Source organism: Pseudarthrobacter sp. NKDBFgelt (assembly GCF_046097905.1).
Taxonomy (GTDB): domain Bacteria; phylum Actinomycetota; class Actinomycetes; order Actinomycetales; family Micrococcaceae; genus Arthrobacter; species Arthrobacter polychromogenes.
The window spans coordinates 1-48,442 of sequence record NZ_JBJURL010000027.1 but is presented as its reverse complement, the minus strand read 5'-3'; the positions used below and the strand labels follow the sequence as shown (position 1 = coordinate 48,442).

Genomic DNA, 48,442 nt, shown 5'->3' with positions numbered 1-48,442 from the left:
GGCCGGAACCTGGGCATGGTGACCAAGTCCAACCTGATCCTGGGCATGGGCGAGACCCGCGAGGAGATCTCCGAGGCCCTGCGGGACCTGCATGAGGCCGGCTGCGACCTGATCACCATCACCCAGTACCTGCGCCCGAGTGAGCGGCACCTGCCGGTGGACCGGTGGGTCAAGCCCCAGGAATTCGTGGACCTCCAGGACGAAGCCACCGAGATCGGGTTCCTCGGCGTCATGTCCGGCCCGCTGGTCCGCTCCTCCTACCGGGCCGGCCGCCTGTGGGCCACCGCGATGCGCAAGAAGGGCTGGGAAATCCCGGCGGAACTCGCCCACATCGAGTCCTCCGGCAGCACCCGCCAGGAAGCCAGCTCACTCATCGCAGCACACCACTGATCTGCAGTTCCCAACAAAACGCAGCGTCCCCGAAGGGCCGGCATCCGAATAATCCGGTGCCGGCCCTTCGGCTTTGGTCACGTAGAATTAAGGCACTATGGCGAAATCCCCTGATTCCAGCAACTCCACTCCGTCTGGCTCCAGCGCAGTCAAGCGTGGCCTCTTCTCCCGCAAGCCGAAAGAAGCGAAGGCCAAGAAGCCCAGCCGGCTCAAGCAGATCCGCGAAGTCTTCACCATGACCCGCCGTCATGACCCCATGGTCCCGTGGCTGATGCTGCTGGTTTTCCTTGGCGTCGTGGCTGTCAGCTTCCTGGTGGGCTTCTGGCTGGATAACTGGATCACCGGCCTGATCATCGGCATCCCCCTGGGCCTGCTCGGTGCCACGTTCATCCTGTCCCGCAGGGCAGAGCGCGCCGCATTCGCCCAGATCGAGAACCAGCCCGGCGCCTCCGGCGCCGCACTGGGAACGCTCCGCCGCGGCTGGATCACCGAGGAACAGCCTGTTGCCGTTAACCCAAGGACGCAGGACGCCGTCTTCCGCGCCATCGGCCGTCCCGGCGTCGTCCTTGTCAGCGAAGGCCCCACGCACCGGGTGAAGCCGCTGCTGGACGCGGAACGTAAACGCCTTGCGCGCATCCTGCCGAACGTCACCGTCCACGTCATCGAAAGCGGCCGGGGCGAGGGCCAGGTGCCCATCAGCGAGGTGGCCAAGAAGATGGGCAAGCTCAAGAAGGAACTCACCAAGCTTGAGGTGAACGCAGTGTCCAAGCGCATCGCCTCACTGGGCAACCGCCTCCCGATCCCCAAAGGCATCGACCCCTACAAGGCGCGTCCCAACCGCGGACGCTAGTTATCGAACCTGCCCCGGTTCCGGCTCCGGCCGGCAGCCGGGGCGTTTCTTTGCCGCTTTCACGGCAGGAGAGGACATTATAGTGACCTTCAAGAAAACGGCGGTGATCCGCGCATTCCGGATCCTGGCCATCGCCGAAGCCTTCAGCTGGGCGGCGCTCCTTATCGGCATGTACTTCAAATGGATTGCCGGCACCACCGAGATAGGCGTCCAGGTTGCCGGACCAATACACGGTGCACTCTTTGTGGGCTATGGCATTGCCGCCCTTGCCCTCTGGAGGCTGCAGCGGTGGCCCTTCGTCGTGGCGCTGTTCGCCGGCATCTCCGCCGTTTTCCCGTTCGCCACGGTCCTGTTCGAGCGCTGGGCGGACAAGCGGAACTACCTGGACGCCGCGCCTTCATCACCGGGCACCGCGGCAGTTCGGGAAGCCAGCTCCGTATAGCGGGGCCTCGTGGCCCGGAAATCCGGGGCTGCAGCCTTTAGCGCCGCACCAGCAGCGTGTCCATGGCCTTGTCGTGGAGGCCCCGGTGGTCGGGGTCGAAAATGACCGCGGGGATGACCAGGCAAAGCAGCAGGGACCTCACCAGCGCGGCCAGCGGCCCGGCCGGCCCGCCGCCGGCCCTGACCACGTGAATGCCCATGGCACGGTGTCCGATGCTGTAGCCAAGGGTTCCTATCAGCAGGGTCTGTTCGACGGCGAAGATCGCCAGGGTGGCCCACGGATCTCCCCCGAAAGCGAAGTTGCTGATCAGGAGCGCGATGCCCCAGTCAATCATGATGGCCGCGATCCTGCGGCCCGCCCGCGCAATCGAGCCCGGCCCCGACTCGGGCAGTCCCAGCCGCTCCCCCGGATATTTGGAGATACCCGAAGTGTCGGGGCCGGAGAGCCAGGAGCCGATGTCTTTGCGATCTACCACGGTCCAAGCTTAGCGACATCCCGCCGACCACACTGTGGATGGGGTTAGACCACGGAGTGGACGGAAGATAGCGTTGCCATATCAGGGCATTATGTAACCTGCCCGAAACAATGCGGACACGGACGGGAAATGCCGCGTCCATAGGCTGTTACCAGTTTCAAGCAATCCGCCGCCAGGCAGTACGGGGCAGGTTTACACAGCAGGTACTCACAGCAGGGAAACTGCGTTTCCCTGCCCGTCGGATTGCGCTGGATCAGCTGGCTTGCCAGCCAGATATTTACATATGCGTTAGGAGCATAGATGTTCAAGACTGCGGACGAAGTCCTCAAGTTCATCAAGGACGAAGATATTAAATTCGTCGATATCCGCTTCACCGACCTCCCGGGCGTCCAGCAGCACTTCAACGTGCCGGCCAAGAGCGTTGACGCGGACTTCTTCGTCAACGGCCAGCTCTTCGACGGGTCTTCCATCCGCGGCTTCCAGGGCATTGCAGAGTCTGACATGCAGCTGATCCCGGACGTCACCACTGCGTTCCTGGACACCTTCCGCATGGAGAAGACGCTGGCGCTGAACTTCTCCATCGTCAACCCCCGCACGGGCGATCCGTACCACCGCGACCCCCGCGGCGTGGCCGAGAAGGCCGAAGCCTACCTGGCCTCCACCGGCATCGCCGACACCGCATTCTTCGCTCCCGAAGCTGAGTTCTTCGTGTTCGACAACGTGCAGTACCAGTCCTCCCCGCAGGGCAGCTTCTACAAGATCGACTCCGAGGAAGCCCACTGGAACACGGGCCGCGAGGAAGAAGGCGGAAACCTGGGCTACAAGACCCCCGTCAAGGGCGGTTATTTCCCGGTTTCCCCCACCGACAAGCAGGCTGACCTGCGCGACGCCATGTGTGTCGCGCTGGACGAGGCCGGCCTTGAGGTCGAGCGCAGCCACCACGAAGTTGGATCCGCCGGCCAGGCTGAGATCAACTACAAGTTCACCACCCTGACGCACGCTGCCGATGACCTGCAGAAGTTCAAGTACGTCATCAAGAACACCGCAGACGCCTGGGGCAAGTCCGTAACGTTCATGCCCAAGCCGGTCTTTGGCGACAACGGTTCCGGCATGCACTGCCACCAGTCGCTGTGGAACGGCGGCGAGCCGCTGTTCTACGACGAGAAGGGCTACGCCGGCCTGTCCGACACCGCCCGCTGGTACATTGGCGGCCTGCTCAAGCACGCCTCCGCCGTCCTGGCCTTCACCAACCCGACGGTGAACTCCTACCGCCGCCTGGTCAAGGGCTTCGAAGCTCCGGTCAACATGGTCTACTCGCAGGGCAACCGCTCCGCAGGTATCCGCATCCCGATCACGGGCTCCAACCCCAAGGCCAAGCGCATCGAGTTCCGCGCTCCGGACCCCTCCTCCAACCCGTACCTGGCGTTCGCTGCCCAGCTGATGGCCGGCATCGACGGTATCCGCAACCGCATTGAGCCCCCGGCCCCGATCGACAAGGACCTCTACGAGCTCCCCGCCGAAGAGGCCAAGGACATCCCCAAGGCTCCGGGCACGCTCGAGGAAGCACTGGAGGCCCTGCGTGAGGACAACGAGTTCCTGCAGGCCGGCGGCGTGTTTACCCAGGACCTGATCGACACCTGGATCGAGTACAAGTACGAGAACGAGATCCGCCCGCTGTCCCTGCGCCCGAACCCCTACGAGTTCGAGCTCTACTACGGCGTCTAGCATCACCGTCTCCTGAGACACCAAAGGCGGCCACCGGTTCACCGGTGGCCGCCTTTTGCGTGTGGCCCGAAGGTGGGAGCCCGGCTCCAGACGTGCTGAGACCGGGAGCCGGACCCCCTGACGAATGCCCCCCGGGACGAAGACCAGTTTCAGCCCTCCCCCCAACAAGGTTGAAGAACACCGCCATTCCACATGATCGGGCAATCGCTTTCTCAGCGCAATACGGCCCGCCGCCTGTTATGCCATTGTGGTCAAAAACTGCGGAACATGATCCGTTGCGGACCCGCCTGCCCGCCGGTGTACTGTCCCCGGTCCACGAACCCCGCCCGGCGGTAAGCGGACAGGCCCGCAGCGTTCGCTTCATTGACAGAAAGAACGACGCCGGCCTCCCCGGTATGGTGCCTGGCCGTGAGTTTTTGGGCGGCGGACACGGCGGCGGCTGCCGCGAGCGGACCCAGTCCCCTGCCCTGTTCGCGCCTGTCGATCAGGAAGCCCCTGAGGAGCCACGCAGAGTGGTCGTCCGGCCAGCCGGCCAGGCGCGCCGCCGCGGCCTGCAGGGTCAGGACGCCGACGGTCCGGCCGGCGGACTCGATGACATAGGGCCGGCGTGATTCCTCGGCAAGCCCGGTGAGGGCCATCCGGAGCGGATCGCCAACAAACCTGTCCTGCCCTGGCGCCATTTCGAGTCCGCCAACTGCCTCGAGGTGGATGGCGCGGGCGTCGTCGTCGAGGTCCTGGAGCGAAATCAGCCAGACGTCCGTGGCCACGCCGTTCAGGTCTGAGGTCCGGCAGAATCTTCGTGTGAGGGGGACTCGGCGGGCGGGCCTGACGGGTCCATCCACAAGACCTCCCAAAGGTGCCCGTCCGGGTCCTGGAAGCTGTGGTTGTACATAAAGCCGTAGTCCTGGGCATCCTGGGACGCGGAGCCGCCGTTGGCCAGGGCATTCTGCACTGCCTGGTCGACGGCCTCCCTGCTGTCCACGGAGTAGGCGATGATTGCTTCGGCTGAACCCTTGGTGCTGGCGACCTCCTTTGTAGTGAAGGTCTTGAAGTATGCCTCCACCAGGAGCATCACGTACGCGTTCTCGTTGACCACCATGCACGTGGCGTTCTCGTCCGTGAAATCGGGGTTGAAGGTAAAGCCCAGGGCCGTGAAGAAAGCGACTGAGCGTTGGAGGTCCTGGACGGGCAGGTTGAGGAAGAGTTGGCTAGCCATGCGCTCAACCTAGCACCGGGCCCTGACAGGTGTCAGCCGCCCTGCCGCCTTCCGCCGGCTCCTACCGGCTACTGGCCGTAGAAGACCCGCTCGAAGACAGCCCTCGCCCGCCGGCTGACCCGCAGGTAATCCTCCTCCAGCGCCGCTGCCTGTCCCGGTTCGTATCCGCACCAGCGGGCGACGGCTTCCAGGTCCCGCCGGGACGACGGCAGAAGGTCCGAGGCCTTGCCGCTCCAGATGACGTTCGCGGACCGGATCCGGCTTGCAAGACGCCAGGCGGCGGCCAGCAGGCCGGCGTCGTCCTGTGCGAGCAGGCCGGTCCGGGCGGCAGCGTCCAGCGCTTCCAGGGTGGACGTGGTCCGCAGCTCCGGGTGGCTGCCGGCGTGCTGCAGCTGCAAGAGCTGGACAAGCCATTCGACGTCGCTCAGTCCGCCCCGGCCCAGCTTGAGGTGGCGTGCGGGGTCGGCGCCGCGGGGCAGTCGTTCGGACTCCACGCGCGCCTTGATCCGCCTGATTTCCCGCACGTCGGTCTCGGCAACCGATTCCGGATACCTGATGGGCTCGATGAGGTCCAGGAAGTCCCTGGCCAGGTCGTCATTGCCGGCCATGGGGCGGGCCCTGAGCAGGGCCTGCGCCTCCCAGATGAGGGACCAGCGCCGGTAGTATTCGGCGAAGGAGTCGAGGGAACGGACCATGGCACCGTTCTTCCCCTCGGGGCGCAGGTCCGCGTCCATCTGGAGCACCCGCTCGGCCATGATGGCCGGCTTCAAGGGCTGGGTCAGCAGGGTGGAGACCTTGTTGACGATCCGGGTGGCCTGTTCCTGTGCTTCCTCGGGGCTGAACCCGGGCAGGGCCCTGTGCACGTACATCACATCCGCGTCCGAACCGTAGCCGATCTCGCGGCCGCCCTGCCGTCCCATGGCAACCACCAGCACGGTGGTCTTCAGCGGTCCGTTGGCGGAGACGATGCCCTCCGCCACGCGCAGGGCGCCCAGGACCGCGGCCCTGTCCGTGTCCGCCAAGGCCCTGCCCACCTGGTCCTGGTCCAGCAGGCCGGCTGAATCGGCGATGGCGATCCGGAGGATTTCACGGCGCCGGATCAGTCGGATGAGGCGCATGGCGCTTTCCGGATCCGCGTGCCGCGACATCTTGGAGGTGATTTCCTGCCACTGGGCATCGAACCCCACGGGTGCCAGGTCCTTGTCCTGGCCCAGCCAGGCCACCGACTCGGGCGAAACCTCCAGCAGATCCGCTATCAGCCGCGAGTTGGACAGCATGTGGCACAACCGCTCTGCGGCCGCATTGGAGTCCCGGAGCATCCCCAGGTACCAGTGTGTGGTTCCCAGGGCCTCGCTGACGCGCCGGAACGCAAGGAGCCCCGCGTCCGCGTCCACGCCTTCAGCCAGCCAGTCGAGAAGGATCGGCAGCAGCTGCCGCTGGAGGGCTGCGCGCCGGCTGACACCAGCGGTCAGGGCCTCGATATGGCGCATGGCGCCCTTCGGGTCCCGGTACCCCAGGGCAGCCAGGCGGCCCTCGGCTGCTTCCGGCGTCAGCTTTGCGTCTTCACTGCTGAGCTTGGCCGCCGTGTTGAGCAGCGGCCGGTAGAAGATGCGCTCATGCAGTTCCCGGACGGAGCGCTTGGTTTTCTGCCAGGTGGACAGCAGCGCGTCCGGATGGGGACGCTCGTTGGAGAAGGGGCCCAGCACGGCTTTCGCCAGCGACCTGAGCGCCGGTTCGGCAATGGGCATCAGGTGCGTCCTGCGCAGCTGGAAGAGCTGGATGCGGTGTTCCAGCAGGCGCAGGTAGCGGTAGGCGTTGTCGAAGGCGGCCGCGTCCGAGCGGCCGATATAGCCCCCGGCGGACAGGGCAGCGATCGCGGAGGTGGTGTCCCGGCGTCGGAGTGTTTCATCTGCCTTGCCGTGGACCAGCTGGAGCAGCTGCACGGTGAATTCGACGTCACGCAGCCCCCCGCGGCCAAGCTTAATCTGGCGCTGCTCCTCCGCAGCCGGAATGTGTTCGGTCACCCGGCGGCGCATGGCCTGCACCGATTCCACGAATCCGTCCCGGCTTGCAGAACTCCAGATCAGCGGCGCGACGGCTTCCTCGTAGCGGCGGCCAAGGTCGGCGTCGCCGGCAATGGTCCGGGCCTTGAGCAGCGCCTGGAACTCCCAGCTTTCAGCCCAACGGGCATAGTACGTCTGGTGCGAGGCAAGGGTGCGGACCAATGGTCCGGACTTTCCTTCCGGCCGAAGGTTCGCGTCCACCTCCCATAGGCCCGGTTCACGGGCAACGGAGGAGATGGCGCGGGAGATTCCGCTCGCCAGCGCTGTTCCTATGGTGTTCGCCTTCGCGTCATCGAGGGCGCCGGGGTCCACCACGTAGATGACGTCGACGTCGGAAATGTAGTTCAGTTCCCGGGCGCCGCACTTGCCCATCCCGATCACGGCAAGGCCGACGTCGGCAACGTCCCCGGCGCCGTACTGCTCGCCCGCCTCGGCGCGCGAGACGGCGAGGGCCGCTTCGATGGCTGCGCCGGCAAGGTCCGCGAGCTCCGCTCCCACTGACGGGAGGAAATCCAGGGGATCGGCCGCGCACAGGTCCTTGACGGCCAGGTCCACTACACCCCTGCGGTACGCTGTGCGAAGCGCCGCGTAGGCGTCATTGCCGGTGCTGGCTGCCACGGGCCGGGCAGCGCGGGGGTCAGCGCCCACGGACTGCAGGAGGACCCCGCGCAGGGCGGCAGGATCGGACTGCAGCGGCTCGGGGCTGGCGCGGACGTGGAAGGCCTCCAGGTGTTCCGGATGCCGGATCAGGAATTCCCCCAGGGCTTCGGACGCACCTAGCACGCGGTACATCGGTTCACTGGTGTCGGGGTCGGCGGCGGCCAGTTCCCGGAGCGCCGGGTGCTTTTCGATCAGGCGGACCAGGGACTGCAGAGCGGTGTCCGGGCTGGCTGCCAACTGCAGGCCCGCAAACAGCCTGTCCTGGTCCAGCCCTTCCAGTTCAGGCGCAGCAAGGAACCGCTCCCCCTTGTCGAGGTCGCTGAATCCAGCCGCAATAAGGCGGCGTGCCAGGCTCACGCCCGCAGCCTAGAGGATGCCGAGGTTGCGCTGCAGCTCGTAGGGCGTCACCTGCAGGCGGTAGTCCTGCCACTCGGCGCGCTTGTTGCGCAGGAAGTGCTCAAACACCTGTTCGCCCAGGATCTGGGGCATGAGCTCCGAGTCTTCCATCGTCCGGATGGCGTCATGGAGGCTGGCGGGGAGGGGATCATGGCCCATGGCGCGGCGTTCGGCCGAGCTCAGCGACCACACGTCGTCCTCGGCGGCGGCCGGGAGGTCGTAGCCTTCCTCGATGCCCTTCAGGCCGGCCCCGAGCAGGACCGCGTAGGCCAGGTAGGGGTTGGCCGCGGAATCGATGCCGCGGTACTCGATCCGTGCGGACTGGCCCTTGCCCGGCTTGTACAGCGGGACCCGCACCAAGGCTGAGCGGTTGTTGTGGCCCCAGCTCAGGTAGCTCGGAGCCTCTCCGCCACCCCAGAGCCGCTTGTAGGAGTTCACGAACTGGTTGGTCACTGCGGTGAACTCGGGCGCGTGCTTGAGGATGCCGGCGATGAATTGGCGGGCGGTCTTTGAGAGCTGGAATTCGGCGCCGGCCTCGTAGAACGCGTTGGTGTCGCCTTCGAACAGCGAGAAGTGCGTGTGCATGCCGGAGCCCGGGTGGGCGGTGAACGGTTTGGGCATGAAGGTGGCGTAGGTGCCCTGCTGCAGCGCCACTTCCTTGATGACGGTGCGGAAAGTCATGATGTTGTCCGCGGTCTGCAGGGCGTCCGCGTAGCGCAGGTCTATTTCGTTCTGGCCGGGACCAGCCTCGTGGTGGCTGAATTCCACGGAGATACCCACGGATTCGAGCATGGTGACAGCTGTCCGGCGGAAGTCCTGGGCCACGCCGCCGGGAACATGGTCAAAATAGCCGCCCTCGTCCACGGGCACGGGGGCGCCGTCCGGGCCGGGTTCCTGGGACTTGAGGAGGTAGAACTCGATTTCGGGGTGGGTGTAGCAGGTGAAGCCCATGTCGGCGGCCTTGGCGAGGGTCCGCTTCAGGACGTTGCGGGGATCCGCGGCGGACGGTTCGCCGTCCGGGGTGAGGATGTCGCAGAACATCCGCGAGGTCTGTTCCGTCTCCCCGCGCCACGGCAGGATCTGGAAGGTGGAAGGATCGGGCTGGGCCAGCATGTCTGACTCGAACACCCGGGCCAGGCCTTCAATGGCGGAGCCGTCGAAGCCCAGTCCTTCCTCGAACGCACCCTCAACCTCGGCAGGGGCAAGTGCCACGGACTTGAGCGAACCCACGACGTCGGTGAACCACAGCCGCACGAAACGTACGTCGCGCTCTTCGATTGTGCGCAGGACAAACTCTTGCTGGCGGTCCATGATGGCCTCTTCTCCGGTCAACGTCCATGCTCCGGGCCCGCAGTAAAGGGAAGCCGGCAGCAGTTCACCAACACTGTACTAAGCATTCGGCGCCGATGCTGAAGCCTGCGCCGCGCGTAACACAGCGTTAACGCCCGGCCTCCGGATTTAAGCCGCGCAACCCGGCTGTGCGCACCGTCGGGACCCGCCGCAGGCCAGCCCTTATGACCCTTATCACCAGGTGAGCCTCCGGCCCGCGCTAGCTAGGACAGCGGCTCCCCCACTACGCTCATGCCATGTCCTCAAGCAACAGCTCCGATTCCAGCATGTCCGCCGACGTCCCCGCCCCCTACGGCAGCGGGCCGGGCCAGGCAGCTGCGCCTGCGGCTGCGGCGCAGCAGAAGCCGGCCAAGGTGCGCATCCACCACCTGCAGCAGGCCAAGAGGGACGGTACCAAGTTCGCCATGCTGACTGCCTACGAGCAGTACACGGCTGAAATTTTTGATGCCGCCGGAATAGAAGTTCTCCTGGTCGGCGACTCGGCCTCGAACAACGTGTTCGGCAACGAGACCAGCCTTCCGGTCACTGTGGACGAACTGCTGCCCCTCTGCCGCGCCGTAGCACGCAGCGCCAAGCGCGCGCTCATCGTGGCCGACCTGCCGTTCGGCAGCTATGAGGTGTCCGCGGAACAGGCAGTCGGCGCCGGCGTCCGATTCCTCAAGGAAGGCCTGGCGCACGCGGTCAAGATCGAGGGCGGCGCCTACTATGCGCCCACGGTAAAGGCCATGGTCCAGGCCGGCATTCCGGTCATGGCACACATCGGTTTCACCCCGCAGAGCGAGCATGCCCTCGGCGGTTACCGCGTGCAGGGCCGCGGCGACGATGCGCAGCGCCTTATCGATGACGCGGTCGCCCTCGCTGAGGCGGGGGCATTCTGCGTGCTGATGGAGATGGTCCCAGCCGGGACGGCAGCCGCCGTGGACGCGGCTGTTCCCGTCCCCACGGTGGGCATCGGCGCGGGCAAGGAAACAACCGGACAGGTGCTTGTCTGGCAGGACATGGCCGGGCTGCGCGGCGGGCGGATGGCCAAGTTCGTCAAGCAGTACGCAGACCTGCGCAGCACACTTATGGACGCGGCCACGCAGTATGGCGAGGACGTCAGGTCAGGACAGTTCCCCGGGCCGGAACACTCGTTCTAAAAGGCGCCGACGGAACAGGCGGCCGGCACCCGGCCAGCCTGCCCGGCCGACTGTCAGTCGTCGTCGTCCTTTTCCCAAGCCTCATTGCGGGCGCGCACCTTTTCCAGCGCGTGCTCGGCTTCCTCCCGCGTTTTGTACGGTCCGATCAGCTGGCTCCAGTCGGACAGCCGGTCCTCTTCGATCTCATGCGTATTGACGTTGTACCAGTACTCAGTCATCGTTGCTCCTCGTTCCGGCGGCGGGAAAGCTGCGGCGTGACCCGCGTAACTTAAATTCTTACGCAGGCCCCGCGCGGCTTCCGGTTGTTAGGCGTTCTGCACTGCCTTATATGATCAATCTATGCCTTCCCTTGCCTCGACTGCACCCATCGGCACCCTCACCCCGGGAACCATAGGTCCGCAGCGTCCCGTACCGGCGTCCATCCCCCGGCCGGAGTACGTCGGCAGGCCCGCACCGGCGAAATTCACCGGGTCGGAGGTCAAAACCCCCGAAACCATCGAGAAGATCCGGATCGCGGGGAAGATCGCAGCACAGGCCATCGTGGAGGTGGGCAAGCACATCCAGCCCGGCGTCACCACCGACCAGCTGGACAAAGTGGGCCACGAGTTCCTCCTTGACCACCACGCCTACCCGTCCACCCTCGGCTACCGGGGCTTCCCGAAGTCACTGTGCTCCTCCCTGAATGAGGTCATTTGCCATGGCATCCCGGACAGCACAGTGGTCCGGGACGGCGACATCCTCAACATCGACATCACCGCCTTCATCAACGGAGTCCACGGGGACACGAACTACACCTTCCTGGTGGGCGACGTGGACGAGGAATCACGGCTGCTGGTGGAACGCACGCAGGAGTCACTGAACCGGGCCATCAAGGCTGTGGCTCCCGGACGGGAAATCAACGTCATCGGCAGGGCAATCCAGTCCTATGCCAAGCGCTTCGGCTATGGTGTTGTCCGTGATTTCACCGGGCACGGCGTGGGCGAAGCCTTCCACACTGGGCTCATCATCCCGCACTATGACGCGGCACCTGCCTACAACACCGTGATCGAGGCCGGCATGGTCTTCACAATTGAACCGATGCTCACCCTCGGCACCGTGGAATGGGACATGTGGGCCGATGACTGGACCGTTGTCACCAAGGACCGGAAGCGCACTGCCCAGTTCGAGCACACGCTGCTGGTCACGGACTCAGGCGCGGAAATCCTCACGCTGCCCTAGCCCGGCCACCCTGGCACCACCAAGACCCACGCACCACGGCCCTACCCTTCCCGGTTCCTGACCGGACATCTTTTCCCGGCCGGCCACCGGCCGCCGCTACCCTGCCCGCCCCTGCCACGAACGGAAAACCCATTGGCCAAGAAGGACGAGAAGTCGCACAAGAACGCCCCGCTGATCGGCATCGACATCGGAGGTACCGGAATCAAGGGCGGCATCGTCGACCTGAAGAAGGGCAAACTGCTGGGGGAACGGTTCCGGGTTCCCACCCCGCAGCCAGCCACCCCTGAATCAGTTGCCGAAGCCGTGGCGCTGGTGGTTTCCGAGCTGTCCGCCCGGCCCGAGGCGCCCGCTGCCGGCTCTCCCGTCGGCGTGACCTTCCCCGGCATCATCCAGCACGGCGTGGTCCACTCAGCCGCCAACGTGGACAAGGGCTGGCTCAACACGGACATCGATGCGCTCCTGACTGCCCGCCTGGGCCGGCCCGTTGAAGTTATCAACGACGCCGACGCCGCAGGCCTGGCCGAGGCGCGCTATGGCGCCGGTGCAGGTGTCAAGGGCACGGTCCTGGTGATCACGCTCGGCACCGGAATCGGCTCCGCCTTCATCTTCGACGGCAAGCTCGTCCCCAATGCTGAACTTGGCCACCTCGAAATCGACGGGCACGACGCCGAAACCAAAGCCTCCGCAGTAGCCCGCGAACGCGATGGCCTGTCCTGGGACGAGTACAGCGTGCTGCTGCAGCGCTACTTCTCCCACGTTGAGTTCCTGTTCTCGCCCGAACTGTTCATCGTGGGCGGCGGCATTTCCAAGCGCGCTGACGAGTACCTGCCCAACCTGCGGCTGCGCACGCCGATCGTGCCGGCGGTCCTCCGCAACGAGGCAGGCATCGTGGGCGCCGCGATCGAAATTGCATTGAAGCACAAGCTCGCCAAGTAGCGCGGGTGCCGTGCCGTCGTCGCAGCGATCCAACAGGCGACGGCGGCACGGATGTTTTAAGCGTGCAGATGCGGCAGATACATCCCGTGTTGTCCGCGCGGCCTTGGGTCCGCGGGCGCGCAGGGGGCGGCCGTCATGTGGGTTTTCCTTGGGGCTGGCCTTCTTTTCGCCGGACCGGAGTGCCGGTGGCGGCTTCGGCTTCCCCTCCGCTGCCGCCACCGGAGTTTACAGGGGGCTCTTCTCGGAGGTCTTGGCGCCCTTCGCGGCAATGCCCCGGGCGTCCTGTTCTTCCTGGCGGAGCAGGGCAATGGCAGTCTCAAAATCCTCAAGGGATTCGAAGGCCTGGTAGACGCTCGCAAAGCGGAGGTAGGCGACCTTATCCAGCTTCTGCAGGGGTCCGAGGATGACCAGTCCCACCTCGTGGGCGTCGATTTCCGCGGCGCCGGAGGAACGGATCTGCTCTTCCACTTCCTGCGCCAGCAGCGCGAGGTCGTCCTCGCTGACCGGACGCCCCTGGCAGGCTTTGCGCACGCCGTTGATCACCTTGCTGCGGCTGAAGGGCTCGCCCACGCCGGAGCGCTTGATCACGGAAAGGCTGGTGGTTTCAACGGTGGTGAACCTGCGTCCGCACTCCGGGCACTGGCGGCGGCGCCGGATGGCCGAGCCGTCATCCGCCATTCGACTGTCCACCACCCGGGAATCGGGGTTGCGGCAGAACGGACAGTACATCGTGCCTCCCTCTCCCAGGACGTGTGCCAGCGAAACCAAATCTGCAGGCGCAAGTGCGCCGTCTCCCAGTTTACGTCCCTGCTCCGGCTAATAACAAGCGTGTAAGTACTACATGTTGTGGTTGCCACCACTACATGTCGGCTTTTTGGGCGGATGTCAGGTGAACCGGACGGTGACCGCATCCCCGTGCGCGGGAAGGTCCTCGGCCCCGGAAAGGCTGACAATGTGGCCGCTGACCTCCGCCAATGCGTCACGGGTGTAGTTCACCACCTGGATGGCCCGCAGGAACGTGGTGACGTTCAGGCCGGACGAGAAGGCAGCCGTGCCGCTGGTGGGCAGGACGTGGTTGGAGCCGGCGCAGTAGTCCCCCAGGCTGACAGGGCTGTAGTCGCCCACAAAGATGGCACCGGCATTCCTGATCCTGGCGGCAACGCCCGGGGCATCCTGCGTCATGATCTCCAGGTGTTCTGCTGCGTAGGCGTCGCACGCTGCAATGCCCTGTTCAAGGTTGTCCACCAGGACCACCCCGGACTGCGGGCCGGACAGCGCCTCGCGGACGCGGGCGGAGTGCCTGGTGGCCGCGGCCTGCCGGTCGAGCTCGGCACGGACAGCGGCGGCGAGGTCCTCGGAATCCGTGATCAGCACGGATGCTGCCTTGGGGTCGTGCTCGGCCTGGCTGATGAGGTCGGCCGCCACCAGGCGGGGCTGGGCCGTGGAGTCTGCAAGGATCGCGATTTCCGTGGTGCCCGCCTCCGAGTCGATCCCCACCACGCCTTTGACCAGACGCTTGGCGGTGGCGACAAAGATGTTGCCCGGTCCGGTCACGACGTCCACCGCCTCCAGGGCCGGGCCGGCCTCCGTTGCAGGGACACCGTAGGCGAACGCGGCGATGGCGTGGGCGCCGCCGATGGCATACACCTCGGTGATGCCCAACAGCGCGGCAGCGGCAAGGATGGTGGGGTGGGGCAGGCCGCCGAACTCTTTTTGCGGAGGGGACGCCAGGGCGATGGACTGGACGCCTGCAGCGAGGGCCGGGACGACGTTCATGATCACGGAGGAGGGGTAGACGGCGAGGCCGCCCGGGACATAGAGTCCCACGCGCGCCACCGGCACCCAGTTCTGCGCCACCACTGCGCCGTCGCCGAGCTGTACCTCGATATTGCGCGGTCGCTGGCCGTCAGCGAACCGGCGGGCCCGGCTGATGGATTCCTCCAGCGCGCCGCGGACGGACGGGTCCAGCTCCTCCAGTGCGGAGGCCAGGGCCTCCGCGGGAACCAGCGGGTGGTCCTGCGCCACGCCGTCAAAACGCCGGGCGAGTTCGCCCAGCGCCGCGAAACCTCCCTGCCGGACAGCCGAAATGATGTCCTGGACCTTCGCCTCGGCATCGGCCACGGTCTGGCCCTGGGCCCGCGGCACGGCGGCCCGGAGTCCGGCGAGGGTGAGGCTTTGGCCGCGCAGGTCAACGGTGCGGAAGTCCACGGCGGCGGTGGCGGCTGGGCTGGCGGAGTTCTCCGAAGAAATGGTCACTGGCCTATTTTACTGGCCCTGCCACAGCGTCCGGCGACTCTCGTGGTCAGCCGCCGGCTTCCGGCTCATGAGGTCGAGAAGCTCCAGCACGAAAACCGAGACGGCCGTGGCGGCGGGCCACAGGAGCAGCACCGGCCAGGCGCGCAGCGAAAAGGCAATGCTGGCGTTGGCTGAGGCATCAACTGCAGGCGCCCACAGCTGCGCGGCCAGCAGCCCTGCCTGCCAGGCCAGGGCTGCCCCGCACAAGGCTCCCGCCAGGCCCGCCACCAGGTCCGCCTGCGGATCCGCCCGTTTCTTGTCCGCGAGGACAACGGCCAGGAGGCATCCGGCAAGAACCAGCAGTCCTGCCAGCGTCAGGTCCCGCGGCAGCCAGACATCCGGATTGGTTCCACTGCCGAAGGCCGGGTCCCTGGTGATCAGGTTCAGGCCCCCGGGCGCCAGAATCCACCAAAGGATGCCCAGGGGGACACCTGCCGCTGCCGGAATCACCAGCATCGCCCAGGGCAGCCGCGGGCGTGAGCGGCGGGTGGCTTTCGTCATGCAACAAACCTTAACAAATGTCTGCGGCGTCCATCGCCGGACCCGGGCCTTCCGGGAATTCACTGCCGGCACGGCAGAGCCATACCCTTGAAGGAGAGCACACGTACCCGACTTTCCAGCCACCAGGAGTTTCCGTGACAACTAATGACGTTCCGTTCGAGCGGACGTTCCGGGAGATGTTCCGGCGCCACGCTGCCGGCGTCGCCATCATCACGGTGAACTACCAGGACCAGCCCTACGGCTTTACCGCCACCTCCGTGGCCTCGCTCTCCGCGCAGCCTCCGCGCTTCACGTTCAATATGGCCCGCAGCTCCAGGTCGTGGCCGGCCGTCGCCAACACCACCTACCTGGGGGTCCACATGCTGGGCCTCGAAAACATGCAGCTTGCCGACCGGTTCGCGGGCGCCGGCAACCGTTTTGAGGGCGACCACTGGGAAACCGGTCCGCACGGGGTGCCCATCCTGAAGGACGTGGCTGGCTGGCTGATCGGCGAAGTGCAGATGCGGCTGTCCTTCGAGAACAATGCCGTCGTGGTGGTCCAGGTGGTGGACGGCCAGGTGGGCGGCGACGGCTCACCCCTGCTGTACCACGGCGGCGCGTACGGCCAGCCCGTCCCGCTGGACTACGAGATCTAGCAGTCCCCTACTACCCGCGGACGACGACGGGACGTGCTTTCCGTCGTCGTCCTTCCTTCGTCCTCCTTTCGCAAGGAGGCCGCTTAGGCGTCCAGGCAGGCCGGGCCGAGCAGCACCTTCAGGTCGCCGAACAGTGACGGGCTGGGGTTCACGCGGAGGTGGACCGGCAGTCCCATGACTTCCGTCCGCGTGTCGCCCTGCAGGTGTAGGCGCACTTCGGAGTTGCCGCGGTGCGTGCGGAGGACGTCGCCCAGTTCGGTGACCACAGCCTCGGTGGCTTTGTAGGTAGGCATGGTAATCACCAGCGGCCCGTTGAGCCCCTCGCTGAGGTCCGGAACGGACAGTTCCATGCAGTTCAGGGTGATGGCACCGTCGTCACGTTTCTGCAGGCGCCCTTTGACCACCACGATCAGGTCCTCCGCAAGGACAGAGGCGATGGGTCCGTAGACCTGGCCGAAGAACATGACTTCCATGGAACCGCCAAGGTCCTCCACCTCGGCCCGGGCGTACGCGTTGCCGCTGGCTTTGGCAATGCGCCGGCTCAGCGAGGTGATCATTCCCGCAATGGTGATGATGGCGCCGTCCTGCGGCCCGTCTTCGCCGAGGACGGAGGTAATGCTCATCTCCGCGTGCTGGCTGAGCAATCCCTCCAGGCCCTGCAGCGGATGGTCCGAGACGTAAAGTCCGAGCATGTCCCGTTCGAAGGACAGTTTGTCCTTCTTCTCCCACTCCGGCAGGTCGGGGATCTCGATACTCAGGGATGACTCGGATTCGGCTTCGTCGAACCCGGCGAAGAGATCGAACTGTCCGATCGCCTCATTCCGCTTGAGTGTGATGACGGAGTCGATGGCCTCTTCATGGATCATGGCCAGAGCCCGGCGGTGGTGGCCCAGCGAATCGAAGGCGCCGGACTTGATGAGTGATTCGATGGTCCGCTTGTTGCAGACCACCGCCGGGACCTTCATCAGGTAATCCTTGAAGGAGGTATACGCGCCCTCGCTTTCGCGGGCGGCCACCATGGCCTCCACCACGTTCACGCCCACGTTGCGGATGGCGCCCATGCCGAAGCGGATGTCGTTGCCCACAGGGGTGAAGTTCAGTGCGGACTCGTTGACGTCCGGCGGCAGCACCGTGATGCCCATGCGGCGGCACTCGTTAAGGTAGATCGCCGACTTGTCCTTGTCATCCCCCACCGACGTCAGCAGCGCGGCCATGTACTCCGGCGCATAGTGGGCCTTGAGGTATGCAGTCCAGTAGGAGATCACGCCGTAGGCGGCGGAGTGTGCCTTGTTGAAGGCGTAGTCGGAGAAGGGAAGCAGGATGTCCCACAGGGTCTTGACGGCCTCCATTGAGTAGCCGTTGTCCTGCATGCCCTGGGAGAACCCTGCGAACTGCTTGTCCAGCTCCGATTTCTTTTTCTTGCCCATGGCGCGGCGCAGGATGTCCGCCTGGCCCAGCGAGTATCCGGCCAGTTTCTGCGCCACCGCCATGACCTGCTCCTGGTACACGATCAGGCCGTAGGTTCCGCCAAGGATCTCCGCGAGCGGTTCCTTCAGTTCGGGGTGGATCGGGATGACTTCCTGGATCCCGTTCTTGCGGAGCGCGTAGTCCGTGTGCGCGTTGGCGCCCATGGGCCCGGGACGGTACAGGGCAAGCACGGCGGAAATGTCTTCGAAGTTGTCAGGCTTCATCAGCTTGAGCAGGGACCGCATGGGCCCGCCGTCGAGCTGGAACACGCCCAGGGTGTCGCCTCGGGCCAGGAGCTCGTAGGACGGGGCGTCATCCAGTTCCAACGACTCGAGGTCCAGGTCGATGCCGCGGTTCATCTTGATGTTTTCCAGGGCGTCGGAAATGATCGTCAGGTTCCGCAGGCCCAGGAAGTCCATCTTGATCAGCCCCAGGCCCTCGCACGTGGGGTAGTCGAACTGGGTGATGACCTGGCCGTCCTGGATACGGCGCATGATGGGGATGACGTCGATGATCGGGTCCGAGGACATGATGACGCCGGCTGCGTGGACGCCCCACTGCCGCTTAAGGCCCTCAATGCCCAGCGCCGTCTCGAAGACTTTCGCAGCTTCCGGGTCGGTGCTGATCAGCTGGCGGAAGTCGCCAGCCTCGCCGTAGCGCTTGGCGTCCGGGTTCTGGATGTCCGCCAGAGGAATGTCCTTGGCCATTACGGCCGGGGGCAGCGCCTTGGTTAGCTGCTCGCCCATGCTGAACGGATAGCCCAGCACGCGGGAGGAGTCCTTCAGCGCCTGCTTGGTCTTGATGGTGCCGTACGTGACGATCATGGCCACGCGTTCGTCGCCGTACTTCCGGGTCACATAGTCGATGACCTCGGACCGGCGCCGGTCATCGAAGTCGACGTCGAAGTCGGGCATCGAAACGCGGTCCGGGTTCAGGAACCGTTCGAAGATCAGGCCGTGCCGCAGCGGGTCGAGGTCCGTGATGCGCATGGCATACGCCACCATGGAACCGGCACCGGACCCACGGCCGGGACCAACCCGGATGCCGTTGTTCTTGGCCCAGTTGATGAAGTCCGCCACCACCAGGAAGTACCCGGGGAAACCCATCGAGGTGATGACACCCAGCTCGTAGTCAGCCTGGGCGCGGACGTCGTCGGGGACGCCGCCCGGATAGCGGTACTCGAGCCCCGTGGCAACCTCTTTCACCAGCCAGGACGTTTCGTCCTCCCCCGGCGGGCAGGGGAAACGCGGCATGTAGTTAGCACCGGTATTGAAGGACACCTCGCAGCGCTCGGCGATGAGGAGCGTGTTGTCGCAGGCGTCCGGGTGGTCGCGGAACAGTTCCCGCATTTCCTGCGGGGACTTCAGGTAATAGCCGCTGCCGGAGAAGGCAAAGCGTGAACCGCCGTTGTCGTAAGTGGGCTCCAGGAGGGTGGACCCGGACTGGATGGCCAGCAGGGCCTCGTGGGCCTTGGCGTCGTGCTCGTGGGTGTAGTGGAGGTCGTTGGTGGCCACCAGGGGAAGGTTCAGATCCTTGGCGAGCCGCAGCAGGTCGCCGGTGACGCGCCGCTCGATGTCCAGCCCGTGGTCCATGAGCTCACAGAAGTAGTTCTCGGCCCCGAAGATGTCCCTGAACTCCGCGGCCGCTTCCAGCGCCTCACGGTACTGTCCCAGCCGGAGCCGGGTCTGGATCTCCCCGGAGGGGCAGCCGGTGGTGGCAATCAATCCCTCGGAGTAGGTGTTGAGCAGTTCCCGGTCCAGGCGTGGCCATTTCCCGAACACGGCGTCCAGCGAGGCGATGGAGGAAGCCCGGAACAGGTTCCGCATGCCCGCATTGTTGTAACTGAGCAGGGTCATGTGGGTGTAGGAACCGCCGCCCGAAATATCGTCCTTGCGCTGGTGCTCCTCGCCCCAGCGCACGCGGCTCTTGTCGCCGCGGGCCGTTCCCGGGGTCACATAGGCTTCGACGCCGATGATCGGCTTGATCCCCTTGTCAGTGGCCTTCTTCCAGAAGTCGAAGGCGCCGAAAAGGTAGCCGTGGTCGGTGGTTGCGAGTGCGGGCATCCCCAGCCGCTCGGTCTCGTCGAACAGCTCACCCAGCCTGGCGGCGCCGTCCAGCATCGAGTACTCGGTGTGGTTGTGGAGATGGACAAACGAGTCATTGCTGGAAGTCACCGCACTATTCTATGCGCCGGACAGGCGGCGAAAGCGCTAGACCTGCCCGGACCCGAGGACTTCCAGGGCATAGGCCAGGTCCTGCGGGTAGTCGCTGGCGACCCGGACGCGCTCGCCCGTCACCGGGTGGTCGAACCCCAGTTCGCGGGCGTGCAGCCACTGCCGGGTCAGGCCGAGGGTGGCGGCCAGCCGCGGGTCGGCGCCGTAGGTGAGATCTCCGGCACAGGGATGCCGGAGAGCGGAAAAGTGGACGCGGATCTGGTGGGTGCGGCCCGTTTCCAGGTGGACTTCCACCAGGCTGGCCTTGCCGAAAGCTTCAATCACTTCGTAGTGCGTGACAGACGGGCGTCCGTCCTCGATCACCGCGAAGCGCCAGTCATGCCCGGGATGCCGGCCGATGGGCGCGTCGATGGTTCCCGCCAGGGGGTCGGGCAGGCCCTGCACCACCGCGTGGTAGACCTTGTCCACCGTCCGCTCCTTGAAGGCCCTCTTCAGGGCCGTATAGGCACGCTCCGACTTTGCCACCACCATCACGCCGGATGTCCCGACGTCCAGCCGGTGCACGATGCCTGCCCGCTCCGGCGACCCGGAGGTGGAGATGCGGTAGCCGGCCCCTGCGAGGCCTCCCACCACCGTGGGCCCCACCCATCCCGGTGAGGGGTGCGCGGCCACGCCGACCGGTTTGTCGACGACGACGAAATCCTCGTCGTCCAGCAGTATCTTCAGGCCTTCCACAATTTCCTCCACGACTTCCAGCGGGTCACGCCGTTCCGGCATGCTGACCTTGAGGACATCGCCCGCCACCAGCTTTGCCGACTTGCCCAGCGGCTTGCCCCTGCTCTCTACATGGCCCTCTGCAAGGAGGGACGCGGCAAGGGACCGTGAGATGCCCAGGAGGGCCGCGAGTCCGGCGTCGGCACGGGTTCCCCCGTACTCGTCGGCAACAATAACCTGCTCAGGCATCGCTTCAGGCATCGCCGGACTTGTCCTTGCTTTCAGGGGTAAGCCTGCTTCCATCGAGGGTGATGCCGCGCAGCGTCAGGATGCAGATGATGGCGACGGCGGACACCACCGCCGAGTCCGCGATGTTGAAGATGGCAAAATTGGGGAGCTGGATAAAGTCCACCACGTGGCCCATGCCGAAGGACGGTTCCCGGAACAGCCGGTCGGTCAGGTTGCCGAGCGCGCCTCCCAGGAGCAGGCCCAGCGCCAGGGACCACCAGACTGAGCCCAGCTTGCGGACCTGGAAGAGAATCGCCACGGACACCGCGGCCATGATGATCGAAAACACCCAGGTGACGTTCTCGCCAATGGAAAAGGCCGCGCCCGAGTTGCGGATGAAGTACCAGTGCAGGAGCGGGGGGAACACGGGGATCCGTTCGCCCTCCACCATGCTGGAGGTGACCCATAGCTTGGTGACCTGGTCCAGGACGTAGGCAAAGAGGGCGAACCCGGCGAAGACGGAGAACAGCACCGCCCGGCGCGGTCGCGGTGAGGGTGGGACAGGGCGTGCGGGATCCGCAGCAAGTTCGTCAGTCATGGTGCTTTCATTCGTACAACAGGTGTCAATGCCAAAAGCCGGTGGCCGAGGAATCCTCAGCCACCGGCTTTCAGAATACGTGCTTTGACGGACTAGTTGGCTTCGCTGACTTCCGGCGTAGCCACAGAACCGCGGGCGTCGAGGTCGCGCAGCTGGCCTTCGATGTAGGCCTTCAGGCGTGAACGGTAGTCGCGCTCGAAGCCACGGAGCTGCTCTACCTTGCGCTCCAGGACCGAACGCTGCTGCTCGAGGGCGCCCAGGATCTTGCGGGACTTCTCCTGTGCATCGTTGACCAGGCTGCTGGCTTCGATCTGCGCCTCGGCGATGATCTTGTCCTTCTGGGCCTGTCCGTCGGCCACGTGGCGGTCGTGCATCTGCTGGGCCATGGCCAGGAGGCCGGCTGCGGACTCGGCAGAAGGTGTTGCGACGGCGGCGGGGGTGGAGGCGGCAGGGGCTGCAGCGGCGGCCGGCTGGACGTCCTTTTTCTTGCTGGCTTCGGCAGCCTTGGCGTCGGCTTCCGCCTTCTCGCGTGCCTCATCCTTGTCGGCCTTGACGGGCGCGGGGACCTTCTCCACAACGGGAGCGGCGGCCGAGCTGGCCGGCACGCTGGAACCGGCCTCGGCGAGCTTCTTGCGAAGTTCGTCGTTCTCCTGGTTCAGGCGGCGGAGTTCAACGACGATCTCGTCCAGGAAGTCATCGACTTCGTCCTGGTCGTACCCTTCGCGGAACTTGGTCGGCTGAAAGCGCTTGTTGACAACGTCTTCTGGCGTCAAAGCCATCTGGTCACCTCACTGGTCTGGTTAGTCAGTAGGCCTTCCGGCCGTCAAAACTACGGTACCTAAATTTGGTCTGGTTACTCTAATTCAACACTGGGGTGTCAAACGTGAGTTTCTTCGCTTCACAGTAGCTGTTCCCGGACGGGTCCACCCTGTGCTGCTAGGTCTATAGGGGTAAATCAGGCAAGGCCCCTTGTGATTCCCATCGCAATGCTGACGGCGATGAACAGAACCAGGAAGCCCAGGTCCAGGGAGATGCCGCCAAGTCGCAGGGGCGGGATCACCCGGCGCAGTACCTTCAGTGGCGGATCGGTGATGGAGTACACCGCGTGGGCGGCCACCAGGGCGACGCCCCGCGGACGCCATTCACGGGCGAACATCTGCACCCAGTCGAAGACCAGGCGGATGATCAGGGCAACGAAGAACAGGAGCAGCGCGAGATAGACAAGTCCGAAAGCAATTCCCATGACTTAACTCATATCTCCATGTTCATCTGTGTACCGCGGCTTCCTGCCGATGTGTCCCGTCTATTTCAACACAGATGCCAGACAGGTGTCCCTGCCTGGCATCCGCATGCTGACCGAGGTTCAGCTTTGGTTGAAGAAACTGGCCTGCGTTTCGCTGATTTTCTTGTCGTCACCGATGACTTCAACGTACGACGGCGACAGCAGGAAGACCTTGTTGGTGACCCGCTCGATGCTTCCACGGAGTCCGAAGACCAGTCCTGCGGAGAAGTCCACCAGGCGCTTGGCGTCAGCCTCGCCCATGTCCGTGACGTTCATAATCACCGGAATGCCGTCCCGGAAGCTCTCACCGATGAGCTTGGCATCATTGTAGGAGCGCGGGTGGATGGTGGTGATCTGGCGAAGCCCGCTGGTCTCTTCGCGGCTCGAGGCCGCACGTTTGATGGGGGTCACTGGGGCGCGGTATTCCTCTTCGGGGGTGTAGGACGTTTCGCGGCTGACCTCACGGACGGGTGCAGGTGCACGGCGCTCCTCGCGGTCAGCTTCCATAGTTTCGTCCTCATCCTTACGTGTTGTCTGTTGCTCGGACTCGTAATGCTCATCGCCGTCGGCGAGCCCAAGATAGATCATTGTCTTGCGCAGAGCGCCGGCCATGGTCGACTCCTAATCGTGTCCCGTAAGCGGGCCGCCCAATGACTTGACAGCATTGAAGTCCCCCGCCCATCACTTGCAATAGCTCCGACGCTACCCCACGGCTGGACGCGATCCGAGAATATCGGACCCGATTCGCAGGTGTGTCGCCCCGAACACGATGGCTGCTTCAAGGTCCTGGCTCATGCCGGCGGAAATGGCGGCAGCCCCTGGGTGGTGCGCCACCAGCCGCGCAGAGACTCCGGCCAGCTTTTCGAAGGCAGCCTCCGGTGGGGCGCCCAAGGGGGCCACTGCCATCACGCCGGCCAGTCGCAGGCCTTCGGCCGCGGCAATCCGGTCCGCCAGGAGCAGCACGTCGCCGGGGTCGGCACCTCCCCGGTGCGCACCGGCATGGTCTTCAAGGTTGACCTGGATGAAGCAGTCCAGGGGCGCGCGCCCTGCCGCGACACGCTCGTTCTGCGCCGCCTTCGCCAGGGCATCCACGAGCTGGGGCCGGTCCACCGAGTGCACGGCCGAAGCGTAGCGGACCACCGATTTGGCCTTTTTTGTCTGCAGTTGGCCCACAAAGTGCCAGGTAAGCGCGCAATCGGCCAGGATTTCCGCCTTCGCCGCAGCCTCCTGGTCCCTGTTTTCCCCGACGTCGGTGACTCCCAGGGCGGCGAGCCGCCGGATGTCCTCCGTGGGATGGAACTTGGTGACCACAATCAGGGTCGGCAGCCTGTCCGCCCTGCCGGCCGCCGCCGCGGCCACGGTGATCCGGCGCCGGACTGCTTCGAGCCGCCCGGCCAGCTCGGCAGTGCGCGGATCCACTGCCCCTGCACCGCCGTCGTTCAACGCGGCGTCAGTCATGGCACCAGACAACACCGGCGAAACGACCCGTGCCGGAGTCCCGGCGGTAGGAGTAGAGGGAACCTGTTTCCAGGGTGCAGGGACCGGCGTATTCAACGCCAACCCCGGCGTCTTCCAGCTGGCTGCGCGCGCCGGCCGGAAGGTCCAGCGCCGGGGTTCCCCAGGAGGTCGTGGACCAGGTGGCGGGCACCGCCGCGGCCACCTCGTCCCGCAACGCAGGAGGCACCTCGTAGCACGTGCCGCAAATGGACGGACCGAGCCAGGCGCGGATGTCCGACGCGCCGAGCGATTTCATGGCGTGCACGGCGGAGGGGATAACCCCGTTGGCCACGCCGGGCCTCCCGGCGTGGACGGCGGCCATGACGGGACCGTCAGCTGACGTTCCCGCCAGCAGGAGCGGGATGCAGTCAGCCACCATGACAGCCAGCGGCTGGGAACGTGAAACTATCGCATCTGCTTCCGGCGTGCCGCTCCCCCGGTCCATAACGGCCACCGTGGTGCCGTGCACCTGGTTCATGAACCGCAGGCTGCGGGGTTCGATTCCCACCGCGGCTTCGAGCTGTTCCCGCCGCCGCTGCACGGCGCCGGGGTCGTCGCCCACGTGCAGGGCGAGATTCCCTGCGCCGCTGTCAGTAAAAGCGGCCGAGACCCCCGGAAGGATCTCGGCCCGCCAATGGAACAAGCCGCGGCCTACTTCAGGAAGTCGGGGACATCCAGGTCATCCGAGCGGCTGCCGGTGAGGTCCGGTTCCACGACGGAGGGAAGGTCAACGTCGAAGCCGGAATCGGCCGGGACGGCCGACGGGCGCTGCTGCCCCCAGTTACTGAGGCCTGCTGCACCTACACCTGCGTGGACCGGCTGGACGTGCACCTGGTGGTTTCCGGCGGAGGGTGCCTGCGACGGCGCGGGGGCGGCTGCCGGAGCGGCGGGCCGCTGGGGAGCCACCTGGGGCTGCGACTGGTCCATGGACGGCGAGGTGGCCTTGACGTCGTCGAAGCCGGCAGCAATGACCGTGACGCGGGCCTCGTCGCCGAGCGCATCGTCGATCACTGCGCCGAAGATGATGTTCGCCTCCGGGTGGGCAACTTCCTGGACCAGGCGTGCGGCTTCGTTGATCTCGAACAGGCCAAGGTCTGAGCCGCCCTGGATGGACAAGAGGACACCATGTGCGCCGTCGATGGACGCTTCCAGCAGCGGCGACGCAATGGCCAGCTCGGCTGCCTTGACGGCCCGGTCTTCACCCCGGGCAGAGCCGATGCCCATCAGCGCGGAGCCGGCACCCTGCATGACGGACTTCACGTCGGCGAAGTCGAGGTTGATCAGGCCCGGGGTGGTGATGAGGTCCGTGATGCCCTGGACACCCGAGAGGAGCACCTGGTCTGCTGAGCGGAAGGCGTCCAGGACCGACACGTTGCGGTCGCTGATGGACAGGAGCCGGTCGTTGGGGATCACGATGAGGGTGTCCACCTCGTCCCGGAGGGCGTCGATTCCGGCCTCCGCGGAACCGGCACGGCGGCGGCCCTCGAACGTGAAGGGACGGGTGACCACGCCGATGGTCAGCGCACCCAGCGAACGGGCAATGCGGGCGACCACGGGAGCGCCGCCGGTGCCGGTGCCACCGCCTTCGCCGGCCGTGACGAAGACCATGTCCGCGCCGCGAAGCACTTCCTCGATCTCGTCAGCGTGGTCCTCGGCGGCCTGCTTGCCCACCTCCGGGTTGGCGCCTGCACCGAGCCCGCGGGTCAGCTCGCGTCCGACGTCGAGCTTCACGTCCGCGTCACTCATGAGCAGGGCCTGGGCGTCGGTATTGATGGCGATGAATTCAACGCCTCGGAGGCCGACCTCGATCATGCGGTTGACTGCGTTCACGCCACCGCCGCCGATGCCGACGACTTTGATGACGGCCAAGTAATTCTGCGGAGCTGCCACGTTACGTGTCCCTTGTTCGTGTCTTATTGCGAAAACTGATGGAGAGCTTGAAGCCAGTAACCTTAACCTTCGAGTTGAAGGTTATAGTTATGTCAAGTAACTCATGTCTGTGACGGTATTTCCTCTGCCTGCCACATTCAATAACCGGCTCCGCGTGTCGGATTAATACCGGAAATAAACCCTTCAGCGCGTCACCGGGTGCCGGGGTACGCTGACATCATAAACCTTGACGGGGTTCTTGGGATCGGCGGGAACCTTCAGGAGTGCAGCCAGTACTTTGGCCTTGAGCTCCTTCTCCCCCGCGTTGCCCCAGATGATGGTCTGGCCGTCCACGAGCTTGAGTTCCACCGCATCCACCGACTGCGCAGAGGCGTTGGAAAGCCTGGCGAGGACGTCGGCGGGCAGGGCGCCCAGGACGGCGGCCGTCGCGCGGAAGAGATCCTGTCCGATGGCTCCCGCCCCGCCGTCGATGACGGGCAGGGAGACGGACGCGGGATCGGCGGTGGCCGCCAGCTGGACGCCTTCGACGTCCACGAGCTGGTACTGCTCCCCCTGCTTGACCAGTGCCACCGGCACCCGTTCCCGGACTGCCACAGCCAGCCCTGAGGGCGGCCGGGCTTCCACGGAGACCGCCTTGACCTGGACCAGGGGCTCCAGCAGCCTCGCCACCTCGTCGTCGCTGATTTGCGGCAGGGGCTTTCCCCGCAGGGGCTCAAGCGCGGTTTCCACCTGGGCAGGCGTCAGCAGGCGCGTCCCGGAAACGGAGATCGTGTCAACGGCCAGGACAGGCGAGAAGGTGGCCACCGCCAGGAGGCCGGCCACGAGGGCGATGAGCGTTCCGGCCACGGCGAGGATGTTCCGCTTGCGGCGCTTCCCCTTGGGCTCGGGAAACGCCAGCACGTTCTCCGCGGCTGCCGCAGGCTGTTCCGCCTTCCTGCCCCTGCCCAGGCCGGGAATGCCGGCCCGTTTCGGCTTGTCCGGCTCCTTGCCCTTGCCGACCCCTTCGGGCGCCGGCTCGGGAACGCTCCGGGAGGCCGAAATGACGTCGTCCGCGGCAGGTCCGGTCTGCCCACCGTTGCCGGCATTTCCATCGCTGCCGCCTGTGCCGCCGGAGCGGGCCGAGCGGCCGGTGGAGGTGTACGTGGGGCGGCGGGTGCTAGCCACGCAGGGCCTCGACGATCTGCGGCCCATACGCGGTGACATCGCCGGCGCCGGCCGTCAGCACAATGTCACCGGCCGCGGCGGCAGCCGTCAGTGCTGAGACGGCGTCGCCGGCGGCCACAAGGCGTCCTCCGCTGTCCAGGTGGTCGGCAATGAGCTGGCTGGTCACTCCCGGGATTGGATCCTCACGGGCGGGATAGATATCCAGCACCAGGGCGGTGTCGGCGAGGTTGAGCGCCTCGGCGAACTCCTGCGCGAACTCGCGGGTGCGGGAGAACAGGTGGGGCTGGAAGAGGACGTGCACTTTGTGCGCGCCGGCGACCGAGCGGGCAGCGGCGAGGGCGGCCCGGACTTCGGTCGGGTGGTGGGCGTAGTCATCGAATACGCGGACTCCGCGGGCCTCGCCTTTGAGCTCGAAGCGGCGGGAGGCGCCGGAGAAGTGCGCCAAAGCGGCTGCGGCCGCTGCGGGGTCAACGCCAAGTTCAAGCGCGACGGCGAACGCGGCCGCCGCGTTCAGGACGTTGTGCCGCCCGGGCACCTGCAGGGCCAGCGGAAAACGCCCGGAGGCCGTGGAGACCGCGACGTCGCCGGGACCGCCGTCGTGCAGCACGAGGTCCGCCCCTTCGGTGGTTCCGTACAGCACCACGCGCGTGTTGCCCCTGGTCCGTGTTCTTTCCGCGAGGGCCAGCGCGCCGGCGTCGTCCGCGCAGGCAACCAGCACGCCGTCAGCGGGAAGCAGCGCAGTGAACCGGTCAAAGGACTGGTACACAGCCTCGGCCGTGCCGTAGTGGTCCAGGTGGTCCGGTTCAACGTTGGTCACCACGGCGATCCTCGGCCGGTAGTTGAGGAAGGAGCCATCGGATTCGTCGGCCTCGGCCACGAAGATTCCGGAACTCCCGTGCGCTGCGTTGACGCCAAGCGCGGGAACATTGGCGCCGATGGCGAATGAAGGGTCCAGCCCTGCGCCCTGCAGCAGGACCGTGACCATGGACGTGGTGGTGGACTTGCCGTGGGTGCCCGCCACCGTGACCACCGTGTCGCCGCCCATGGTGGCAGCCAGGGCCTCGGACCGGTGCAGCACGGGCAGCCCTGCTTCCCTCGCGGCAACAAGCTCCGGGTTGTCGGGGCGGATGGCGGATCCGGCCACGACTGTCTGGGCATCGCCCAGGTTGGCGGAGGCGTATCCCACCGCGATGCGGGCACCCGCTGCGGCGAGGTCGACCATCACCGGCAGGTCCTTGGCGTCGGAGCCGCTGACCGGAACGCCCCGGGCAACCATGATCCTGGCAACGGCGGACATGCCGACGCCTCCGATTCCCACAAAGTGGACGCGGCCCAGCGACTCGAGGCTGGGGACGGTGGCGTGGTTCATGATGCTGCTGCTTCCAGGATGAGGTCAGCCATGCGCTGATCGGCGTTTCGGATGCCAAGCCGGTAGGAACTGCCGGCCATGGCTGCAAGCCGCGGCTGGTCCGTGACGAGCGGGATCAGTTCCCTCTCCACCCATTCGGGGGTGAAGTCGCGGTCATTCACCAGCAAGGCTCCGCCGGCAGCCACCAGGCCGGCAGCGTTCAGGGCCTGCTCGCCGTTACCGATGGGCAGCGGCACCAGCACGGCGGGAACGCCGACGGCGGCAACCTCGCAGACAGTGGCCGCACCGGAGCGGGCCAGCAGCACATCGGCGGCAGCGTAGGCAAGCTCCATGCCGTCCACGTACTCCACCTGAAGGTAGTCCTTCGCGGCAAGCGGCCGGCCCTCGCTGTCCATGACGGTCTTGCCGCGGCCGGTGATGTGCAGGGTCTGGATACCCGCCGCCGACAACCGTTCAACAGCGGCGGCAATGGTGCGGTTGATGCTCTGGGCGCCGGAGGATCCTCCAGTGACGATCAGCGCAGGCTGGACAGGGTCCAGGCCGAGGGCAGCGCGGGCAGCGGTGCGCGCGGCTGCCCTGTCCAGGCCCGAGATTTCGGTGCGCATGGGCATTCCCACGTGCCTGGCGTGGCGGAGCGGAGTGTTGGCGAAGGCTACAGCGACGCGGCGGGTCATCAGGGCTCCCACCCTGTTCGCCAGTCCGGGACGCGCGTTGGCCTCGTGGATCACAATCGGAATGCGGCGTTTGCGCGCGGCCAGGTACATGGGCGTGCAGACATAGCCGCCAACCCCCACCAGGACATCAGCGGCCGCTGCGTCCAGGATTGCTCCCGCCTGGCGTACGGCCCCGGCCAGCCTGGCCGGGAGGCGAAGCAGGTCCGCGGAAGGCCGCCGCGGAAACGGCACCCGGTCGATGGTGGCCAGTTCAACCCCTGCAGCGGGAACCAGCCTGGTTTCCATTCCGGACGGCGTGCCGACGGCGAGGATGGCGGCTTCCGGGGAGGCATTCCGGAGTGCCGTTGCGATGGCGAGCAGCGGGCTGATGTGTCCGGCAGTGCCGCCGCCGGCCAGGACGATGGACGGGGTTTTGGTGGTCATGGAGGGCTAGGTACGCTTTCTTGCAGTTTTCTTCCGGTCCGCGTTTTTCCGCGCCGGCTTGGCCTTGAACTTGAGCATCCGTTTGGGCCGGATCGCCGGGGCCATCTGTTCCCTGGCCAGCGAAAGCACAACCCCGATGGCGCAGAGCGACATCAGCAGCGCCGAGCCGCCGTAGGAGATGAAGGGCAGCGGCACGCCGATGACGGGCATCAGGCCGGTCACCACGGACATGTTTACGGTGGCCTGGCCCAGCAGCCACACCATGATGGTGCCGGCGAGGACACGGTGGAACATGTCCTCCTGTGCCACCACCACACGGTAGATTGCGGTTCCCAGGATGGCGAAAAGGATCAGGACGACGACGGTCCCCACCAGTCCGAGTTCCTCACCGATGATGGCGAAGATGAAGTCGTTATGGGCTTCGGGGATCCAGCTGTATTTTTGCCGGCTTTGTCCCAGCCCCACGCCGAACCATCCGCCGGAGGCGAGCCCGTAAAGGCCGTTCGTGGCCTGGTAGTTGGCGTCGACGCCATCGGCACAGGACTGCCCGGTCCACCATGAGGTGATGCGGCACATGCGGTTGGAGCTGGTGACAGCCATGAGCGCCGTTCCGGCGGCTGCGGCCAGGCCGGCAATGCCGAAGAGATAGAGCGGCGCCCCGGCGAAGAAGAGTGCGGCAGCCGTCACCATCATGATGATCATGGCGGTTCCGAGGTCGTTTCCCACCAGGACCAGGCCAACGATGATGATGGCCATCGGGACGGCAGGGACCGCGACGTGCTGCCACCGGCTGAGCAGCTTTCCCTTCCGGGCCAGGACGGTGGCCATCCAGAGTGCGAGTGCGAGCTTGGACGCTTCGGACGGCTGGAAGGTGATGCCGCCAAGGTCGATCCAGTTTTTATTGCCATTGACTTCCGCGCCGACCAACTGGACCAGGCCAAGGAGGACGACGGCGGCGATGATGGCGGGCCAGGCAAGCCGCTTGAGCCACACCACATTGATGCGGGACAGCACAAACATGGTGAAGATCCCGATTGCGGCGAACATGCCCTGTTTCAGGGCATCCCCGTACGGGGACTTGCCGGCGGCGATCGACTCCACGCTCGAGGCGGAGAGAACCATCATGATGCCGATGGCCGTCAGTGCGAGGGTGGAGCCCAGGATGAGGTAGTAGGTGGAGCCGTTCCTGGACGTTCCCGTTCCCTCAAGCGCCGACCAGAACTTACGGTAGGCGGCGCGCAACCGGGTGGCGGCAGCGGCCGGAGGCCGGACCGGTGATGCGGAGGAGCCGGGACGCGGCTTGCCTGCCTGCTTCTGGGCTGGCGGGCGTGTGGGCGTGCTGACCATTGTTACTCCTCGCCGGTCTGGGCCTGCCCTTCCACCAGCTCGCGGACAGCTTCGATGAAAGTGCCACCACGGTGAGCGTAGGAAGAGAACTGATCCATGGAAGCAGCTGCCGGAGCCATCAGCACAGTATCGCCGGACCCGGCCAGCTGGGCTGCTGACGCAACTGCACGGGACATGACGGTTTTCCCGGCGTCGGGAGAACCGGCCTCAGTGCCGTCTGTTGCAGCAGTCTGCACCAGTTCAGTTTCACCCGGGGCCGTCCCGATCACGGGGACATCGGGCGCGTGTCGCCGGAGGGCGTCCGCCAGTGCTGAGGAATCCGCTCCGATGAGCACCACGGCCTTGAGCCGGGGGGCGTGTTCCCGCACCAGGTCGTCATAGGTCACGCCCTTGGAGAGGCCTCCGGCGATCCAGATGACGTTGGTGAAGGCGGCCAGGGAGGCCGATGCCGCGTGCGGGTTGGTGGCTTTGGAGTCGTTGATCCACAGGACGCCGTTGTGGCGGGCTACCGGCTGGATGCGGTGGTCGCCCGGCACGTAGTCCTGGATTCCCTGCCGGACTGCCTTGGGCTCGATGCCGTAGGCGCGTACCAGTCCTGCTGCCGCCAGGGCATTGGCCACCATGTGCCGCGGCGCCAGCGCGCCGAGGTCAGTCATCGAGGCGAGCTCCGCCGCACTGTCCCGGCGCTCTTCGATGAACGCCCGGTCCACCAGGAGCCCTTCCACCACACCGAGCATGCTGATGGCAGGGGTGACGGTGGTGAAACCAACGGCGCGGCATCCTTCCACCACGTCGGCGTTTTCCACCATGCGTTCTGTTTCGATCTGCTCCGCGTTGTAGAGGCAGGCCTTTTGGGTGCGTTCGTAGACCTTGGCCTTGTCCGCCAGGTACGAATCGTAGGATCCGTGCCAGTCAACGTGGTCCTCGGCAACGTTCAGGCAAACGCTGGCCACCGGCGAGAGTGACTCGGACCAGTGCAGCTGGAAGCTCGAAAGTTCCACGGCTAGGACGTCGTACTCCACCGGATCCCGGAGCGCATCGAGGATGGGCGTACCCACGTTTCCCACGGCAATGGCTTTCAGCCCGGCCGCGCGCAGCATTGATTCGGTGAGCCCTACCGTGGTGGTTTTTCCGTTGGTTCCCGTAATGGCAAGCCAGTCCGCGGTCTTGCGGCCTTCCCGCACGCGCACGCGCCAGGCCAGTTCAACGTCTCCCCATACCGGGATGTGGGCCCGTGCAGCGGCGGCCAGCAGGGCCTGGTCCGGACGCCAGCCCGGCGACGTGACAATCAGTTCCGGCGGCTCGCCGTCGATCCGGGGAATGCGGGTGACTGCGTCCTCGCCGAGCAGGACGTCCGCAGCGCCGACAATTTTCAGGGTGTCGGCGTGGGCCTTGGCCTTGTCGCTGGTGGCGGCATCCACCACCACCACGCGGGCGCCGAGTTCGATCAGGGTGTCCGCAGCGGCGAAGCCTGAGACGCCAATGCCGGTGACGACCACCCGGAGTCCGGACCAGTCGGAGTCCCAGCTCACGAGGTTCTGGAGGCGGGGGGAAACGGTCACAGCAGCACGACCCATTCAGCGTAAAAGATTCCCAGGCCCACGGCGACGAAGAGTCCGCCGAGGATCCAGAACCGGACCACCACGGTCACCTCGGCCCACCCCTGAAGTTCGAAGTGGTGCTGCAAAGGCGCCATTTTGAAAACGCGTTTACCTCCGGTGGCTTTGAAGTAGCCCACCTGGATGATGACGGACAGTGTGATCAGGACGAACAGCCCGCCGATGATGCCCAGCAGCAGCTCGGTCCTGGACAGGATGGCGAATCCCGCAATGGCGCCACCGATGGCCAGCGAGCCGGTGTCGCCCATGAAGATCTTGGCCGGAGAGGTGTTCCACCAGAGGAAGCCCACCAGGGCCGCACTCATGATCGCTGCCAGCAGGGCGAGGTCCAGGGGGTCCCGGACCGAGTAGCAGCCGCTGCCCGCCTCGCGGGGCGAGCCGCAGGCCTGGTTGCTCTGCCAGATGCCCATGAGCGTGTAGGCGCCGAACACCATGACCGAGGCCCCTGCCGCCAGCCCGTCGAGGCCGTCGGTGAGGTTCACGCCGTTGGTTGCAGCGGTCACGATCAGGTTGGACCAGACAACGAAGAGGATGGCCCCCAGCACAGTTCCGCCGAAAGCAAGGTCCAGCCACGGCAGGTCGCGCACCAGGGAAATCTTGGTGGACGCCGGCGTGAGGCCGTCCTCGTCGGGGAAGTTCAGGGCCAGCACGGCGAAGATGATGCCGACGGCGGCCTGCAGGATCAGCTTGGCCTTGGCGTCGAGCCCAAGGCTGCGCTGCCGCGAAATCTTGATGAAATCGTCCAGGAACCCCACAAGTCCCATGCCCACCATCAGGAAGAGCAGGATGAGGGCGGACGCGGATGGGCCCGGGGAAGCCGGGTTGACCATCAGCATGATGAGGTGGGTCAGGCCGTAGCTCAGCAGGACGGCAGCCACCACCACGGTCCCTCCCATGGTGGGCGTTCCGCGTTTCGTGTGGTGGGAGGTGGGCCCGTCGTCGCGGATGAACTGTCCGTAGCCGCGGCGCACCAGGAGCCGGATGAAGAGCGGGGTGCCCACCAGCGCGAACAACAGGGCCAGTCCGGCGCCGATCAAAAGTGCAATCACAGCAGAGTGCTCCTTTCATCGGCGGGTTGCGGGGTTTGTGGGGGTAATGCTATCTGATCGCCCAAGTGGCGAAGTCCAACGCTGTTGGACGATTTGAAGAGCACCAGGTCGCCGGGTTCGAGTTCGACGTTGAGCAGTTCGTAGGCTTCGTCGGCGGTCTCGGCGAAGACGCATTCGTCCCCCCAGGAGCCCTCCTGGACTGCGGATACGTAGAGTGCGCGGGCTTCCCTGCCCACCACCACGAGCCGGGAAATATTGAGCCGCACCACCTGGGTGCCCACGGCTGTGTGCTCGCGGATGGAATCCTCGCCGAGCTCCAGCATGGCGCCCAGGACTGCCCAGGTGCGCCTGCCCTGCCCCAGGTCGGCGAGTGTGCGCAGCGCGGCGCGCATGGATTCGGGGTTGGCGTTGTAGGCGTCGTTGATGATGGTCACGCCGTCCGGCCGCTCGGTGCGCTCCATGCGCCACCGGCTGGCGGCCGCCTGGCTGCTGAGGGCGGCGGCGATGTCTGCGCCGGAGATTCCTGCGGCCCGGGCAGCTGCTGCCGCCGCCAGCAGGTTGCCGGTGTGGTGGGCGCCGATCAGCCGGCTTATGACATGGTGAGGCGTGTCTTCTCCGGGGAGGAGGAGGTCGAATTCCGGGTTGCCGTCAGTGTTGGTGTCCGCATTGAGTGCCTGCACGGCGGCGTCGGGCCGCCCTTCGGCGGAGAATCCGAGGACGGACGCTGAGGTGCGTGCGCGCATGGCCGCCACCCGGTCGTCGTCGAGGTTGATGACGGCGGTTCCGGAGGCTGCAAGTGCTTCCACCAGTTCACCCTTGGCAAGGGCGATGTTGTCCACTCCCCCGAATTCGCCGGCGTGCGCAGTTCCCACTCCAAGTACCACGCCGATATCCGGCTTGACCATGTCCGCGAGGTAGCTGATGTGGCCAACGCCTGTGGCGCCCATCTCAATGACCAGGTACCGGGTATCCGTTCCGGCGGTGAAGACCGTGAGGGGCACCCCGATCTCGCCGTTGTAGGAACCCCTCGGCGCCACGGTATTGCCGTGAAGGGAGAGAATGCCTGCGAGCAGGTCCTTGGTGGTGGTCTTCCCTGCCGAGCCGGTGATGCCGACGACTGTCAGTTCGCCGTTTGCCGCAGCACGTGCGGCGCGGATCCTGCGGACGGCCTCCGCAGCGAGTGCGCCCATGGCGAGCACGGCATCAGGAACAACGATGGAAGGGTAGGGAGCACCGTCGGGGCCTGCCACGGGGCGTTCCACGAGCGCAAGGGTGGCCCCGGCGGCGAAGGCGGCCGCTATGAAGTCGTGGCCGTCGGCATACTCCCCCGGTTTCGCTACGTAGAGCGACCCGGGCGTGGCTTCGCGGGAATCCGTGACCACCGAAAGAGGGGTGATTCCAGGATCGGCGTCCAGGCGCCCCTTGGTGATATCGGCGATTTCCGCCGCAGTAAATGCAATCATCTCGGTCTAGGACTCTATCCGGTCGTCTTGGAGAACGTTGAATCCCCTGGCTGTCAAGGCGCTGCGCAGCTCCACCCTGTCGTCGAGCGCAAGGTTGACGCCCTTCACTTCCTGCCACACCTCGTGGCCGCGGCCGGCAACCAGGATGGTGTCGTGCGGCCGTGCGAGTTCCACGGCGCGCTGGATGGCTGTGTCCCGGGGGAACACTTCCAGCACGGTACAGGGCAGCTTTTCCGTCTCCTTGGCCTTCCGAGCCCCTGCGAGGACATCGGCGCGGATGGCGGCCGCGTCCTCGTCGTGGGGGTCGTCATCGGTTATGATCACGGTGTCCGCCAGCTGTGCGGCGATGGCGCCCATGGCCGGCCGTTTGCCCTGGTCCCGCTGGCCTGTCGCACCAAACACAACGATCAGCCGGGACCCCGGTTCCGGTGACCGGACAGCTTCGAGTGCCCGGGCCAGCGCGTCGGTGTTGTGGGCGAAATCCACGACGGCGGCGGGCTGTTCGGAGACCAGCTGCATCCGCCCGGGCACTGCCACCGTAAAGGGGTCGCCTGCGTCGAGCGCAGCCTGCAGCGTTGCGGCGTCCACGCCGGCGGCGAGCACCATCACCACCGCCAGGGCTGCGTTGGCAACGTTGAAGCTCCCGGGAAGCCCCGTGTGGACCGTCAGGACGGTGCCGCCGGGCCCGCTGAGCGTGAATTTCGTGCCCAGCCCCCGGGGCGCGGTTTCCGTCACGGTCCAGTCGGCGGGGTTGGCCCTTGAGGTGCTGAGGGTGGTGACCGGCACCCCGGCGCTGCCGGCAAGGCGGCGGCCCCATTCGTCGTCGACCGTTACCACGGCCCTCCGCGCCCGGGCAGGCGTGAAAAGCTCCGCCTTGGTGGCGAAATAGTCCTCCATGGTGTGGTGCAGGTCCAGGTGGTCCTGGGTGAGGTTGGTGAAGCCGGCGACGTCGAACAGCACTCCGTCCACCCGCTGGTAGGAGATGGCGTGGGAGGAGACCTCCATGGCGGCCGCGTCCAGTTCCTTTTCACCCATGAGCGCCAGGAGCCCGTGGACCTCCGGGGACTCCGGCGTGGTGAGGAGGCTGGGAATGGGGTCCCCGCCGGCCAGGATCTCTATGGTCCCGATCAGGCCGGTCCTTTTGCCAAGGGAGCGCAGCAGCGAGGTGATGAAGTATGTGGTGGTGGTCTTGCCGTTGGTGCCCGTCACACCGAACAACTGCGGGGCGGCGTCCTGCCCGCTGCGGTAGATCATGGCGGAGAGCGGGCCCACCACGTTCCGCGGGGCATCAACCACCAGCACAGGTACCGCAGTCTCGGAGGAAAGGGCCAGGAGTCGCGCACCGGCGTCGTCCGTCAAGACAGCCGCGGCTCCCGCTTCAACGGCCTGGGCGGCGAAGTCCGCGCCGTGCCGGACGGCACCGGGCAGGGCCACGTACAGGTCACCCGGCTCCACTGTGCGGGAGTTCAGCGAGATGCCGGTCACCGCCACATCCGCCGAGGCTCCCGGAATGACGACGCCGACTGCGTCGCCGATGCTTTCCAGCCGGACCGCCTCCACAGCTGAGGGGCGGAAGCGTGCCTGGCTGTCCGGTCCCTGCGGGGCCGCTCCCTGTGGAGCCGCTTCCTGCGGGGCAGGGCGCTGATCGGACGCGTTGAACTCTGACAAGGGATCTCCGATGGTGCTAGTGGACCGTGCCCGGCGTGGATCAGCCGAAGCAGGCGGGGCTGCTGCGGCTGCTGCCGGGGTATTACTTGGCGAACTGGGGCAGCCGGGCCGGTTCACCCGTGGACGGCTGGACGTTGTAGGTCCGCAGTGCCTGGCTCAAAACCGACCGGAAGACCGGCCCGTTGGTAATCCCGTAGATGCTGCCCTTGGGCCGCTGGAGTACCACCTCAACAATAAACCGCGGATCATCCATCGGAGCCATGCCCACGATCGAGGCGGTGTAGCCGCAGAAGCCGGACTTGCCGTCGTCGCACGGGGACTCGGACGTTCCGGTTTTTGCCCCCACCCGGTAACCGTCGATGCCGGCGTCCTTGATCTGGCCCTCGGTAACCGCGCTCTCCAGGATGTCCTGCACCTGCTGGGCGGTGTCCTCCGACACGATCTGGCGTGGTTCCGCGGGCGCAACCTTTTCCTCGGTTCCATCTGCGGAAACGTAAGAGTCGATGAGGCGCGGCTGCAGCATCACGCCGTTATTGGCGATGGACTGGAATGCCCGCACGGTCTGCAGGGTGGACTGGGAGACGCCCTGGCCGAACAGGACTGTGAATTCCTGGCGGCCGTCCCACTGCTGCCAGGGTGTCAATATCCCGGAGGCCGTGGCAGGCAGGCCAATGTCCGGAGCTTCGCCGATGCCAAACTTCTTCAGCCAGTCGTAGCGCTGTTCCTTGCTCAGCCGCTGACCGGCCATGACGGTTCCGGTGTTCATCGAGTAGCCCAAAATGCCGGCGAGCGTCCGCTCTTCCGTGCCGTGCGCAAAGGAGTCGCTGAAGGTCTGGCCGTTGACCGTGTAGGTCGGGTCCAGGGTGAATTCATCGAGCGGGCCCGCCTTGCCCTCTTCGATCAGCGCGGCCACGGTCATCATCTTCTGCACCGAGCCGGGCTCGTAGGCCGCGGTGACGGAGCGGACACCGCGGTCCTGAGCAGCCACCCTGCCGGGGTCGTTCGGGTCCGGCGCGTTGGTGTCCGCCATGGCCACCAGGTCTCCGGTCTTGGCGTCCATCACAATGATGGAGCCCCACTCGGCGTTCAGTTTCTCCGTCTGGCTTTGGATGGCCTGCTGCGCGAAATACTGAAGGTCCGAGTTGATGGTGAGCTTGACGTCCTTGCCGTCCTCCGGCGGAGTCAGTTCATCCACGCCCACGGGGATGCGCAGGCCGTCCGCACCGATCTCGAAGAGCCTCTTGCCGTCAGCACCTTTCAGGAGACCATCCTGGGTCTGCTCGATCCCCGCCTGGCCTGTGGTGCCGTCCTGGAGGAAACCGATGATGCCACCGGCAACGGATCCGTTCGGGTAGACACGCTTGCTGACGCCCTCGGTCACAATACCGGGAATTTGGAGCTGCGAGATGCGGTCCTCAACGTCCGGCTTCACGTCCTTGGCCACAATGTAGTAGGGCTGCTGCCCGGTGACGGCCTCGCGGATCGCGTCCTTTTCCATGCCGAGGGCAGCCGCAAGTTCCGTCAGCCCCTGCTCCCGGCTGACGTCCACCAGCTTCTCCTTGGCGTCGTCCAGGCGCTTGAATGTCTCCGTTTTGGTGTTGACCCGCTGGTCCACCACCACGTTGTAGCGGATCACGCTGTTGGCGAGCACAGTACCCCGTGAGTCCAGGATGCTTCCGCGTTCTGCCGGGAGGACAGTTTGCTGCATCCGGCTGTTCAGGGCGGCCTCGGCCATTCCCCCCACGTCGAGCCCCTGGACCAGGAAAAGCTTTCCGCCCACCACCAGCAGGAGCGTCAGCATGATGCCAAGGCCCAGGCGCAGGCGCTTGGTGGCGTTGGGAGCCCTGCCGTTGTTTGCCTTGCCGGTCCTCTGCGCCACCGTTAATTTCCTTGCTGTTCGACCCTGCTGCCTGCCAGACCTGCCGTATTACTGTCCGGGCACCTTCTGTTCCGGCGCGGGCACGGAGCCCCCGTGGAGTTCAACGGCAGCCGCCGCCGGTGCTGCTGCTGCTGCAGCCGCGGCAGCAGCAGCGGGATCACCGGCTGCGGAGGCCGCAGCACCCGGCGTTGCCGCGCCGGACGCCGCAGCATCCGCTGCTTCACTACCCTGCGCGGCGGGAGCAGCCGCTTCTGCCGGCTTGCGGCTTTCCAGCGGTTCACCCTTGCTTGCCGGCGGCACCACGATCAGCTGCCCGGCCACGGCGGGGGCGGGGATAACCGCCCCTTCAGCACCGCCCTTAACCGCGGGAGTCGCCTTACCGGTGACAGACAGGGTGGACAGATCGATCTGGCCTTTGACCGTGGAGGCAACCATCCCCAGTTCCGTGGCTTTCGCGGCCAGGTTCTGGGGTGCTTCGAAGTTCTGTACCTGCTGGGTGAGGTCCTGGTTCTGCTTGGTCAGGGTACTCTGCTTGGCCCGAAGCTCCACCAGCTGGTACTGGGAGGTGGATACCGAGATGTTCAGTACCAGCACGGCAATCAGTGCCAGGGCAAGCATGGCGAAGCACAGCACCACGAAGGGTGCCCGGCGCTTGCGGGGTACGGTGCGCACCACAGACAGCGGAGTACGGGCCTTCCGTCCGTCACCGGCGGTACGGGCGGGAAGATTCCTGCCGGCCGCCGAGCCGCCTGAAGCGACGGGAAAGTCCTTGACGGCAGCGGTGCTCATGCAGCTCTCCTGGCTCTGATTCGTTCCGCCGCGCGCAGTCTTGCAGAGGCAGCACGCGGGTTTTCGGCGATTTCGACGGCGGTGGGCACCTCGGTGCCTTTGGTAAGGGTTTTCAGTTCGGCCTTATGTTCTTCCAGCTCCACCGGGAATCCGAGCGGAGCCGAGGATTTGGAACGTGCCTGCAGGACGCCCTTGACGATTTTGTCCTCCAGCGAGTGGTAGGACATGACAACGATCCGCCCACCCATGGCCAGGGAGTCGACGGCGGCCGGAACAGCACGCTCCAGGACGTCGAGTTCTTCGTTGACCTCGATCCGGAGAGCCTGGAAGGTCCGCTTGGCTGGGTGTCCGCCGGATTTCGCTGCGGACGCCGGCACCACCGAGCGGATCTGTTCCACAAGTTCCCCGGTTGTTGCGAAGGGCTTGGTGGCCCGGGCTGCAACAATCCTGTTGGCGATCCGGCCCGCGAACTTTTCCTCGCCCCACTTGCGGATGATCCTGACGAGCTCCTCTTCCGAGTAGGTGTTCACAACGTCCGCCGCCGTCTGGCCGCGGCTGGTGTCCATCCGCATGTCCAGCGGGGCGTCGAAGGAGTAGGCGAAGCCGCGTTCGCGTTCATCAAGCTGGAGGGAGGAGACACCGAGGTCCATCAGGATCCCGTGGACCTCGGAAACGCCAAGGTCAGCCAGGACGTCCTGGATCTCGTCATAGACGGCGTGCACCAGGTCCGTGCGGGCGGCGAACGGGGCCAGCCGCTGGCCGGCAAGTGCCAGGGCTTCCTCATCGCGGTCGATGCCAATGAGGTGCAGGTCGGGAAAACGCTGCAGCATGGCCTCGGAGTGGCCGCCCATGCCCAGGGTTGCGTCAACGGCCACCGGGGTTTCCCCGCGCAGCCTTGCGGCCTCGAATCCAGGTGCCAACAAATTGATGCACCGGTCCCGAAGGACCGGCACATGGCGTTCGGACGTGGGCTTCGGGTGTTCGTTCATGCCTCGTCCTTTCTCGCCGTCGGGTGTTGCCTGTGGTGCTTCTGGGACCAGATCCCCATCCGCGCCTATCGTCCGCCAGCCTGGCTCCGGGGAAGTGAGCCAGGATGGCCAGCCGATGGGCGGCTGGAGATCTCATCCAAGAAACTGCCTGCTGTCCCCCCCGGTCAGAGAATGCCCGGAATGGGGTCATCAGTCTCGGAGAAGGCCGTCTCCTTCTCCGCGAGGTATTCAGTCCAGGCCTGGGCATCCCAGATCTCGGCGCGGGAGCCGGCGCCGATAACGGCGAGCTCCCTGCCGAGGCCTGCATATTCCCGGAGCGCCGGTGGAATAGTGATGCGCCCCTGCTTGTCAGGTACCTCGTCCGAGGCTCCAGAGAGAAAGACGCGGATGTAGTCCCGCGCCTGTTTTGAGGAGATTGGCGCATCCCGCATTTGCTCGTGGACCCGCGCAAATTCCTTCTCGCTGAAGACGTAGATGCAACGTTCCTGGCCCCTTGTGAGCACCAGCCCGCTGGCAAGTTCCTCACGGAACTTGGCAGGGAGGATAATCCGTCCCTTTTCATCCAGACGCGGCGAGTGAGTGCCAAGAAACACTGGCCCACCGCCTGTCCGATGTCAGGAACTGCACATCCCCTATGTTGCAACTACCCTCTTATGTCCTCCACATTACTCCACTTTCCCCCACAGTCAACGCAAACAGGGCGCCCGGCCTCCACTTTGTGGGAAAAGGAGGCTGAATTGGCGCGGATTTCGCCGCGGTGGTGGAAAGTGGAGGAGTTTTGCCGCCGGGCGGTTCCCTGGCTCCGGAAAGTGTCACTTCCAAAGGACTAAACGCGGCGGTACGTCCGGCCAGGCCCCGGCAAGGGAGGGACATTTCGCCAGAGGCGTGCCTAAACGCGAAAAGACCCGCCAAAGGCGGGTCTTTTCGCGTTTACCCCACTAGGGGGAGGGAAGTGGAGATGCCGTCATGGGCAGCGCCCGGAGGTTTAGGGTTCTCCCCTGCGCCTTTCGTCCCAGCGCTCCTCGAGAGTGCTCATGAAGGAGTTTTTCTGCTTGCCGGGCTTTCGACTGCCGGCCTTGGATCCCGGCTTCGCGGCCGTACTGCTGCGCATGGTGGCGAAATAGACGCCGCCGCCCATCACTATGAAGCCCAGTACTCCAACAAAGATATTTTGGAGAGTGACGCCCACGAGCAACAGGAAGACGCCAGCCAGGGCGCAGAGGACGCCAATCACCACATGCCTCGTGGACCATGAACGCCCTGGGTCTGACCCCATGGAATTTGCGAACTTCGGGTCGTCCTCGTGAAGCTGCTTCTCCAGCTGCTCAAGCAGCTTCTGTTCGTGCTCCGACAGCGGCATCACGACCTCCTTTTGTAGGCCAACGTCCGGGCTGATCCCAGCCACTACTTCTGCACCGTTAACGGCTGTTGTGCCTAAGAGGTTCCCGCCCTGCCCACAATGGCAAAAAGTCGGTAACCAGGCACGCCGTCGCAGGAGCGGGAGCATGTCCAAGAGGGTCCGGCAGTAAGTCCAGTCACTCAAAAACTATGTATATCTAAGGATAGTTTGTTGGGGGCTGTTCTGAAAGACGGCAATGACTTATCCGGGACCCCCGGCTGCCGGAACCGGCCCGCTATTGAGGGCCGGTTCCCGGCTCCATCAAGCGGGCCGGGAGGACGGATTTGCTGCCGAATTTGCGCGCCACTTCGTCGAGGGCCTGTTCGGCCGCACGCCAGTTCTCGTCCCGCCGGTCGATGCTCAGCTGCAGCGAGGTGCGGGCGGCTTCCTCCAACTGTTCGGCCCGTACGCCCACGAGCCGCACCGCCATGGTCCTGTCCCCCACCGATTCCAGCAGCTGGAGCGCCACTGAATAGATTAGCTGGGCACTGTCCACCGGCGTTTGGACCGTCCGGCTGCGGGTAATGGTGGAGAAATCGGCGAACCGCAGCTTCAGGGCAATTGTCCGGGCCACCATCCCGGAACTCCGAAGGCGCGACGCCGTCCGGTGGGACAGCCGCAGGATTTCACGGTGGAGCAGGGCGTCGTCGCCCGTGTCGACCGCAAAGGTCTCTTCGGCACCGATGCTCTTCTCCAGCCGGACCGGAGTCACCGCCCGGTGGTCAATACCCCACGACAGCTGATGAACGTGCTCACCCGTAGCACCCAGCATCCTCTTAAGGGTGGACACCGGCGTTGCTGCCACGTCAGCAACCGTCCTGATGCCCATCCTTGCCAGGACATCAGCGGTCTTGGCGCCTACGCCCCACAGGGCACCGACCGGCAGGCTGTGGAGGTAGGGCACCGTTTCCTCGGGACCAATCAGAAGCAGTCCGTCAGGCTTGCAGCGGGTTGACGCGATCTTCGCCACGAACTTTGATTCCGCTATCCCTACGGATGCAGTGATGCCCAGCTCCGAAGCTACCTGGCGCCGGATCATCTCCCCGATGCCCCGCGGTGCCCCCAGCCGGCGTATGGCGCCTGTGACGTCGAGGAACGCCTCATCGACGCTGAGCGGTTCAACGAGTTCGGTGACTGATCCAAAAATCGCCATCAGCTGGGCTGACACCTCGTAGTAGAGCTTGTGGCGCGGTTCGATGATGACCGCCTGCGGGCACATCCGGGACGCCACGGCCATCGGCATGGCCGATTTCACACCGAACGCACGGGCTTCGTAGGAGGCAGAGAGGACCACGGAACGGTCCGCAGGGAAGCCAACAATGACTGGCTTGCCGCGGAGTTCAGGTCTCGTCCGCAGCTCGACAGAGACGTAAAAGGCATCCATGTCCACGTGCATGATGCACGTGCGCCGACGTCCCGGAATCACCGCTCCGGGTGGCTGGTTCATACCTTCGGGCCCCACGGCTGCAATCCTAGCCGTTTTGTACTGACTAAACTGAAGGCTGAATCCGGCATCAACACCAGGAGGAAAGTCCCTGTGACGGTCTTTGGAAACCTCAAGCCAGCAGGCGCTGCAGTTCTAGCTGCCGGCGCAGCGATGGCACTTGCAGCCTGCAGTCCAACTCCGTCAGCAAGCCCGGATTCTTCCGCCTCCGCTTCGGCGCCGGCAACTGCCGCGTCCACTGTCACGGCTTCCCCCAGCCCTTCCGCTTCCCCCAATACCTCCGCCACCGTCGGCGCGCTGGTGGACGGCTTCCCGCAACAGCTCCTTCCCCTCATGCCTGGGGCCACAGTGGTATCGAGCAGTTTCGATAAAGCGTCGGCCCCCGCCACCGCCGCACTGGTGGGAACCGTGGCGGCCCCCACCGCCGCAGTCCTCGATTTCTACGCCAAGGCGCTTGAAGGCCAGGGCTTCAAGGCCGTACCCGGCGAAACCGTGGGGGCAGTCGCTTCCAGGGACTTTCTCCGGGGGGACAGCGACACCGTCAACATCTCGGTAGTTGAAGCAGCTGGAGTTTCCACCTTTACCATCGGCGCCAACGTGCCAGCTGAGTCAGCCAAGTGACCGCGGCCGAGCAGCTCAGGCATGAACAGGCAGACTTCGTGGCGGCGGTGGCCGGCGAACTCACCGGGTTCCTGGCCTCGCGGCAATCAGTCATGTCCGCCATTTCGCCGGACATTGATCCGATCATGGGGTCAATCTCCAACCTGGTGACCGGCGGCAAGCGCCTGCGCGCGTTGATGTGCTACTGGGGCTGGCGGGGTGCCGGTGGAGAACCTGCGGCCCAGCAGGTAGTAACGGCAGGCGCAGCCCTTGAGTTGTTCCAGGCCGCTGCGCTGATCCACGACGACATCATCGACCGGTCTGACACCAGGCGGGGCGGACCAAGCGTCCACCGCCGGTTCAGCGAGCTGCACGGCTCACAGGGCTGGGCGCTGGACAGCGAACGCTTCGGGCAGGCAGCCGCCATTCTGGCGGGAGACCTCTGCCTCTCCTTCAGCGAGGAGGCCTTCACGGATGTTGGCGAGCGGGCAGCAGCCGGCAGCAGGGCAAGGCTGATCTTCAACCTCATGCGGGCCGAAGTGATGGCAGGCCAGTACCTGGACATCCTGGAAGAGGTTGCCGGGCCGGCCAGGGACCGCGCCGGCGCCGTCTCGCGCGCCCAGTCCATCATCCGCTTCAAATCTGCCAAGTACTCCACCGAACATCCGCTGGCGCTGGGAGGCGCACTCGCGGGAGCCTCGGATGACCTGCTCCGCGGCTACTCGGCATTTGCGCTGCCACTGGGGGAAGCGTTCCAGCTCCGGGATGACGTGCTCGGTGTCTTCGGCGATCCGCTGACAACCGGCAAGCCGGCAGGCGACGACCTGAGGGAAGGGAAACGCACTGTGCTGGTTGCCCTGGCCATGGACCAGGCAACGGCTGAAGAGGCGGCCTTCATCGACTCCAGGCTCGGGAGCCCGGACCTCTCGGAGGACGACGTCGACGAGCTCCGGCGGATTATTGAGGAGTCCGGGGCACTGGCGGCCACCGAGGTCCTCATCAATGAATTTGGCGCCGCCGCCTTCGAGGCCCTGGAGGCACTCCCCCTCGTGGAGTTGCCCAAGACTGCCCTTCGGCGGCTGGCTGAAGCGACCGTCAGCCGCGCCTCCTAGCGGTTTAAGGCAAGCCAGGCGACGTGCCGGGCCGGGAAACTACCAGGCGAGGGTCTGGGCCCTGCGCCGTATTTCTGTTTTCCGGCCCTCACGCAGGGCGTCGATGGGCCGTCCGCGCAGTGACTCGTCCGGGGTAAAGAGCCATACGATCAGGTCCTCGTCCGAGTACCCTGCGTCAGACAGGACAACGATGGTTCCCTTTAGGCTGTCCACCACCTGGCCGTCCTGGATAAATTCTGCCGGCACCGACCTGATTCTCCGTTCACCGACCCGCAGCGCCGCCAGGGCACGTTCATCCAGCAGGCTGTGCACCTTGGTGATGGAAACATCCAATAAACGGGCGACGTCGGGCAGGGGCAACCATTCGCCCACAAGGTTTTCTACATTGCTCACGGATCAAGGTTGCCACGGCGTGCGCCTTGCCGCCTAGTTGATGCATTCGGCGGAACGCATTGACCCGCGGACACTCCCAAAATTCTTCCTTGCAGCTGTTACCGGAATTCTTGTGCTAATCCACAATCCGTGAGAGATTCTCATTGACCACATTTGTAACAGTATTAACAGCAGTAACAGTAGTATCGGAATCAGCGGCATCCCCGCCCGCGCCCGCAGTTGAGAAGAGGATTCTTTCCATGACGATGTCCCGCTCGCACAAGCAGCCCCCCAAGCCGAGCCTGCCTATGCTCGCCGCGACGACGGCAGCGCTGCCAGCGGTCGTATTGTCATCCTTGGCGCTGGCCCAGCCAGCCGCTGCCGAGCAGCCTGTCCGCGCCATTCCGGGGACGCTTGCAGCAGCCATGAAAGCCCAGGCCGCCACGGCCAGTGCAACAGTTATTCCCGCGGCGTCGGTGTCGACGGCGATCCCCTCCGCCTTTAAGCCGGCACAGCCTTCGGCCCCGGCGGAGTACACGATTGCCCGTGGCGACACCATCAGTGCCATTGCAGGAAAATTCGGACTTAACACTGCTGAGGTCCTGAAGCTGAACAACCTTCAGGCGAACACAATCATCTATCCCGGCCAGAAGATCAAGCTTTCCGGCTCGGCCGCCGCACCTGCAGCGCCCTCCGCCGCGCCCGCCCCGGCCGCACCTGCGGCCGCACCCGCAGGCGGCGCCACGTATACGGTGAAGCCCGGTGACACACTGGGTGCCATCGCTGCCCGGCACAACGTGGGCCTGGCGGATGTGTTCTCGTGGAACAACCTCAACATGCGCTCCGTTATCTACCCGGGGCAGAAGATCAAGGTCGGGGCCGGTGGTGCGGCTCCCGCGCCCGCCGCCGCTCCTGTCCCGGGCGGGCTGGCCTCGACATCGGCTCCCGCCGCGCCTGCGGCCCCGGCCTCCGGTTCCTACACCGTCAAAGCCGGAGACACGCTCTCCGCGATCGCGTCCCGGCACGGCGTCAAGCTCTCCGAGCTGCTGTCCGCCAACCGCCTGGGCATGACCAGTGTCATCTACCCGGGCAACAAGCTGGCCATCCCCGGCGCCAACGGACAGCCTGCCGCTCCGCAGCCGGCAGCCTCGGTCACGCCCCTGGTCCCAAGCTCATTCCTGGGCTTCAGCTACCCTGCCGCAGTGGTCAGCTCCGCCAACGAGAACAAAGCGTTGCTGAACGCCTCCCCGGTGCCCTCCCGAGCTGAAATGCGGAACATTGTGGCAGATACCGCGCGCAGGATGGGCGTGGAACCCTCCTTGGCCCTCGCCTTCGCGCACCAGGAATCCGGGTTTGACCAGCGGGCAGTTTCCCCCGCCAACGCCATAGGTACCATGCAGGTCATCCCCACCTCCGGCCAGTGGGCTTCGGACCTGGTGGGACGCAAGCTGAACCTGCTGGACCCCTATGACAACGCCACGGCCGGGGTAGCAATCATCCGCCAGCTCCTTGCCACCAGCAAGGACAGGGACACGGCCATCGCCGGCTATTACCAGGGCCAGTATTCTGTCAGCAAGTACGGCATGTACGACGACACCAAGGCCTATGTGGCGGCCATCAAGGCACACCAGAAAAACTTCGGCTGAGCTGCTGCTGCCGCCCGCGCACCGCGGGGACGGGAAAGTTTGAACGGGTCCGGACCGGTAAAGGTTCGGGCCCGTTCCGCTGCGGGGATTAGGATCGTAGGGTGCAGGAACACGTGTCAGACCCTCTTGTAGGAACGCTGGTGGACAACCGGTACGCCGTGCGGTCCAAGCTCGCACGCGGCGGCATGTCCACGGTTTACCTTGCCACGGACCAGCGGCTGGAGCGGGACGTGGCGCTCAAGGTGCTGCATCCGCACCTCTCCGCTGATGACAACTTCCTGGGCAGGCTTGGCCGGGAGGCCAAGGCGGCTGCACGGTTGTCCCATCCACACGTGGTGGGGGTCCTTGACCAGGGGAACGACGGCCCCACGGCGTACCTGGTCATGGAATACATCAAGGGCCACACGCTGCGTGACCTCATTAATGAGAAGGGCGCCCTGCCGCCGCGGCTGGCACTGGCGCTGATCGATCCGGTGGCCGAAGGCCTCGGCGCCGCCCATGCTGCCGGCTTCATCCACCGCGACGTCAAGCCGGAGAATGTTCTGATTTCCGACGACGGCCGGATCAAGATCGGTGATTTCGGCCTGGCCCGCGCCGTCACCACCGCCACCAGCACGGGCGCCCTGATTGGAACGGTCGCTTACCTCTCCCCTGAACTCGTCCTGGGACGGGCGGCTGACGCGCGCAGCGACATCTACTCCCTGGGCATCATGCTGTACGAGATGCTTACCGGACGGCAGCCGTTCGACGGCGAGGTCCCCATCCAGGTGGCGTACCAGCACGTCCACGGGACAGTGGGGCCGCCCTCGGCCCTGGTCCCGGGCCTGGCCGCCGAAGTGGACGAACTCGTGCAGTGGTGCACAGCCAGCGACCCCGAGAACCGGCCGGTGGACGGAAGTGCCCTGCTCCAGGAACTGCGGCATATCAGGACCCACCTCACGGATGCTGAACTGGACCTGCGTCCGCCCGCGGCTGCCGCTGGTGCAGCCGTCACCGCGCGCGGGGACCAACACCTTCCCCCGCGCCGGAATCCTTCCCCGCCGCTGGATGCCCCTCCGTCCCGCGGGCCTGCCGGGGTCAGTGAAACCGAGTTTATTGACGGCACGCTTACTGACACCGGGCACGTCCAGCATCCCACCGAGGTCATCGGCCGCACGAACAATCCCACAACGGTGATCCCGTACGGACAGCCCGCCGCGCCCGCCTACCCGCCCTCGCCGCGCCCGTGCCTTCTCGTCCTCCCTGTCGGCCTTGCGCTGGGCGCGTTTGCCCAGCACCGGAGGAGGCGGCGCCCA

44 protein-coding genes and 1 pseudogene are annotated in these 48,442 nt (G+C 65.7%); 12 read left to right on the top strand and 33 right to left on the bottom strand.

Annotated elements, in window-relative coordinates:
• The 3 genes and pseudogenes from ACKAE7_RS09490 to ACKAE7_RS09480 all read left to right on the top strand — a co-directional run.
• A pseudogene (locus ACKAE7_RS09490) lies at positions 1–390 on the top strand (lipoyl synthase); the annotation flags it as partial.
• 97 nt (positions 391–487) lie between these two features.
• A complete protein-coding gene (locus tag ACKAE7_RS09485; protein WP_188813212.1) occupies positions 488–1,240 on the top strand; it encodes a DUF4191 domain-containing protein in 753 nt (250 codons plus the stop codon).
• Between the two features lie 82 nt (positions 1,241–1,322).
• Positions 1,323–1,682, top strand: a complete 360-nt coding sequence (locus ACKAE7_RS09480; RefSeq protein WP_188813214.1) for a DUF3817 domain-containing protein — start codon at positions 1,323–1,325, stop codon at positions 1,680–1,682.
• Positions 1,683–1,719: 37 nt separating this feature from the next.
• Here ACKAE7_RS09480 and ACKAE7_RS09475 read toward each other — a convergent pair whose 3' ends face one another.
• Positions 1,720–2,157 (bottom strand): RDD family protein, encoded by a 438-nt coding sequence (locus ACKAE7_RS09475; protein WP_188813216.1) that lies wholly within the window; start codon positions 2,155–2,157, stop codon positions 1,720–1,722.
• Positions 2,158–2,457: 300 nt separating this feature from the next.
• On the opposite strand from ACKAE7_RS09475, the gene glnA (ACKAE7_RS09470) reads away from it, so the two are divergent.
• Positions 2,458–3,882 carry a type I glutamate--ammonia ligase gene (gene glnA, locus ACKAE7_RS09470; protein ID WP_174177032.1) on the top strand — a complete coding sequence of 475 codons (1,425 nt, stop codon included), beginning with the start codon at positions 2,458–2,460 and terminating at the stop codon, positions 3,880–3,882.
• Positions 3,883–4,133: 251 nt separating this feature from the next.
• Here glnA (ACKAE7_RS09470) and ACKAE7_RS09465 read toward each other — a convergent pair whose 3' ends face one another.
• The 4 genes from ACKAE7_RS09465 to glnA (ACKAE7_RS09450) form a co-directional block, all read right to left on the bottom strand.
• Positions 4,134–4,649, bottom strand: a complete 516-nt coding sequence (locus ACKAE7_RS09465) for a GNAT family N-acetyltransferase (protein ID WP_188813218.1) — start codon at positions 4,647–4,649, stop codon at positions 4,134–4,136.
• Positions 4,650–4,654: 5 nt separating this feature from the next.
• Positions 4,655–5,098: a VOC family protein gene (locus tag ACKAE7_RS09460; RefSeq protein ID WP_408979019.1), complete on the bottom strand. Its 444-nt coding sequence runs from the start codon at positions 5,096–5,098 to the stop codon at positions 4,655–4,657.
• Between the two features lie 68 nt (positions 5,099–5,166).
• On the bottom strand, positions 5,167–8,178 hold the full coding sequence (locus ACKAE7_RS09455) for a bifunctional [glutamine synthetase] adenylyltransferase/[glutamine synthetase]-adenylyl-L-tyrosine phosphorylase (protein ID WP_190614007.1): 3,012 nt from the start codon (positions 8,176–8,178) through the stop codon (positions 5,167–5,169).
• Positions 8,179–8,187: 9 nt separating this feature from the next.
• Complete coding sequence (glnA, locus tag ACKAE7_RS09450; protein WP_066280551.1) at positions 8,188–9,528, bottom strand: type I glutamate--ammonia ligase; 1,341 nt, start codon at positions 9,526–9,528, stop codon at positions 8,188–8,190.
• Positions 9,529–9,803: 275 nt separating this feature from the next.
• On the opposite strand from glnA (ACKAE7_RS09450), the gene panB reads away from it, so the two are divergent.
• Complete coding sequence (gene panB / locus ACKAE7_RS09445; RefSeq protein WP_190614005.1) at positions 9,804–10,706, top strand: 3-methyl-2-oxobutanoate hydroxymethyltransferase; 903 nt, start codon at positions 9,804–9,806, stop codon at positions 10,704–10,706.
• Between the two features lie 53 nt (positions 10,707–10,759).
• Here panB and ACKAE7_RS09440 read toward each other — a convergent pair whose 3' ends face one another.
• Complete coding sequence (locus ACKAE7_RS09440; protein WP_188732230.1) at positions 10,760–10,924, bottom strand: SPOR domain-containing protein; 165 nt, start codon at positions 10,922–10,924, stop codon at positions 10,760–10,762.
• Between the two features lie 121 nt (positions 10,925–11,045).
• Here ACKAE7_RS09440 and map point away from each other — a divergent pair, with 121 nt between their 5' ends.
• Both map and ppgK read left to right on the top strand, forming a co-directional pair.
• Positions 11,046–11,924: a type I methionyl aminopeptidase gene (gene map / locus ACKAE7_RS09435; protein WP_408979018.1), complete on the top strand. Its 879-nt coding sequence runs from the start codon at positions 11,046–11,048 to the stop codon at positions 11,922–11,924.
• A 132-nt stretch (positions 11,925–12,056) separates the two neighbouring features.
• Complete coding sequence (ppgK, locus tag ACKAE7_RS09430) at positions 12,057–12,860, top strand: polyphosphate--glucose phosphotransferase (protein WP_408979017.1); 804 nt, start codon at positions 12,057–12,059, stop codon at positions 12,858–12,860.
• A 225-nt stretch (positions 12,861–13,085) separates the two neighbouring features.
• Here the strand turns inward: ppgK and nrdR are convergent, their stop codons facing one another.
• The 3 genes from nrdR to ACKAE7_RS09415 form a co-directional block, all read right to left on the bottom strand.
• A complete protein-coding gene (gene nrdR / locus ACKAE7_RS09425; RefSeq protein ID WP_408979016.1) occupies positions 13,086–13,589 on the bottom strand; it encodes a transcriptional regulator NrdR in 504 nt (167 codons plus the stop codon).
• A 156-nt stretch (positions 13,590–13,745) separates the two neighbouring features.
• The gene (gene hisD, locus ACKAE7_RS09420; RefSeq protein WP_408979015.1) at positions 13,746–15,116 is read right to left on the bottom strand and encodes a histidinol dehydrogenase; all 1,371 of its coding nucleotides are present in this window, start codon (positions 15,114–15,116) and stop codon (positions 13,746–13,748) included.
• A 9-nt stretch (positions 15,117–15,125) separates the two neighbouring features.
• Positions 15,126–15,656, bottom strand: coding sequence for a hypothetical protein (locus ACKAE7_RS09415; RefSeq protein WP_408979014.1), 531 nt, complete (start codon positions 15,654–15,656; stop codon positions 15,126–15,128).
• Between the two features lie 134 nt (positions 15,657–15,790).
• On the opposite strand from ACKAE7_RS09415, the gene ACKAE7_RS09410 reads away from it, so the two are divergent.
• Positions 15,791–16,291 (top strand): flavin reductase family protein, encoded by a 501-nt coding sequence (locus ACKAE7_RS09410; RefSeq protein WP_188813232.1) that lies wholly within the window; start codon positions 15,791–15,793, stop codon positions 16,289–16,291.
• A gap of 83 nt (positions 16,292–16,374) precedes the next feature.
• Here the strand turns inward: ACKAE7_RS09410 and dnaE are convergent, their stop codons facing one another.
• The 23 genes from dnaE to dinB form a co-directional block, all read right to left on the bottom strand.
• Complete coding sequence (gene dnaE / locus ACKAE7_RS09405) at positions 16,375–19,932, bottom strand: DNA polymerase III subunit alpha (protein WP_408979013.1); 3,558 nt, start codon at positions 19,930–19,932, stop codon at positions 16,375–16,377.
• 36 nt (positions 19,933–19,968) lie between these two features.
• Complete coding sequence (locus tag ACKAE7_RS09400; RefSeq protein ID WP_188813342.1) at positions 19,969–20,895, bottom strand: RluA family pseudouridine synthase; 927 nt, start codon at positions 20,893–20,895, stop codon at positions 19,969–19,971.
• Positions 20,896–20,899: 4 nt separating this feature from the next.
• Positions 20,900–21,472: a signal peptidase II gene (gene lspA, locus ACKAE7_RS09395; protein WP_188813234.1), complete on the bottom strand. Its 573-nt coding sequence runs from the start codon at positions 21,470–21,472 to the stop codon at positions 20,900–20,902.
• A 92-nt stretch (positions 21,473–21,564) separates the two neighbouring features.
• Complete coding sequence (locus ACKAE7_RS09390) at positions 21,565–22,251, bottom strand: DivIVA domain-containing protein (RefSeq protein ID WP_104188675.1); 687 nt, start codon at positions 22,249–22,251, stop codon at positions 21,565–21,567.
• A gap of 176 nt (positions 22,252–22,427) precedes the next feature.
• Positions 22,428–22,715: a YggT family protein gene (locus tag ACKAE7_RS09385; RefSeq protein ID WP_066275136.1), complete on the bottom strand. Its 288-nt coding sequence runs from the start codon at positions 22,713–22,715 to the stop codon at positions 22,428–22,430.
• Between the two features lie 120 nt (positions 22,716–22,835).
• Positions 22,836–23,366: a cell division protein SepF gene (locus ACKAE7_RS09380; protein ID WP_104188679.1), complete on the bottom strand. Its 531-nt coding sequence runs from the start codon at positions 23,364–23,366 to the stop codon at positions 22,836–22,838.
• A 90-nt stretch (positions 23,367–23,456) separates the two neighbouring features.
• Positions 23,457–24,212, bottom strand: a complete 756-nt coding sequence (locus ACKAE7_RS09375; RefSeq protein ID WP_188813236.1) for a YggS family pyridoxal phosphate-dependent enzyme — start codon at positions 24,210–24,212, stop codon at positions 23,457–23,459.
• Entirely contained in the window at positions 24,205–24,894 is a 690-nt protein-coding gene (locus tag ACKAE7_RS09370) for a polyphenol oxidase family protein (protein WP_190613990.1), read from the bottom strand. The genes ACKAE7_RS09375 and ACKAE7_RS09370 overlap by 8 nt, the downstream gene beginning before the upstream one ends.
• A gap of 8 nt (positions 24,895–24,902) precedes the next feature.
• Positions 24,903–26,141, bottom strand: a complete 1,239-nt coding sequence (gene ftsZ, locus ACKAE7_RS09365) for a cell division protein FtsZ (protein ID WP_066275125.1) — start codon at positions 26,139–26,141, stop codon at positions 24,903–24,905.
• 183 nt (positions 26,142–26,324) lie between these two features.
• On the bottom strand, positions 26,325–27,305 hold the full coding sequence (locus ACKAE7_RS09360) for a cell division protein FtsQ/DivIB (protein ID WP_188813239.1): 981 nt from the start codon (positions 27,303–27,305) through the stop codon (positions 26,325–26,327).
• Complete coding sequence (gene murC / locus ACKAE7_RS09355) at positions 27,298–28,674, bottom strand: UDP-N-acetylmuramate--L-alanine ligase (RefSeq protein ID WP_408979012.1); 1,377 nt, start codon at positions 28,672–28,674, stop codon at positions 27,298–27,300. Before murC ends, ACKAE7_RS09360 begins: the two co-directional genes overlap by 8 nt.
• Complete coding sequence (murG, locus tag ACKAE7_RS09350) at positions 28,671–29,771, bottom strand: undecaprenyldiphospho-muramoylpentapeptide beta-N-acetylglucosaminyltransferase (protein ID WP_408979011.1); 1,101 nt, start codon at positions 29,769–29,771, stop codon at positions 28,671–28,673. The genes murC and murG overlap by 4 nt, the downstream gene beginning before the upstream one ends.
• Before the next feature lie 6 nt (positions 29,772–29,777).
• The gene (gene ftsW, locus ACKAE7_RS09345; protein ID WP_408979010.1) at positions 29,778–31,118 is read right to left on the bottom strand and encodes a putative lipid II flippase FtsW; all 1,341 of its coding nucleotides are present in this window, start codon (positions 31,116–31,118) and stop codon (positions 29,778–29,780) included.
• Positions 31,119–31,120: 2 nt separating this feature from the next.
• A complete protein-coding gene (gene murD / locus ACKAE7_RS09340; RefSeq protein WP_408979009.1) occupies positions 31,121–32,695 on the bottom strand; it encodes a UDP-N-acetylmuramoyl-L-alanine--D-glutamate ligase in 1,575 nt (524 codons plus the stop codon).
• The gene (mraY, locus tag ACKAE7_RS09335; RefSeq protein ID WP_104188696.1) at positions 32,677–33,786 is read right to left on the bottom strand and encodes a phospho-N-acetylmuramoyl-pentapeptide-transferase; all 1,110 of its coding nucleotides are present in this window, start codon (positions 33,784–33,786) and stop codon (positions 32,677–32,679) included. The genes murD and mraY overlap by 19 nt, the downstream gene beginning before the upstream one ends.
• Positions 33,783–35,249, bottom strand: coding sequence for a UDP-N-acetylmuramoyl-tripeptide--D-alanyl-D-alanine ligase (gene murF / locus ACKAE7_RS09330; protein ID WP_191036141.1), 1,467 nt, complete (start codon positions 35,247–35,249; stop codon positions 33,783–33,785). Before murF ends, mraY begins: the two co-directional genes overlap by 4 nt.
• Positions 35,250–35,255: 6 nt before the next feature.
• Positions 35,256–36,917 (bottom strand): UDP-N-acetylmuramoyl-L-alanyl-D-glutamate--2,6-diaminopimelate ligase, encoded by a 1,662-nt coding sequence (locus ACKAE7_RS09325; RefSeq protein WP_191036140.1) that lies wholly within the window; start codon positions 36,915–36,917, stop codon positions 35,256–35,258.
• Positions 36,918–36,999: 82 nt separating this feature from the next.
• The gene (locus tag ACKAE7_RS09320; protein ID WP_188813254.1) at positions 37,000–38,796 is read right to left on the bottom strand and encodes a penicillin-binding protein 2; all 1,797 of its coding nucleotides are present in this window, start codon (positions 38,794–38,796) and stop codon (positions 37,000–37,002) included.
• Between the two features lie 48 nt (positions 38,797–38,844).
• Positions 38,845–39,585, bottom strand: a complete 741-nt coding sequence (locus ACKAE7_RS09315; protein ID WP_188813255.1) for a hypothetical protein — start codon at positions 39,583–39,585, stop codon at positions 38,845–38,847.
• Complete coding sequence (gene rsmH, locus ACKAE7_RS09310) at positions 39,582–40,574, bottom strand: 16S rRNA (cytosine(1402)-N(4))-methyltransferase RsmH (RefSeq protein WP_188813257.1); 993 nt, start codon at positions 40,572–40,574, stop codon at positions 39,582–39,584. Before rsmH ends, ACKAE7_RS09315 begins: the two co-directional genes overlap by 4 nt.
• A gap of 164 nt (positions 40,575–40,738) precedes the next feature.
• Entirely contained in the window at positions 40,739–41,167 is a 429-nt protein-coding gene (gene mraZ / locus ACKAE7_RS09305; protein WP_104188709.1) for a division/cell wall cluster transcriptional repressor MraZ, read from the bottom strand.
• 392 nt (positions 41,168–41,559) lie between these two features.
• Positions 41,560–41,934 carry a DUF3040 domain-containing protein gene (locus tag ACKAE7_RS09300; RefSeq protein ID WP_188813259.1) on the bottom strand — a complete coding sequence of 125 codons (375 nt, stop codon included), beginning with the start codon at positions 41,932–41,934 and terminating at the stop codon, positions 41,560–41,562.
• A 274-nt stretch (positions 41,935–42,208) separates the two neighbouring features.
• Entirely contained in the window at positions 42,209–43,420 is a 1,212-nt protein-coding gene (dinB, locus tag ACKAE7_RS09295) for a DNA polymerase IV (RefSeq protein WP_408979008.1), read from the bottom strand.
• A gap of 90 nt (positions 43,421–43,510) precedes the next feature.
• Here dinB and ACKAE7_RS09290 point away from each other — a divergent pair, with 90 nt between their 5' ends.
• Both ACKAE7_RS09290 and ACKAE7_RS09285 read left to right on the top strand, forming a co-directional pair.
• Complete coding sequence (locus tag ACKAE7_RS09290) at positions 43,511–44,038, top strand: hypothetical protein (protein ID WP_408979007.1); 528 nt, start codon at positions 43,511–43,513, stop codon at positions 44,036–44,038.
• Positions 44,035–45,129, top strand: a complete 1,095-nt coding sequence (locus tag ACKAE7_RS09285) for a polyprenyl synthetase family protein (protein ID WP_408979006.1) — start codon at positions 44,035–44,037, stop codon at positions 45,127–45,129. Before ACKAE7_RS09290 ends, ACKAE7_RS09285 begins: the two co-directional genes overlap by 4 nt.
• Before the next feature lie 39 nt (positions 45,130–45,168).
• Here the strand turns inward: ACKAE7_RS09285 and ACKAE7_RS09280 are convergent, their stop codons facing one another.
• Positions 45,169–45,522 (bottom strand): Rv2175c family DNA-binding protein, encoded by a 354-nt coding sequence (locus ACKAE7_RS09280; RefSeq protein ID WP_188813264.1) that lies wholly within the window; start codon positions 45,520–45,522, stop codon positions 45,169–45,171.
• A gap of 239 nt (positions 45,523–45,761) precedes the next feature.
• Between ACKAE7_RS09280 and ACKAE7_RS09275 the strand changes: the two genes are divergently transcribed.
• Positions 45,762–47,147: a lytic transglycosylase domain-containing protein gene (locus ACKAE7_RS09275; protein WP_188813272.1), complete on the top strand. Its 1,386-nt coding sequence runs from the start codon at positions 45,762–45,764 to the stop codon at positions 47,145–47,147.
• A gap of 101 nt (positions 47,148–47,248) precedes the next feature.
• Positions 47,249–48,442 (top strand): protein kinase domain-containing protein (locus ACKAE7_RS09270; protein ID WP_408979005.1); only part of this gene is annotated, 1,194 nt, incomplete at its 3' end.

Bases quoted from the DNA above. Each gene is read 5' to 3' on its own strand.
- ACKAE7_RS09485 (WP_188813212.1), top strand. From the start codon at position 488: ATGGCGAAATCCCCTGATTCCAGCAACTCCACTCCGTCTGGCTCCAGC.
- glnA (WP_174177032.1), top strand. From the start codon at position 2,458: ATGTTCAAGACTGCGGACGAAGTCCTCAAGTTCATCAAGGACGAAGAT.
- ACKAE7_RS09460 (WP_408979019.1), bottom strand. From the start codon at position 5,098: ATGGCTAGCCAACTCTTCCTCAACCTGCCCGTCCAGGACCTCCAACGC.
- glnA (WP_066280551.1), bottom strand. From the start codon at position 9,528: ATGGACCGCCAGCAAGAGTTTGTCCTGCGCACAATCGAAGAGCGCGAC.
- panB (WP_190614005.1), top strand. From the start codon at position 9,804: ATGTCCTCAAGCAACAGCTCCGATTCCAGCATGTCCGCCGACGTCCCC.
- ACKAE7_RS09440 (WP_188732230.1), bottom strand. From the start codon at position 10,924: ATGACTGAGTACTGGTACAACGTCAATACGCATGAGATCGAAGAGGAC.
- map (WP_408979018.1), top strand. From the start codon at position 11,046: ATGCCTTCCCTTGCCTCGACTGCACCCATCGGCACCCTCACCCCGGGA.
- nrdR (WP_408979016.1), bottom strand. From the start codon at position 13,589: ATGTACTGTCCGTTCTGCCGCAACCCCGATTCCCGGGTGGTGGACAGT.
- ACKAE7_RS09415 (WP_408979014.1), bottom strand. From the start codon at position 15,656: ATGACGAAAGCCACCCGCCGCTCACGCCCGCGGCTGCCCTGGGCGATG.
- ACKAE7_RS09400 (WP_188813342.1), bottom strand. From the start codon at position 20,895: ATGCCTGAGCAGGTTATTGTTGCCGACGAGTACGGGGGAACCCGTGCC.
- lspA (WP_188813234.1), bottom strand. From the start codon at position 21,472: ATGACTGACGAACTTGCTGCGGATCCCGCACGCCCTGTCCCACCCTCA.
- ACKAE7_RS09390 (WP_104188675.1), bottom strand. From the start codon at position 22,251: ATGGCTTTGACGCCAGAAGACGTTGTCAACAAGCGCTTTCAGCCGACC.
- ACKAE7_RS09385 (WP_066275136.1), bottom strand. From the start codon at position 22,715: ATGGGAATTGCTTTCGGACTTGTCTATCTCGCGCTGCTCCTGTTCTTC.
- ACKAE7_RS09380 (WP_104188679.1), bottom strand. From the start codon at position 23,366: ATGGCCGGCGCTCTGCGCAAGACAATGATCTATCTTGGGCTCGCCGAC.
- ACKAE7_RS09375 (WP_188813236.1), bottom strand. From the start codon at position 24,212: ATGACTGACGCCGCGTTGAACGACGGCGGTGCAGGGGCAGTGGATCCG.
- murC (WP_408979012.1), bottom strand. From the start codon at position 28,674: ATGAACCACGCCACCGTCCCCAGCCTCGAGTCGCTGGGCCGCGTCCAC.
- murG (WP_408979011.1), bottom strand. From the start codon at position 29,771: ATGACCACCAAAACCCCGTCCATCGTCCTGGCCGGCGGCGGCACTGCC.
- ftsW (WP_408979010.1), bottom strand. From the start codon at position 31,118: ATGGTCAGCACGCCCACACGCCCGCCAGCCCAGAAGCAGGCAGGCAAG.
- murD (WP_408979009.1), bottom strand. From the start codon at position 32,695: ATGGGTCGTGCTGCTGTGACCGTTTCCCCCCGCCTCCAGAACCTCGTG.
- murF (WP_191036141.1), bottom strand. From the start codon at position 35,249: ATGATTGCATTTACTGCGGCGGAAATCGCCGATATCACCAAGGGGCGC.
- ACKAE7_RS09315 (WP_188813255.1), bottom strand. From the start codon at position 39,585: ATGAGCACCGCTGCCGTCAAGGACTTTCCCGTCGCTTCAGGCGGCTCG.
- rsmH (WP_188813257.1), bottom strand. From the start codon at position 40,574: ATGAACGAACACCCGAAGCCCACGTCCGAACGCCATGTGCCGGTCCTT.
- ACKAE7_RS09300 (WP_188813259.1), bottom strand. From the start codon at position 41,934: ATGCCGCTGTCGGAGCACGAACAGAAGCTGCTTGAGCAGCTGGAGAAG.
- dinB (WP_408979008.1), bottom strand. From the start codon at position 43,420: ATGAACCAGCCACCCGGAGCGGTGATTCCGGGACGTCGGCGCACGTGC.
- ACKAE7_RS09275 (WP_188813272.1), top strand. From the start codon at position 45,762: ATGACGATGTCCCGCTCGCACAAGCAGCCCCCCAAGCCGAGCCTGCCT.